55 protein-coding genes, 2 pseudogenes and 1 riboswitch (1 of these 58 cut by a window edge) are annotated in these 56,401 nt (G+C 62.8%); of the genes and pseudogenes, 23 read left to right on the top strand and 34 right to left on the bottom strand.

Going from position 1 to position 56,401, the window contains the following annotated elements; translation table 11 throughout:
* The 6 genes from LB516_RS11640 to LB516_RS11665 form a co-directional block, all read left to right on the top strand.
* The coding region (locus LB516_RS11640) for a beta strand repeat-containing protein (RefSeq protein ID WP_224719590.1) at positions 1 to 3,357 on the top strand (3,357 nt) is incomplete at its 5' end.
* Positions 3,358 to 3,429: 72 nt separating this feature from the next.
* Positions 3,430 to 3,798: a hypothetical protein gene (locus LB516_RS11645; RefSeq protein ID WP_224719591.1), complete on the top strand. Its 369-nt coding sequence runs from the start codon at positions 3,430 to 3,432 to the stop codon at positions 3,796 to 3,798.
* Positions 3,799 to 3,827: 29 nt separating this feature from the next.
* Complete coding sequence (locus LB516_RS11650; RefSeq protein ID WP_224643715.1) at positions 3,828 to 5,030, top strand: ABC transporter substrate-binding protein; 1,203 nt, start codon at positions 3,828 to 3,830, stop codon at positions 5,028 to 5,030.
* A gap of 46 nt (positions 5,031 to 5,076) precedes the next feature.
* Positions 5,077 to 5,739: a thermonuclease family protein gene (locus tag LB516_RS11655; RefSeq protein ID WP_224643716.1), complete on the top strand. Its 663-nt coding sequence runs from the start codon at positions 5,077 to 5,079 to the stop codon at positions 5,737 to 5,739.
* A gap of 120 nt (positions 5,740 to 5,859) precedes the next feature.
* Complete coding sequence (locus tag LB516_RS11660) at positions 5,860 to 6,639, top strand: GGDEF domain-containing protein (RefSeq protein WP_224587748.1); 780 nt, start codon at positions 5,860 to 5,862, stop codon at positions 6,637 to 6,639.
* A 219-nt stretch (positions 6,640 to 6,858) separates the two neighbouring features.
* A complete protein-coding gene (locus LB516_RS11665; protein ID WP_224643717.1) occupies positions 6,859 to 7,227 on the top strand; it encodes a VanZ family protein in 369 nt (122 codons plus the stop codon).
* 212 nt (positions 7,228 to 7,439) lie between these two features.
* On the opposite strand, the gene smc is transcribed toward LB516_RS11665, so the two are convergent.
* The 3 genes from smc to LB516_RS11680 form a co-directional block, all read right to left on the bottom strand.
* Positions 7,440 to 10,898: a chromosome segregation protein SMC gene (gene smc / locus LB516_RS11670; protein WP_224719592.1), complete on the bottom strand. Its 3,459-nt coding sequence runs from the start codon at positions 10,896 to 10,898 to the stop codon at positions 7,440 to 7,442.
* A 123-nt stretch (positions 10,899 to 11,021) separates the two neighbouring features.
* Complete coding sequence (locus tag LB516_RS11675; protein ID WP_140617272.1) at positions 11,022 to 11,765, bottom strand: DsbA family protein; 744 nt, start codon at positions 11,763 to 11,765, stop codon at positions 11,022 to 11,024.
* A 268-nt stretch (positions 11,766 to 12,033) separates the two neighbouring features.
* A complete protein-coding gene (locus LB516_RS11680; RefSeq protein WP_140878153.1) occupies positions 12,034 to 12,534 on the bottom strand; it encodes a DUF721 domain-containing protein in 501 nt (166 codons plus the stop codon).
* A 53-nt stretch (positions 12,535 to 12,587) separates the two neighbouring features.
* Between LB516_RS11680 and mutY the strand changes: the two genes are divergently transcribed.
* Complete coding sequence (mutY, locus tag LB516_RS11685; protein WP_224719593.1) at positions 12,588 to 13,727, top strand: A/G-specific adenine glycosylase; 1,140 nt, start codon at positions 12,588 to 12,590, stop codon at positions 13,725 to 13,727.
* Positions 13,720 to 14,331 carry an HAD family hydrolase gene (locus LB516_RS11690; RefSeq protein WP_140617275.1) on the top strand — a complete coding sequence of 204 codons (612 nt, stop codon included), beginning with the start codon at positions 13,720 to 13,722 and terminating at the stop codon, positions 14,329 to 14,331. Before mutY ends, LB516_RS11690 begins: the two co-directional genes overlap by 8 nt.
* A 64-nt stretch (positions 14,332 to 14,395) precedes the next feature.
* Here LB516_RS11690 and LB516_RS11695 read toward each other — a convergent pair whose 3' ends face one another.
* Positions 14,396 to 15,529 carry a site-specific DNA-methyltransferase gene (locus tag LB516_RS11695; RefSeq protein WP_140617276.1) on the bottom strand — a complete coding sequence of 378 codons (1,134 nt, stop codon included), beginning with the start codon at positions 15,527 to 15,529 and terminating at the stop codon, positions 14,396 to 14,398.
* Between the two features lie 178 nt (positions 15,530 to 15,707).
* Here LB516_RS11695 and LB516_RS11700 point away from each other — a divergent pair, with 178 nt between their 5' ends.
* On the top strand, positions 15,708 to 16,397 hold the full coding sequence (locus LB516_RS11700) for an HAD family hydrolase (RefSeq protein WP_140617277.1): 690 nt from the start codon (positions 15,708 to 15,710) through the stop codon (positions 16,395 to 16,397).
* A gap of 42 nt (positions 16,398 to 16,439) precedes the next feature.
* Here LB516_RS11700 and LB516_RS11705 read toward each other — a convergent pair whose 3' ends face one another.
* On the bottom strand, positions 16,440 to 17,171 hold the full coding sequence (locus tag LB516_RS11705) for a hypothetical protein (protein ID WP_140661407.1): 732 nt from the start codon (positions 17,169 to 17,171) through the stop codon (positions 16,440 to 16,442).
* Between the two features lie 129 nt (positions 17,172 to 17,300).
* Here LB516_RS11705 and thrC point away from each other — a divergent pair, with 129 nt between their 5' ends.
* Genes thrC through LB516_RS11725 form a run of 4 tightly spaced genes read left to right on the top strand, consistent with a single transcriptional unit; the run spans position 17,301 to position 23,506 of the window.
* On the top strand, positions 17,301 to 18,698 hold the full coding sequence (gene thrC / locus LB516_RS11710) for a threonine synthase (RefSeq protein ID WP_224719594.1): 1,398 nt from the start codon (positions 17,301 to 17,303) through the stop codon (positions 18,696 to 18,698).
* A 14-nt stretch (positions 18,699 to 18,712) separates the two neighbouring features.
* Positions 18,713 to 20,005: a M16 family metallopeptidase gene (locus tag LB516_RS11715; protein WP_140617280.1), complete on the top strand. Its 1,293-nt coding sequence runs from the start codon at positions 18,713 to 18,715 to the stop codon at positions 20,003 to 20,005.
* Between the two features lie 12 nt (positions 20,006 to 20,017).
* A complete protein-coding gene (locus tag LB516_RS11720; RefSeq protein WP_140661409.1) occupies positions 20,018 to 20,614 on the top strand; it encodes a GNAT family N-acetyltransferase in 597 nt (198 codons plus the stop codon).
* Positions 20,615 to 20,617: 3 nt separating this feature from the next.
* Complete coding sequence (locus tag LB516_RS11725; RefSeq protein ID WP_140617282.1) at positions 20,618 to 23,506, top strand: EAL domain-containing protein; 2,889 nt, start codon at positions 20,618 to 20,620, stop codon at positions 23,504 to 23,506.
* 49 nt (positions 23,507 to 23,555) lie between these two features.
* Here LB516_RS11725 and LB516_RS11730 read toward each other — a convergent pair whose 3' ends face one another.
* A complete protein-coding gene (locus LB516_RS11730) occupies positions 23,556 to 24,446 on the bottom strand; it encodes a LysR family transcriptional regulator (protein ID WP_224719595.1) in 891 nt (296 codons plus the stop codon).
* Positions 24,447 to 24,544: 98 nt separating this feature from the next.
* Between LB516_RS11730 and LB516_RS11735 the strand changes: the two genes are divergently transcribed.
* On the top strand, positions 24,545 to 25,336 hold the full coding sequence (locus LB516_RS11735) for an MBL fold metallo-hydrolase (RefSeq protein WP_224719596.1): 792 nt from the start codon (positions 24,545 to 24,547) through the stop codon (positions 25,334 to 25,336).
* Between the two features lie 153 nt (positions 25,337 to 25,489).
* Here LB516_RS11735 and LB516_RS11740 read toward each other — a convergent pair whose 3' ends face one another.
* Positions 25,490 to 26,098, bottom strand: a complete 609-nt coding sequence (locus tag LB516_RS11740; RefSeq protein ID WP_015318780.1) for a YqgE/AlgH family protein — start codon at positions 26,096 to 26,098, stop codon at positions 25,490 to 25,492.
* 172 nt (positions 26,099 to 26,270) lie between these two features.
* On the opposite strand from LB516_RS11740, the gene LB516_RS11745 reads away from it, so the two are divergent.
* From LB516_RS11745 to LB516_RS11755, 3 genes are all read left to right on the top strand, one after another.
* Positions 26,271 to 27,077, top strand: coding sequence for a protein-disulfide reductase DsbD domain-containing protein (locus tag LB516_RS11745; RefSeq protein ID WP_140791893.1), 807 nt, complete (start codon positions 26,271 to 26,273; stop codon positions 27,075 to 27,077).
* 78 nt (positions 27,078 to 27,155) lie between these two features.
* A complete protein-coding gene (locus LB516_RS11750) occupies positions 27,156 to 27,638 on the top strand; it encodes a peroxiredoxin (RefSeq protein WP_015318782.1) in 483 nt (160 codons plus the stop codon).
* A gap of 93 nt (positions 27,639 to 27,731) precedes the next feature.
* Positions 27,732 to 28,208: a DUF2938 domain-containing protein gene (locus LB516_RS11755; RefSeq protein WP_140714989.1), complete on the top strand. Its 477-nt coding sequence runs from the start codon at positions 27,732 to 27,734 to the stop codon at positions 28,206 to 28,208.
* 4 nt (positions 28,209 to 28,212) lie between these two features.
* Here LB516_RS11755 and LB516_RS11760 read toward each other — a convergent pair whose 3' ends face one another.
* From LB516_RS11760 to coxB, 15 genes and pseudogenes are all read right to left on the bottom strand, one after another.
* The gene (locus LB516_RS11760) at positions 28,213 to 28,524 is read right to left on the bottom strand and encodes a type II toxin-antitoxin system RelE/ParE family toxin (protein WP_224719597.1); all 312 of its coding nucleotides are present in this window, start codon (positions 28,522 to 28,524) and stop codon (positions 28,213 to 28,215) included.
* The gene (locus LB516_RS11765; protein WP_224719598.1) at positions 28,514 to 28,795 is read right to left on the bottom strand and encodes a type II toxin-antitoxin system ParD family antitoxin; all 282 of its coding nucleotides are present in this window, start codon (positions 28,793 to 28,795) and stop codon (positions 28,514 to 28,516) included. The genes LB516_RS11760 and LB516_RS11765 overlap by 11 nt, the downstream gene beginning before the upstream one ends.
* 122 nt (positions 28,796 to 28,917) lie before the next feature.
* Entirely contained in the window at positions 28,918 to 29,496 is a 579-nt protein-coding gene (locus tag LB516_RS11770) for a histidine phosphatase family protein (RefSeq protein ID WP_224719599.1), read from the bottom strand.
* A 44-nt stretch (positions 29,497 to 29,540) separates the two neighbouring features.
* Positions 29,541 to 30,074 carry a ribonuclease HI gene (rnhA, locus tag LB516_RS11775; RefSeq protein ID WP_015318787.1) on the bottom strand — a complete coding sequence of 178 codons (534 nt, stop codon included), beginning with the start codon at positions 30,072 to 30,074 and terminating at the stop codon, positions 29,541 to 29,543.
* A complete protein-coding gene (locus LB516_RS11780) occupies positions 30,071 to 31,048 on the bottom strand; it encodes a homoserine kinase (RefSeq protein WP_224719600.1) in 978 nt (325 codons plus the stop codon). Before LB516_RS11780 ends, rnhA begins: the two co-directional genes overlap by 4 nt.
* A 6-nt stretch (positions 31,049 to 31,054) precedes the next feature.
* Positions 31,055 to 32,065, bottom strand: coding sequence for a 4-hydroxy-3-methylbut-2-enyl diphosphate reductase (gene ispH / locus LB516_RS11785; protein WP_015318789.1), 1,011 nt, complete (start codon positions 32,063 to 32,065; stop codon positions 31,055 to 31,057).
* Positions 32,066 to 32,153: 88 nt separating this feature from the next.
* Positions 32,154 to 32,909 carry an SURF1 family protein gene (locus LB516_RS11790; protein WP_181172945.1) on the bottom strand — a complete coding sequence of 252 codons (756 nt, stop codon included), beginning with the start codon at positions 32,907 to 32,909 and terminating at the stop codon, positions 32,154 to 32,156.
* Entirely contained in the window at positions 32,906 to 33,292 is a 387-nt protein-coding gene (locus LB516_RS11795) for a DUF983 domain-containing protein (protein WP_015318791.1), read from the bottom strand. Before LB516_RS11795 ends, LB516_RS11790 begins: the two co-directional genes overlap by 4 nt.
* Positions 33,293 to 33,313: 21 nt before the next feature.
* Positions 33,314 to 33,432: pseudogene (locus LB516_RS29130) on the bottom strand (L,D-transpeptidase family protein); the annotation flags it as partial.
* A gap of 190 nt (positions 33,433 to 33,622) precedes the next feature.
* Positions 33,623 to 34,504, bottom strand: coding sequence for a cytochrome c oxidase subunit 3 (locus tag LB516_RS11800; protein ID WP_015318792.1), 882 nt, complete (start codon positions 34,502 to 34,504; stop codon positions 33,623 to 33,625).
* A 1-nt stretch (position 34,505) separates the two neighbouring features.
* The gene (locus LB516_RS11805) at positions 34,506 to 35,138 is read right to left on the bottom strand and encodes a cytochrome c oxidase assembly protein (RefSeq protein WP_224595871.1); all 633 of its coding nucleotides are present in this window, start codon (positions 35,136 to 35,138) and stop codon (positions 34,506 to 34,508) included.
* A complete protein-coding gene (locus LB516_RS11810) occupies positions 35,138 to 35,299 on the bottom strand; it encodes a hypothetical protein (protein ID WP_015318794.1) in 162 nt (53 codons plus the stop codon). Before LB516_RS11810 ends, LB516_RS11805 begins: the two co-directional genes overlap by 1 nt.
* 2 nt (positions 35,300 to 35,301) lie before the next feature.
* A complete protein-coding gene (locus tag LB516_RS11815; protein WP_224719601.1) occupies positions 35,302 to 36,246 on the bottom strand; it encodes a heme o synthase in 945 nt (314 codons plus the stop codon).
* Positions 36,247 to 36,321: 75 nt separating this feature from the next.
* Entirely contained in the window at positions 36,322 to 37,974 is a 1,653-nt protein-coding gene (gene ctaD / locus LB516_RS11820) for a cytochrome c oxidase subunit I (RefSeq protein WP_015318796.1), read from the bottom strand.
* 38 nt (positions 37,975 to 38,012) lie between these two features.
* Positions 38,013 to 38,879: a cytochrome c oxidase subunit II gene (coxB, locus tag LB516_RS11825; protein WP_015318797.1), complete on the bottom strand. Its 867-nt coding sequence runs from the start codon at positions 38,877 to 38,879 to the stop codon at positions 38,013 to 38,015.
* 378 nt (positions 38,880 to 39,257) lie between these two features.
* On the opposite strand from coxB, the gene LB516_RS11830 reads away from it, so the two are divergent.
* From LB516_RS11830 to LB516_RS11840, 3 genes are all read left to right on the top strand, one after another.
* The gene (locus tag LB516_RS11830) at positions 39,258 to 39,818 is read left to right on the top strand and encodes an invasion associated locus B family protein (protein WP_015318798.1); all 561 of its coding nucleotides are present in this window, start codon (positions 39,258 to 39,260) and stop codon (positions 39,816 to 39,818) included.
* Between the two features lie 173 nt (positions 39,819 to 39,991).
* The gene (gene tldD / locus LB516_RS11835) at positions 39,992 to 41,404 is read left to right on the top strand and encodes a metalloprotease TldD (protein WP_140724820.1); all 1,413 of its coding nucleotides are present in this window, start codon (positions 39,992 to 39,994) and stop codon (positions 41,402 to 41,404) included.
* Positions 41,405 to 41,639: 235 nt separating this feature from the next.
* A complete protein-coding gene (locus LB516_RS11840) occupies positions 41,640 to 42,323 on the top strand; it encodes a transglutaminase-like cysteine peptidase (protein ID WP_224719602.1) in 684 nt (227 codons plus the stop codon).
* Positions 42,324 to 42,541: 218 nt separating this feature from the next.
* Here LB516_RS11840 and LB516_RS11845 read toward each other — a convergent pair whose 3' ends face one another.
* Together LB516_RS11845 and LB516_RS11850 are read right to left on the bottom strand one after the other, a co-directional pair.
* Complete coding sequence (locus LB516_RS11845) at positions 42,542 to 43,786, bottom strand: class I SAM-dependent RNA methyltransferase (RefSeq protein ID WP_224719603.1); 1,245 nt, start codon at positions 43,784 to 43,786, stop codon at positions 42,542 to 42,544.
* On the bottom strand, positions 43,783 to 44,547 hold the full coding sequence (locus tag LB516_RS11850; protein WP_140661417.1) for a TlyA family RNA methyltransferase: 765 nt from the start codon (positions 44,545 to 44,547) through the stop codon (positions 43,783 to 43,785). Before LB516_RS11850 ends, LB516_RS11845 begins: the two co-directional genes overlap by 4 nt.
* Before the next feature lie 174 nt (positions 44,548 to 44,721).
* Here LB516_RS11850 and LB516_RS11855 point away from each other — a divergent pair, with 174 nt between their 5' ends.
* Positions 44,722 to 45,123, top strand: coding sequence for a GFA family protein (locus LB516_RS11855; protein ID WP_140617295.1), 402 nt, complete (start codon positions 44,722 to 44,724; stop codon positions 45,121 to 45,123).
* Here the strand turns inward: LB516_RS11855 and LB516_RS11860 are convergent.
* The 6 genes from LB516_RS11860 to LB516_RS11885 all read right to left on the bottom strand — a co-directional run bounded on the left by LB516_RS11860 (position 45,120) and on the right by LB516_RS11885 (position 50,071).
* Positions 45,120 to 45,413: a hypothetical protein gene (locus LB516_RS11860; protein ID WP_015318804.1), complete on the bottom strand. Its 294-nt coding sequence runs from the start codon at positions 45,411 to 45,413 to the stop codon at positions 45,120 to 45,122. The two genes, LB516_RS11855 and LB516_RS11860, sit on opposite strands and share 4 nt — an antisense overlap.
* Before the next feature lie 147 nt (positions 45,414 to 45,560).
* Positions 45,561 to 47,498, bottom strand: a complete 1,938-nt coding sequence (gene dxs / locus LB516_RS11865; protein ID WP_015318805.1) for a 1-deoxy-D-xylulose-5-phosphate synthase — start codon at positions 47,496 to 47,498, stop codon at positions 45,561 to 45,563.
* 73 nt (positions 47,499 to 47,571) lie between these two features.
* Complete coding sequence (locus LB516_RS11870; protein ID WP_224719604.1) at positions 47,572 to 48,492, bottom strand: pirin family protein; 921 nt, start codon at positions 48,490 to 48,492, stop codon at positions 47,572 to 47,574.
* A gap of 39 nt (positions 48,493 to 48,531) precedes the next feature.
* A complete protein-coding gene (locus tag LB516_RS11875) occupies positions 48,532 to 48,798 on the bottom strand; it encodes a DUF2277 domain-containing protein (protein ID WP_015318807.1) in 267 nt (88 codons plus the stop codon).
* Between the two features lie 91 nt (positions 48,799 to 48,889).
* Positions 48,890 to 49,141, bottom strand: a complete 252-nt coding sequence (locus LB516_RS11880) for an exodeoxyribonuclease VII small subunit (RefSeq protein WP_015318808.1) — start codon at positions 49,139 to 49,141, stop codon at positions 48,890 to 48,892.
* Positions 49,142 to 49,144: 3 nt separating this feature from the next.
* Complete coding sequence (locus tag LB516_RS11885) at positions 49,145 to 50,071, bottom strand: histone deacetylase family protein (RefSeq protein ID WP_015318809.1); 927 nt, start codon at positions 50,069 to 50,071, stop codon at positions 49,145 to 49,147.
* A gap of 178 nt (positions 50,072 to 50,249) precedes the next feature.
* Positions 50,250 to 50,432: riboswitch (cobalamin riboswitch) on the top strand.
* Between the two features lie 71 nt (positions 50,433 to 50,503).
* Between LB516_RS11885 and bluB the strand changes: the two are divergent.
* Positions 50,504 to 51,109, top strand: a pseudogene (bluB, locus tag LB516_RS11890) (5,6-dimethylbenzimidazole synthase); the annotation flags it as partial.
* A 116-nt stretch (positions 51,110 to 51,225) separates the two neighbouring features.
* On the opposite strand, the gene LB516_RS11895 reads toward bluB, so the two are convergent.
* Both LB516_RS11895 and LB516_RS11900 read right to left on the bottom strand, forming a co-directional pair.
* Entirely contained in the window at positions 51,226 to 52,209 is a 984-nt protein-coding gene (locus tag LB516_RS11895) for a hypothetical protein (protein WP_224719605.1), read from the bottom strand.
* 89 nt (positions 52,210 to 52,298) lie between these two features.
* Entirely contained in the window at positions 52,299 to 52,907 is a 609-nt protein-coding gene (locus LB516_RS11900; protein ID WP_224719606.1) for a TetR/AcrR family transcriptional regulator, read from the bottom strand.
* Between the two features lie 120 nt (positions 52,908 to 53,027).
* On the opposite strand from LB516_RS11900, the gene LB516_RS11905 reads away from it, so the two are divergent.
* Positions 53,028 to 54,248, top strand: coding sequence for an MFS transporter (locus LB516_RS11905; protein WP_224719607.1), 1,221 nt, complete (start codon positions 53,028 to 53,030; stop codon positions 54,246 to 54,248).
* 19 nt (positions 54,249 to 54,267) lie between these two features.
* On the opposite strand, the gene ribB is transcribed toward LB516_RS11905, so the two are convergent.
* Positions 54,268 to 55,368: a 3,4-dihydroxy-2-butanone-4-phosphate synthase gene (gene ribB, locus LB516_RS11910; protein WP_140878119.1), complete on the bottom strand. Its 1,101-nt coding sequence runs from the start codon at positions 55,366 to 55,368 to the stop codon at positions 54,268 to 54,270.
* A gap of 92 nt (positions 55,369 to 55,460) precedes the next feature.
* A protein-coding gene (aroC, locus tag LB516_RS11915) for a chorismate synthase (RefSeq protein WP_224719608.1) crosses the window boundary here: on the bottom strand, positions 55,461 to 56,401 show its 3' portion. 175 nt of this gene lie beyond the right edge of the window; 941 of the gene's 1,116 nt are visible here — the last part of the coding sequence; the start codon falls outside the window, past its right edge; it ends in the stop codon at positions 55,461 to 55,463.

A 56,401-nucleotide genomic window follows, 5' to 3' on the forward strand; every position in this document is an offset into this window, starting at 1 on the left:
GTGACCACCGGCGCCGGCACCGACATTGCCGGCCTGCACGGCACCCTGCATCTCAACGCCGACGGCTCCTACACCTATCAGTCGACGGCCAACAACATCACCTCGGATGCCACCGACGTGTTCGTCTACACCATCAAGGATGGCGACGGCGACCTGTCGACGACGACACTGACCATCAACGTCGCCGACGCCACCATCGTCGCTCCGGCCGACAACGACGTCACCGTCAACGAAGCCGCGCTCGACCTGGTCAAGGCCGGCGCCGACCTGGCCGCCGGCACCGTCACCGGCTCGTTGCCGGGGCTGACCACCGAGACCGATGCTTCCAACCAGCTCAACGGTTCGGGCGGCGTCGGCACGCTGCACTACCAGCTGGTCAGCGGCGGCAACGCCGCCACCGCCGGAACCTACGGCACCATCCAGGTCAATGACGATGGCAGCTATGTCTATACGCTGACCAAGCCGTTCGACACCTCGCCCGATGCCAACAACAGCACCAACACCGAGACCGCCGAGAGCTTCACCTACAAGGTGACCGACGCCAACGGCAACACCAGCACCGGAACCATCACCGTCAACATCGTCGACGATGTGCCGACGGCCAATGCCAACACCGGCAACGTCGCCGAAGGCGCGCTGCTCAGCGTCAATGCGGCGGCTGGCGTGCTGACCAACGACGTCGCCGGCGCCGACGGCTTTGCCGCCAGCGGCGGCGTGGTGGGCGTGCGCGCCGCCGGCGTCGACACCACCACGGCGGTGACCACCGGCGCCGGCACCGACATTGCCGGCCTGCACGGCACCCTGCATCTCAACGCCGACGGCTCCTACACCTATCAGTCGACGGCCAACAACATCACCTCGGATGCCACCGACGTGTTCGTCTACACGATCAAGGACGGCGACGGCGACCTGTCGACGACGACACTGACCATCAACGTCGCCGACGTCAACACTGCACCGATTGTCGCGGACACTCATAACTGGATGTCCAGCGACCCGGGGCAGCAAGTATTGGGCACGCCAACCTTTCCCAATGGATATCCCTTGCTGGTCACGGTCCCGTCGGATGCCGATGGTGACAACCTCATCGTCACCGCTACAGGAACGATCCCTGCCGGAACATTCTACTTCGACGGCGTGAACTATGTCGCCCTGACCACTGGAACCGTCCTCTATAATCCATCCGCTGGAATTAACCTTCTAGACGACCTGGTTTACAAGCCGACAACGACGGTAACCGATACAGTCGACAAGAGCCTGTCGCTAGATGTCTATGACGGTACTATCCATGTCACGCAGACGGTCGGCATCCACGAAGTGCCGCCAACCAGCCTGCCCAGTGACACGTCACAGATTGGCAATGGAAGCAGCCCGCTTACGTCGGGAAATGACCAGATAACGACGCTGACTCTGTCCCAAGCCACGGTAAACGCCATAGCAGCCGATCCTCATGGCGCGACAGTGGTGGTCTATACCGACTTCCAGGAGAGTCCATTCGCGACGCCCATTCCTTTGTCGGAACGGAATCCCGGCGCGTTCGGAGACGCCAGTGCGGGGTCTCACCGCGAACAGGAGGTCCAGGTCGAAATAATCATAGGGGCCAATCACTTTGCGGTTGTCGAAGATGACCTGACCGCCGGAACATTCGAGCAGAGCTGGTTTTTCGATGCGACTACGGGGTTGATGAAAGCCACCGTCGACTACGATCACATTTTCTTGCTCGACGCCGCCGGCAACGCCACCGCTACAACGCTCGCGAGCTACTTGATCGCACACCCACCGACAGCCGGCGATTCTTGGACATTGTCCTATTTCGACAACAATGGCGGCAACTATCAGGCTCGCAACGTCAGCTTCTCCTTCTTCTCGCATGACCCCGGTGATCCCGGCATCACAGTGAATGGAAACGCAACGCTGGGCGACCAGATCTATGGAACGTCAGGGATTGATCATTTGTCCGGTGGCGGCGGAAATGACACGATCGTCGGACGGGGTGGCAGTGATTTCCTGACCGGCGGAGGCGGCAACGACACGTTCTTGATCGGAACGGGCGATTCGACACCCGTCATCGGAGGGTCGGGCAATGCCGGTACGATCTCGGGCTACGACATCATCACCGACTTCGTCGCCGGCACCGACAAGCTGACCCTGCCGGGTGCGCTGGTGGCTGCCACAGCCGGCCTCGTCGACGGCGCAGGTGACTCGGTCTTGACGATCGGTGGAGATACTGTTGAATCTCATTTCGTCACGAATGGCATCGCCAGTTTCTTCGGAACCGATGCCGGCGCCTCGCCCTTGGCTATCACCACAACGTCAGGCGTTGCCGCGGCTGTCCAGTATCTTATGGGCACAGACATCGGCAACGCTGGGGCGACGCTCGCATTCACGGCAACGATTTCAGGGGTAAACCACACCTACGTCTATACTCAGACAACCACGAATGCCGGCGTGGGAGCATTGGTCGACCTGCAGAATGTCACGGTTACGAACCTGAACACCCTCATCGGAGGGTCGATCGATCCCATCATTCTCGACCTGAATCACAATGGCTTTGCCTTCTCCGATGTCAGCCACGGTGTTCAGTTCGACATGAACGGCGATGGCACCAAGGAACAGATCGCCTGGAACACATCGAATGATGGCATGTTGGCGGTCGACCTCAACCATGACGGCAAGATCGACGATGGCACGGAACTGTTCACGCCGAACTTCGACGGCGGCCACTTCGCCAGCGGCGCGGCCGCTTTGGCATCGCTCGACAGCAATCATGACGGCGTCATCGATCACAACGACGCGGCGTTCAGCAGCCTGCTGATCTGGAAGGACGCCAATGCCAACGGCACCAGCGACGCCGGGGAATTGTCGCACCTCGCCGACAACGGTATTGTCTCCATCAGCACGGCAGCGCAGCCGGCTGTCGGCGAAATCGACGGGCAGACCGTGACCGGCAACGGCACTTTCCAGATGGCCGACGGCACAAGCGGCAACTATGTCGAGGTGGAACTTGATACTTCGCTGGTTGCCCCGGCGCAGCAGTCGATGGCTATCGACGGCACTTCGGGAGCCGACACGTTCAAGATCGACAATCTGAACATCAAGGATCTGATCGCCGACTACCATGGCGCCGAGGGCGACAAGATCGACCTGACCGCTCTGTTCGACAAAGCCGCCGCCGGCAATATCGCCGACTACGTGCATTACAACAGCGCGACCAGCACGGTAAGCGTCGACACCAGCGGCTCAGGCAACGCGGCAAACTTCGTGGATGTGGCTGTACTGCAGAACGCGCCCGCGGCCGGCACCATCAACATCCTCTATGACGACGCAACACACACGCAGCAGCATGTCACGATTTAACGCTTCTGCGCGCTCGTGCTCCCATGCTATGCATTAGCGGGACATGAAATGGCAATTTGGAGAGGGGCTTACATGAGAATTCGTTCAAAATTACTGATTTCGGCCACGGCGCTGCTGTTGGCAGGATCGACCGGCTTTGCCGCCGACATCATCGAGGGACCTGTGGCCGATTATTGCCGCACCGTTGGAACCTCTAATCTGGTGCTGACCGACAACACGGTCGACCTCACGAAACAGGTCGTCAAGCTGATGGACGAGTCGGTTGCCGTCGCCAACAGCCCGGAATGGATCAACTCATCCCGGCCGGTCTTCGTCTGGGCGTCGGAAGCCAAGGTCGCTTGCGGCATGGCTTACGGCTACCTGAAGACGAATTACAAGGACGAAGACACGCTCAATAAATGCGAGTGTTTTCACGACCGTATGGTCGAGTACATGAACTGACCGCAGGAGCGAGAGCGCACTGGCAGAAAATGGAATCCGACCGGCAGGTTCACCGCCTGCGGACATGGGTGGTCGCTTGCGCGCTGGCGCTATCGCTGTTCGGCTGCCAATCCAAAGGCTCGGTGTCGGACGCGCTCGACCCCGCTGCCATCCAGGTCGCCAATCAGCCGGCTGCTGTTGTTGCCGTGGCAAACGCAAGCAAGGCGACGCAGTCCCTCGGCACGGGACCCACGAAAGTCGCCATGCTGCTGCCGCTGTCCGCTTCCGGATCCGCGGGCGAAAACGGCAAAAAGATGCTCGACGCCGCCAAGCTCGCCATGACGGACCTCGGTAATCCCCTGCTGACGCTTACCGTCGAGGACACAAGGGGAGACGCGGCTTACTCCCAGCAACTGGCGGTAAAGGCCATAACTTCGGGAGCGAAAGTGGTCATCGGTCCGACCGAACTGCCGGCGGCGCAGCATGTCGCGAAACTGTCGGGCTCGAACCGGCCCGTGGTTCTGGCTCTCGCGGAAAATTTTGCCGGCGGCCCAGGCGTCTATGCGGTATGCCTTGGCGAGGCTGACAGCGCCGCGGCGGGCGCCGGCGCAATCGCGGCCAAGGGCGGCAAGAAATTCGTCCTGCTGGTGCCAGCGGGCGCGGGTGCCGATATTGCCGAAAAACACGTCGCCAACAGCCTCAGCGTGTACGGCGCCGCACTTGCGATCACCATCCCCTACACGAGCGCCGACAGCGCGGCAAAGGCGGTCGCGGACATGGGCTCGCTGGTTGACGCCCCCGACGCCGTGATCGTCGCCAGCGGCGACAGCAATCCATCGCCAATCCTGATCGCCCTCAAGGCAAAAGGCATCCCTGGAAAATCAACCTCCGTGGTTGGCACGAACCGCTGGCTGGAGCACCCGACCAGTCCGCTTTTCGAAGGCGCCTATATCGCGACGCTCGACCAACATGAAACAGGCCCCATTTCGGATCGTTTCAAGGCAAGCTTCAATTACCAGGCCGACGTCAATGTCGCTTATGCCTATGATATGGTCGCGCTGACCGCGGGCATCGCAAGCGCTGCCGGACCCAATGGCTTCAACAGGCAGGTTTTCGAGAACCCGAATGGCTTTCGCGGATCGACCGGCTTGTTCAGGTTCCGCGCGGATGGATCCAGCGAACGCTCAATGCCGTTTTACCGGATTGAAAAAGGTGCGCTCAAACTGGTTGCCAAATCGACGTCCAGCTTCTAGCGAACTGGGCGCGGGCGGCCCGGTGGGTCATCGGGGGCGCGTTCGCATGATGATCGCGCTCGCGGGCATCGAGCTTCTCATCGGTATCCTGCTGCTGGTCAAGGCAGCGACCCTGTTCCCCGTCGAACGAAGCCTCACCGACCCAGCCCCTGACGTCGGCGATGACGTCGCGCGACATCCGGCTCGATCGATCGTCAACTCAGCCCGCAAGATTGCCGAGGATCTCATCGCACCGCCGCAGATCGAGGGATCGGAGATGGAGCGGGTGGAACCTCGTTTGCCGCTTGGCGACCTCGGCCTCGCATCACGCCCCAAGTCATGGATGCCCAGGGATTGGCGGGAAACATTGCTTTACGATCCAGTGGCCACGTCGTCGGCTGCTTTCGACTCCATGGGGCGGAAACTGTTCATCAGTGGAACCCAGGGCGTCCAGACCGACAGGGTCTGCCTGTTTCACGAGAGCGCGTGGCCATGCGGACAGCGGGCCTACGCGGCTTTCAACAACTGGATGCGCGGGCGAGCGCTGAACTGCTTCGTGCCTCCGGTGGTCGACCGCTTCCCTGTCGCGGTGACATGCAGGCTGGGCAAACAGGATGTCGGTGCCTGGCTGGTATCGAATGGCTGGGCGCTGGCCTTGCCGAGCGGCATCTATGGCAAGGCCGAAGCAACAGCCAGGGCGGCGGAGATGGGAATCTTCGGCCCGCCATAGGCGACAGCACCGGATTCGCCACAAAGGGCAGCATCCTCCGTTCAGAAGCTTGGCGATCTAACCAACGTGTCAAATTGTATTGTTCTTCGAAACCGAAATCGTAACTTGCCGGTCTTATGCTTGGCGATCGAACGGAGATCGACGATGAGCAATGCAGCAGCTGATGTCCCGGTCCATCATGAATGGAAGACCATTGCCTGGCTGGCATTTCTTGGAACCGTCGGCAGCCTGTGCGTGTCCCTCGTCCTGAATTATCTGCTGTTGTTCAGCGAGGCGCTGACGCCTTTCGGGCGCGGCATGATCACGGCAACACTTTTGCCTGTGGTGATCTGCCTGCCGCTGTTTGTGTTCATAGGCCTGAAACTGGCCGAGATCCGTCGCTATCGGCGGGAACTCAACCGGGCCGCGACCTTCGATACGCTGACCGGTTGCCTGAACGGGAGGGTCTTCACGTCGCTGATCGAGAGACGGGCGATCAGGTCTTCCCCACAAGGCGAGCGATCGGGCGCGTTCCTGGTCATTCATCCTGAACACCTGAACGCCATCAACTTGCGCTTCGGCCTGAACTGGGGCGACGAGGCCTTGCGCCTGATCGCTTCAACCATCCGGTCTTGCGTGCGCTCGCAAGACGTCGTCGGCCGCATAGGTGCCTCCATGTTCGGTGTGTTCCTTCCCGGAACGAGCGAGGCCGAAGCCAGGACGGTTGGCGAGCGTATCCGTGCCACTGTCTCGCAGGTCTATTTCGCCCCTCAGGGAGCCGAGGAGATCCTGGCCGTGTCCGTCGGGGGCGTGGTTTTCGAGCAGGACCTGGACTTCGAGGACATGTTCCGGCCTGCCGAAGAGAGCTTGTCGGGCAAAAGCGGTTTTGGACTGTCGCGTATTCAACGCGCTTCAATCTGACGAGCCGTCACCATTCTATCGCCAATAGGCGGAAGGCGTGCCGGCAAATGGGCGGGGCACGCCTTGGGATCCCCTCGTGATCGCGAGACGGGCTCGTTGCTTTTCGAAGCCGGCTTATGCAATCGTGGCCATGGACGCCAGCCTGCCGCTTACACCGGCATGCCACCTGACCAAGATCTCCGGACCCGACCTCGATGGCTGGTGTATCGACGGAACAGAATGAAGTTTTACTCAGCCGCCGAGCGGATTGCCTTTATCGCCACGCTCATTGCGGTCTTGGTGCTCGCGTTGCTGCCGATATCTCGCCTCGACGAATTCGGCATCGATATCGGCTTCCACTACGACAAGGCCAACCATGCGAGCGCCTTCGCGATCCTGGCGTTTCTGGGAAGTCTGGGCTGGCCGGGCCGCAAGAGGAGGCTGATCATCTTCCTCGCCCTGGTTGGAGCCGCGATCGAAATCCTCCAGGGCACGTCGCTGATAGAGCGTGATCTGGACGTGTTCGACTGGGTCGCCGATTGCGTCGGCATGGCTTGCGGACTTCTGGCGGCAATCTGCGCGAACTGGATTTCGCGACGCGTGCATTGAGATAGCCAAATCAGCAAGTTGGCGCTGAAGGTGAAGGTCTACCGCGAACTGCGCGATCGCGAGCGGGATCGTCGTGTGCCTGTGCTGAAAATGGGCCCGCTCTATTTCCTCTGGGCCTCGGCCAAACACCAGTCCCACGGACACGATCAGAAAACCTAAGCGGTCCGCCGATGGCTGCCGGACGCTTCAACTCGCGATGGCGGTCGGACGCGTCAACTCGCCTCGCGCATCGCCTCTGCCGCCTGCAAATCGACAGAGACAAGCTGGCTGACGCCCTGCTCGGCCATGGTCACGCCGAACAGCCGGTCCATGCGGGCCATGGTGATGGGATTGTGGGTGATGATGACGAAACGCGTCTCGGTGGTCTTGGCCATCTCGTCCATGAGATTGCAGAAGCGCTCGACATTGTGATCGTCGAGCGGCGCATCGACTTCGTCGAGCACGCAGATCGGTGCCGGGTTGGTCAGGAAGACAGCGAAGATCAGCGACATCGCAGTCAGCGCCTGCTCGCCGCCCGACAGCAGCGTCATGGTCTGCGGCTTCTTGCCGGGCGGTCGGGCAAGAATCTCCAGGCCCGCCTCCAGCGGATCCTCGGATTCGATCAGCTGCAATTCCGCCGTGCCGCCACCGAACAGATGCGAGAACAGTCGCTGAAAGTGGCTGTTGACGACATCGAAGGCGGCCAGCAGCCGTTCGCGGCCTTCACGATTGAGGCTCTGGATCGCTTGCCTGAGCTTGCGGATCGCTTCGATAATGTCCTCGCGCTCGGAAACGATCGCCTCCAGGCGCTCGGAAAGCTCCCTCTGCTCTTCCTCGGCACGCAGATTGACGGCGCCGAGCCGTTCGCGCTCGACCTTTAGCCGATCCAACTGGCGTTCGATCTCGGGCATTTCGGGCATCGGATCGTCGGCTTCCAGGCCGGTGTGGCGGATGACCAGATGCGGCGGCGTGTTCAACGTTTCCTGGATGCGCGCCTCGACCTCCAGCCGGCGTTCGTCGGCCGCCGTCAGCCGTTCTTCGGCGCGGGCGCGGGTTTCGCGCGCTTCGGCCAGCGACTGGATGGCTGATGTGGCCGCCTTGTCCAGTTCGGCCTGCCTGTTCTCCGCCTCCTGCAACCGGTCGGCGGCCGCCTTGCGCAAGCTTTCGGCCTCGGTGAGTTGCGACAGCAGCGCACGCCGCTTGGCGTCGATCTCGTCGGGCGCATCGGCCAGCCGTTCGCGCTCGGCCTCGGCCTCTGCCTTGCGTTCGGCGAGCGATGCGATCTGCGTCGAGGCGTTTTCGGCGCGCACCAGCCAGTTGCTGCGTTCGGCACCTATGGCGTCAAGCCGGCGTGTGCGTGCCTCGGCTTCTCGCCGCAAGCCCTCGTGGACGGCGCGCGCGTCTGCAAGCGCGGCGCGGTCGCGCGAGACATTGGCCGAGGACTGTTCGAGCTGCAATTGCAGGTCGCCGAGGTCGGGCGCATCCTGCAGCAGCATCTCGGCCTCGACGAAAGCCGCTGACGTCTCCTCATGGCTGTCGACGATGCGGGCGCGCGCCTCGTCCAGCGCGGCACGCCGGCTCGATAGTTCACCGCCGGCCTTTTCGGCCTCGGCCAGCGCATTGCGGGCGGCGTCCAGCCGGTGCTGGGCCTCACGTCCCGCCTGGCGCGTGTTGCGTTCGGCTTCGCTTGCCTGGCGGAGCGCCTGCTCGGCCTGCGCTAGCGCTTCCTCGGCCTGGCGCAGCACAAGCGTCGCCTGCACCGCTTCGGCATCGAGTTCGGCAAGCCGGTTCTTCTGTGCCAGCCTTTGTGCCGCGGCGGTCGGTGCATCGGCGCTGGCGGTCAGGCCGTCCCAGCGCCACAGCGCACCCTGGCGGCTGACCAGGCGCTGGCCTGGAGCCAGAAGCCCCTGCAACCGGCGGCCGTCAGCGGCCTCGACGATGCCGATCTGCGCAAGACGTCGGGCTAGTTGCGCCGGCGCGCGAACCACGCTGGCAAGGCTCTTGATCCCTTCCGGAAGCGCGGCATCGCCGGGCTGGATTTCGCTTTCGCCCCAATGCGCCGGTGCACTGCGGTCGAGCGGCACGTCGAGGTCTTCGCCAAGGGCGGCCCCCAGTGCCGTCTCGAAGCCGCGCTCGACGCTGATCTGCTCCAGCACCGAAGGGAAGAGATCGCCGCTGGCCGCGTTCAGGATCTTGGCCAGCGTGCGCGCTTCGGTCTCGATCCGCGCGAGCTCGGCCTTGGCGTCCTGAAGCGGCGGGCGGGCAGCGCTTTCAGCGCCACGGCCGTCGATGACCGACTGTTCAGCCTGCTCCACCGCTGCCTCGGACTCGTCCAGCAACGCCATCGCCTGCTCGACCAGAACCTGCTTCTCGGCCGGATCCGGCAAGCCGGCGACCTTGGAGAGGATGTCCGACAATTCGCGGTCGACGTCGGCGAGTTGGCGGGCGAAGCGGTCGCGACGCTCCGCGGTTTCGCGCAAAGTCCGTTCGATCTGGTGGCGCGAGGCGGCGGCCTCGGCGCGCTCGGCGGTCAGCGCGGCAAGTTTGGCTTCGCTTTGCGCAAGCGTCGAGGCGGCCTGTTCGAATACCGCGCGGGTGGTGGCCTCGCGCTCGGCGGCGCCGGCGCTTTCGGAGTTCAGCGTGGCCTCTTCCGCACGCAGGCGCTCGAGAACGTCGGCATTGTCGCGCACCATCCGCTCTTCGCGGGCAATGTCGCCGTCGAGCTGCTGCAGCCGGCGTTCGAGTTCGGCCTGCCGGTTGCGGATACGGCCAGCTTCTTCCTCGATCTGCGACCTGGCGATCGACAAGCGCTGGAAAGCCGCGGCAGCCGCGGCTTCCGCGTCGCGCAGGTCAGGCAGGCGATGGGCGGAGATGCCTTGCTCCTTGGCCGCGTTCATCTGCGTGGCGGCGCGGTCGCCGACGAGCGCCGTGGCCGTGGCCAGCGCCGAACGCGCCTCGCCTTCCTGTGTCTTGGCCAGCGTCCAGCGCAGGTGCAAGAGCGTTGCTTCGGCCTTGCGGATGTCGGCCGACAGGTTCTTGAAGCGGGAAGCCTGGCGCGCCTGGCGCTTGAGGCTTTCGATCTGGCTTTCCAGCTCGCCCACGACATCGTCCAGGCGTTCGAGGTTCTGCTCGGCCGCCTTAAGCCGCAATTCCGCCTCGTGGCGACGGGTGTGCAGGCCGGAAATGCCGGCCGCTTCTTCGAGCAGGGCGCGACGGGCCTGCGGCTTGGCCTGGATCAGTTCGCCGATACGGCCTTGCCCGACCATCGAGGGCGAGCGCGCGCCGGTCGACTGGTCGGCGAACAGAAGCTGCACGTCCTTGGCGCGCGCTTCCTTGCCGTTGATGCGGTAGAGCGAGCCGGCCTCGCGCTCGATGCGGCGCGACACCTGCAGTTCGTCGGCATCGTTGAAGGCGGATGGAGCCGAGCGGTCGCTGTTGTCCAGGAAAAGCGTGACTTCGGCGGTGTTGCGGGCGGGACGGGTGCCCGAGCCGGAAAAGATGACGTCGTCCATGCCGGACGCGCGCATGTTCTTGTAGGAGCTTTCGCCCATCACCCAGCGCAGCGCCTCGACAAGGTTCGACTTGCCGCAGCCGTTCGGCCCGACAATGCCGGTCAGGCCGCGTTCGATGACGAACTCGCCGGGTTCGACGAAGGACTTGAAACCAAGGAGGCGGAGGCGCGAAAACTTCATTCGCGCGCCTCATACACCGGTTCGGCAAGAGTGTACCGAGGTTTTGCGATAGGGCGCAGAGCGCGCGAACGGATAGAGAGGCAAGCAGCGCCGGAGCGCTGCCGCTTCAGCACTGAGCCGATGTCAGAGCAGAGGGTCGATGATGGCCGACATTTCCTCAATCGACATCGCCCCTTTGTAGGTCTTACCGTTGATGAAGAAGGTCGGCGTCGAGTCGACCTTGAATTCATTGGCGCCACGCTTCTGAACCGATCTCACATCGTCCAGAAGTTTCTGGTCCGTCAAGCAGGCCTCGAAGGACTCCTGTGTAAAACCGGCAAGCTTGGAAATTTGCAGCAGCGCTTCCTTGGTGTTCGACACGCCGACCCAGTTCGCCTGCTGCCTGAACAGCACGTCGACCATCGGAAAATAGTTATCCTTGGCGCAACGCGCCAGCATGAAACCGGCTTCGGCGCTCGGATCGAATGGGAATTCGCGCAGGATGTAGCGCGCCTTGCCGGTATCGATGTACTTGGTCTTCAAATCCGGAAAGGTGGTCTCGGCGAAATGCGCGCAGTGCGGGCAGGTCATCGAGGCGTATTCGACGATGGTAACCTTGGCGTCATCCTTGCCGAGCTGCTTGTCGGGCAGCGCGCCCGGCTTCATCAGTTCGGTCATGTCGACGGTGCCCTGCGCTTCCGGTACCTGGACCGCGGCGGGCGTGGCCGGCTTTGCGGGCGTTGCCGGATTCGCGGGTTTGACATCCGCGGCCTTCGCCTCTTCGCCGGAATCACTGCAGGCGGCGAGCAGGGCCACCGCCGGGATGGCGGCCAGCGATGTCAGGACGTTTCTGCGAGAGAAGCTTTGGCCAAACGGGGGACGGCTCATACGAATCACCTGATAAGAGTTGGATTTTGCAATGCAAAGGCACGAAAAGGCGAGAGTTGGCGCGAATTAAGGCATCCCTGTCCCCAATCCAATCGTGAAACCTGACAAGGGCGATCACGAATGCGCGAGATTAACGACAAACCTATGACCGTTTCCAATCAGAACCAAGGGGATCGTCTCCGTTTGGGCCGACCGGGCCGACTGTAACCGTTCCACTTCGCCCTTGGCCAGACGGCCTCGGGATAGTCCCTGGGGTCATTGCAGCCGTCTAGGCTTTCCTTGCGCCCAGAATGGTCGCCCCCAGCCGTTCCAGCGAGGCGCGCAGCCCGTCATCCTCTATAAGCCCGACAGTATCGGACAATTTCGCCTTTTCGGCCGCGCTCAATGCCCTGAGGGTGGGTTTGGGCCGGGCTCTTCCCGAGCTTATCGGCTTCTGCACGATCCTGATGCGGCCTATCGCCCTGAAACCCAGGAAGGCGTTCACCCGGTTGATGATCTCGCCGGTCTCATGCTGCAGATGAAGCGCGGCCATGCCTTCGCAGGCGATGACCAGTACGGCCGGCTCGAACGGATCATCCTCGTGCAGGCGGCGCGGCCACTGGATCTTTTCGGGCCGCGAGTGGATGGCCAGGCGCGGTCCGGCAATCTCTTCCCACGACTGGACCAGACCGATCGAGATGCCTGCCCGCTTGCGCAGCACCGGGTCGAGGATGTCGGTGGCGAGATCGCTCACCGGAACGGGATTGCCGAAGCGCCTTTTCCCTGCCATGTGCGTTCTCCAGCCACGACCCAGCAGATACCGGCCAGGCCAACGCAAGATCAATGGCACCAGCAGACCAGACCCGCAAGGCCCAGACCAGCAAGGCCATCTCGGATGATACGGCGTCGCGCCTGCTCGCCTGGTATGACGCGCATCATCGCGAATTGCCGTGGCGCGTGACGCCGCGCGAGCATGCACGCGGTGTGCGGCCCGATCCCTACCGTATCTGGCTGTCGGAGGTGATGCTGCAGCAGACCACCGTCGAAGCGGTGAAATCGTATTTCCTCGCCTTTGTCGAGAAATGGCCCGATGTCGAAGCGCTGGCCGCGGCGCCGACGGAGGATGTGATGAAAGCCTGGGCGGGGCTCGGCTACTACTCCCGCGCCCGCAACCTCAAGGCCTGCGCCGATCTGGTGGCGGCACGCGGCGGGAGGTTTCCGGACACCGAGATCGGACTTCGAGAATTGCCGGGGATCGGCGCCTATACATCGGCGGCAATAACGGCCATCGCCTTCGACCGCCACGCCGCCGTCGTCGACGGCAATGTCGAACGCGTCATCTCACGGCTGTTTTCGATCACGACGCCGCTCAGCGAAGCCAAGGCCGAGATACGGGTCCATGTCGAGCGCATGATGCCGGCGACAAGGCCCGGCGACTTTGCCCAGGCGATGATGGATCTCGGCGCCACGATATGCACTCCGCGCCGGCCGCGCTGCATGCTGTGCCCGCTGCGCGAGGACTGCAGCGCCGTTGTTTCAGGAGATCCCGAAAATTTCCCGGTGCGGCTGCCAAAAGCCGACAAGCCGCTGCGACGCGGCGCTGCTTTCGTTGCCATGCGTGACGACGGTGCCATTCTTTTGCGCAAGCGGCCAGAGAAAGGGCTGCTCGGCGGCATGACGGAAGTGCCGACCACCGCCTGGACGGCGCGGGTGGACGGAGCCACCACAGAGGCGGCAGCGCCCTTTACCGGCGACTGGCGGCACGCCGGGACAATCGCGCATGTGTTCACCCATTTCGCGCTCGAACTCGAAGTCTTTTGCGCCCACATCAAAGGTGATGCCCTGGCAGGGTATTTCTGGTCGCCCGCCCATAAGATTTCAGGCGAGGCGCTGCCCACCGTCATGAAAAAGGCAATCGAGGCTGCGATACCCGGCGCGACGAAAAAACCGTCGCCATTGAGTGCAAAGAGGCCCCATGACTGAAATCCGCCACATCGTTTTCGACATCGGCAAGGTGCTGATCCATTACGATCCGAACATTCCCTTCAGCCGCCTCATTCCCGACGACGAAGAGAGAAAGTGGTTCTTCGACAATATCTGCACGCATGACTGGAACATAGAGCAGGATCGCGGCCGGACGTGGGAAGAGGCCGAAGCGCTGCTGATCGCGGAGCACCCCGAGCACGCCGAAAACATCCGCAATTTCCGTCGCCACTGGCACGAGATGGTGCCGCATGCCTATGACGACAGTGTCACCATCATGCTCGGCCTGATCGACAGCGGCCACGATGTGACGATGCTGACCAACTTTGCTTCCGACACGCTGGCCGAAGCGCGCGAACGCTTCGATTTCCTCGATCGTCCGCGCGGCGTCACCATCTCGGGCGAGATTGGCAAGATCAAACCGGATCGTGGCATCTACGACCATCACGTGGCCGCGTTCGGCCTCGAGCCATCGGCGACGCTGTTCATCGACGACAGCCAGAAAAATGTCGACGGCGCCAAGGCCGCCGGCTGGCAAGCGGTGCTGTTCACCGATGCCAGCACGCTTAAAGCAGACCTTGAGCGATTGGGGATCAGGACGTGATCTCCATCGCTTGCGACGATCCGTTGAGCATTTGAATCAATAAATATGAGGCAGGCGGCAGAGCTCAGCCCCCTGCCCGTTCCATGCCAAGCCGGGCGATGCGGCGCAGTTCGTCGATGGGGGTAAGCCCGCCGCTGCGCTCATAATGCCAGAAGGTCCAGCCGTTGCAGGCGTCCAATCCCTGCACCTCGGCGCCGATCTTGTGGATCGAGCCGGCGCTGTCGCCGATCGCGACGGTCCCATCGGCGCGAACCTTGGCGGCCCAGCGCTTCTTGGCGTCATAGAGCGTGGCGCCGGGCGTCATCAGCCCGGTGTCGATCAGGCTGACGAAGGCGACGCGCGGCTCCGCGCGCTTGCCGGTGAGCACGGTGAGATCCGCCTCGTCGAGTGGCCGCACCGCATCGATGCGCTCATTGGCGGCGTCGATATAGGCCTGCTCGCGCTCGATGCCGACGAAGTGACGCCCGAGGCGCTTGGCAACCGCGCCTGTCGTACCGGAGCCGAAGAACGGGTCGAGCACGACGTCACCCGGCTTGGTCGAGGCCATCATGATACGGGCAAGCAGCGCCTCGGGCTTTTGAGTCGGATGCAGCTTGTCGCCATTCTCATTCTTCAGGCGCTCGCCGCCGGTGCAGATCGGGAACAGCCAGTCGGAGCGCATCTGGATATCGTCGTTCGACGCCTTCAGCGCTTCGTAGTTGAAGGTATAGCCCTTGCCCTTCTGGTCACGCGAAGCCCAGATCATCGTCTCATGCGCGTTCTGGAAGCGGCGGCCGCGAAAATTCGGCATCGGATTGGTCTTGCGCCAGACCACGTCGTTGAGAATCCAGAAGCCGAGATCCTGCATCTTGGCCCCGACGCGGAAGATGTTGTGATAGGAGCCAATGACCCAGATGGTGCCGTTGGGCTTCAGCACGCGGCGTGCCGCCAGCAGCCAGGCGCGGGTGAAAGCGTCATAGGCTTCGAAGCTCTCGAACTGGTCCCAGTCGTCGTCGACCGCATCGACCTTGGACTGGTCGGGACGGTGCAGGTCGCCGTCGAGCTGCAGATTGTAGGGCGGATCGGCAAAGATGACGTCGATCGACTTTTCCGGCAGGCGGTCGAGCGCCGCGACGCAGTCGCCTTTCAGGATCGTGTCCAGCCATTCGGATTGCTGGGGAGCGTGGGAGAGCTCGTCGAGAAGACGCACGGCTGACATTTTTACACCCAAGGCACGCGTTACTGTTTACTGCCCGTTATGGTTACCGATCAGCGTAAATATTCGGTGAAGCTTTATCGATGCCGTGGAGGAGTTTGCGAAGCCGTGTCCATTGGTGTATGCCGCGCCGCTTGAGCCCTGAGCGGCCATTCCTCCACCCTCCATCGTCCGGATCACCATGCCCCAGCCAGACCTTGTCATCTTCGATTGCGACGGCGTGCTCGTCGATTCCGAAATCATCGCCGCGCGGGTCGAAGCTGAACTGATAACCCTGGCCGGATACGAAATCTCGGCGGAGGAGATTGCCGAGACCTATGCCGGCCTGACCTTCAAGGACATACTGATACGAATCGAGGAGAAGTCCAAAATCCCGTTCCAGGTGTCGCTGATCGACCGCGCCGAGGAACTGGTCGACCGCAAACTGCGCAGCGACGTGCGCGCCATCGAAGGCGTGCGCGAAGCGGTCGCCTCGGTCACGTCGCAACGCTGCGTCTGCTCCAACTCACGTTCGGAGCGGATCGAGTTCATGCTGGAGAAGGTGCATCTGTTGCCGTTCTTCGCCGGGCGCATCTTCTCGGCGATGGAAACGCCGACCGGAAAGACCAAGCCGGCTCCAGACGTGTTCCTGCATGCCGCCGAAAAGCTCGGCGTCAACCCGGCGAACACCTTCGTCATCGAGGATTCCGTGCACGGCGTCACCGGCGCCAAGGCCGCCGGCATGCGCGTGATCGGCTTTACGGGCGCCAGCCACAGCTATCCCGGCCATGCCGACGCCTTGACAGAGGCCGGTGCCGAGACGGTGATCCGCCGCTGGGCGGAACTGAAGAGTGTCATTGCCGCTCTGTCGGAGTGGTCGGCGGATGCCTGAGATGCGTGCGTCCGGCTGGAGGCACGCCAGGCCGACAGCCGCCTAGTTCGTCGCGGCCGTCTTCTTCCTGTGGGTCTTCTTCCTCGGCTTGTCGGTCGTCGCCTTCGGCGCGGTTTCGTCGTAACCGGCATAGGCTTGATAGTCCTGCGCCGTCGGCGCCGGTACGACCACATTGGAATCGGTGAAGACAAACTGGGTGGCGACCGAGGGATCGGTCACCTGAACCTGATACTGGTGGATCTGCGAATAAAGCACGTCAGTGCCATGCATGACCGCGGTGCGGATCGGCATGGTGATGGTGCCGGGCGTGAATTTCGGTCCTGGCACGATCTTGCCGGCAACCGCGATCTTCATCGTCAGTTGTCCGTCGGCACGGCTGCAATCGCGGGTCACGTCGCTGATCGACGCCTGATAAATGATCCTCGCCGAATCGTCGGGCGGCGTAGCAGCAGCGGCGTCAGCGGCGGCCTGGGCCGCGGCATCCGCAGCGGCATCGCCGGTCTTTTTGAGCTTCGGCTTGGGCTTCTGCACCTCGTTGACATAGGTATTGAAGAAGGCCGTGCCGTCGCGCACCGTCACCCTTGGGCAATAGGCGTTCAGCTGGCTGGCCAGCACCTTGGGGTCCTGCGGCGGGGGTGGCGCCGTCGGATCCTTCTTGCCGAAACCGAGGTTCAGGATGCCATTGTCGCCTGATTGGCAGCCCGCGGCGGCAAGCATAAAGCCGGTGAGCGCAAGACCCGCCAAAAAGCGACCACTTGATATACGAAACGCCATGAAACTGCACTTCCCTCTCGCAAAGCTGGTGACGTATATCAACCGCGCGGCAAAAATGCGACTAGAGCCGGTGCAGAAATTAACCACCTTGTGGTGAACGGAAAAACAGGCGGCAAACGGATCTGTGACATGCATTATGTGAGCACCCGCGGTGAAGCGCCCGCGCTTGGATTTTCCGACGCCATCCTGGCGGGCCTGGCGCGCGATGGCGGCCTCTACGTGCCGCGCGAATGGCCGCATTTCTCGCCATCCGAGATCCGAGCCATGCGCGGCCTCGCCTATCCCGACCTGGCCATACGCGTGCTGATGCCGTTCCTGGGCGGCGAGATCGCCGCGCCGGTCTTCGAGCGCCTGGTCCGCGAAGCCTATGCCACCTTCCGCCATGAGGCCGTCTGCCCGCTGGTGCAGACCGGCGCCAACACTTTTGTCCTCGAACTCTTTCATGGTCCGACACTGGCGTTCAAGGACGTGGCGATGCAGTTGCTTGCCCGGCTGATGGACCATGTGCTTGCCGAACGCGACCAGCACGCCACCATCGTCGGCGCCACGTCGGGCGATACCGGTGGCGCGGCCATAGACGCCTTTGCCGGGCGCAGCCGCACCGACATCTTCATCCTTTTTCCGCATGGTCGCGTCTCGCCGGTGCAGCAGCGGCAGATGACGACGTCGAAGGCTGAAAATGTCCATGCGCTGGCGATCGAGGGCAATTTCGACGACTGCCAGGGCCTGCTGAAGGACATGTTCAACGATCACGGCTTCCGCGACCAGGTGTCGCTGTCGGGGGTCAATTCGATCAACTGGGCACGCATCATGGCCCAGATCGTCTATTATTTCTCCTCGGCATTGTCGCTCGGCGCGCCGGATAGGCCGGTCTCCTTCACCGTGCCGACCGGGAATTTCGGCGATATCTTCGCCGGCTACGCCGCCAAGAAGATGGGCCTGCCGATCGACCGGCTGGTCATCGCCACCAACGACAACGACATATTGGCACGCACCTTCGCGACCGGCGAATACCGGACCAAAGGGGTCTTTGCGACCACCTCGCCGTCGATGGACATTCAGGTTTCGTCGAACTTCGAACGCCTGCTTTTCGAGGCGTCAAACCGCGACCCCGCAACGGTGCGGCGCTACATGGCCGGCCTCAAACAATCGGGCGCCTTCACCATCGAAGCCGCGGAAATCGCCGGTATGCGAACCGAATTCGACGCCGGCCGCGCCGATATGGACGAGGTCGCCGCCACCATCCGCTCGACGCTGGCAAACAGCAACTACCTGCTCGATCCACATACGGCGGCAGCCATGCATGTGGCGGCGGCCAGGGCTGCGGGCGCCGTGCCGATGGTGGTGCTCGGCACCGCCCATCCGGCGAAATTCCCGGCCGCCGTCGAAGCCGCCAGCGGTGTCTCGCCCGCCCTGCCCGCATGGCTAGGGGGATTGATGACATTCGAGGAAAAATACACGGTACTTCCATCCGACCTCAAAATGGTGGAAGATTACGTCAGTCGCCGCGCGCGGGCGGCGCGTTAGGGAGTACGAGCCATATGGGTGTTGAGGTAAGCCGTCTGTCGAACGGCCTGACAGTCGCCACCGAAACCCTTCCAAGTATCGAATCGGTTGCCTTGGGTGCCTGGGTCAAGTCGGGTGCCCGCAATGAACGCGAAGACGAGCACGGCATGGCCCATCTGCTCGAGCACATGGCGTTCAAGGGGACGAAGCGGCGAAGCGCCTTCGAGATCGCCTCGGAAATCGAGGACGTCGGCGGCGAGATCAATGCGGCCACCAGCGTCGAGACCACGTCCTACTACGCCAGGGTGCTCTCCGACGATGTGCCGCTGGCCGTCGACATCCTGTCCGACATTCTGCAGGAGTCCGAATTCGACCCGCAGGAACTTGAGCGCGAGCAGCACGTCATCCTGCAGGAGATCGGCGCCGCGCACGACACGCCCGACGACATCGTCTTCGACCGTTTCACCGAGACGGCCTTTCGCCACCAGACCATCGGCCGCTCGATCCTGGGTACGCCCGAAACGGTAAAATCCTTCACCTCCAAGCAGTTGCACGATTTCATCGAACGCCAGTATGGCGCCGAGCGCATGGTGATCGTGGCCGCAGGCGACATCAAGCACGACAAGTTCGTGCGCGAGGTCGAAAACCGGCTCGGCGGTTTCCGCAGCAAGGCCGACAGCACCATTCCGCAATACGCGCAATATGTCGGCGGCGACTTCCGCGAGGACCGCGACCTGATGGACGCGCAGATCGTGCTGGGCTTCGAGGGCCGCGCCTACCATGTGCGGGATTTCTACGCCTCGCAGGTGCTGTCGATGATCCTCGGCGGCGGCATGTCATCGCGTCTGTTCCAGGAGGTCCGCGAAAAACGCGGCCTCTGTTACTCGGTCTACGCCTTCCACTGGGGCTTTTCCGATACGGGCATATTCGGCGTTCACGCCGCGACGGGCCAAAGCGACATCGCCAAGCTGGTGCCTGTCATCATCGACGAGTTGCAGAAGGCCGGCGAGAGCATCCTGCAGGAAGAGCTCGACCGTGCGCGCGCCCAATATCGGGCCGGCCTGATCATGTCGGCCGAAAGCCCGGCCAGCCGCGCCTCGCAGATCGCGCGGCAACTACTCCTTTTCGGCAGGCCGATCGCGAAGGAAGAGCTGATGGAGCGCCTGGCGGCGCTGACGATCGAGCGCCTTACCGACCTGTCGTCGCGGATGTTCTCGACCAAGCCGACGCTTACCGCTGTCGGGCCCGTGGGTACGCTGGCACCATACGAGGCGATCCTCGATTCGCTTCCGGGCACGCAGACCACGGCCCGCAGGCTCGCCGTCTAAGTCCCAAGCGCCGTGTTCGCGCTCCCTTTCTTTCGCCGTGACCTGCCGGCACTGAAGGGCAACCTCGTCACGCTGCGCGTGCCGTTCACCAACGACTACCGCGAGTGGTCGGCGGTGCGCGGCGAAAGCCGGGCGTTCCTGGAGCCATGGGAGCCGCGCTGGACCCCGGACGAACTCGACCGCACGGCATGGCGCCTGCGCATCAGCCGCTATCGCGAGGACTACGCACAGGGAACCGCGATCGCCTTCTTCATCTTCGAGAAGTCGAGCGGCAAGCTCGCGGGCGGCATCACGCTCGGCAACATACGCCACGGCGTCTCGCAAAGCGGCCATGTCGGCTACTGGATCGGCGAGCGCTTCGGCGGCCGCGGCCTGATGACAGACGCGGTCAAGGTGGTGGCCCGCTTCGCCTTCGATACGCTGAGGTTGCACCGGATCGAAGCCGCCTGTATTCCCGACAATATCAGGTCGATCCGCGTGCTTGAAAAAGCCGGATTCCGGCGCGAAGGACTTCTGCGATCCTATCTCAGGATCAACGGCATCTGGCAGGATCACTACCTCTACGCCCGGATCGCCGACGATCCGCCGGGCGCTGGAACGAAGGACTGATTTTTGACGAATTCCCTGCGAAACGGGCCGCTGTTCGCCTTTCTTCTGGCGACGATGCTGACGCTGTGCGCGGCTTCGTCGGCCTTTGCCGTAGAACCCATCAAGATCGCCCGTGACGATGTCGCGCTCGATCTTTCGCGCGCCGTCGAAATCTACCGCAACCAGGGTGAGAACTTCCAGGTGTCGACCGCGCCCGGGCCGGACGGCATCGTGCGGCGGATCGAGGTCGAAGCCAACGATGCCCGCTCGACCGGCGACTGGGCTGTCTTCGCGCTCGCCAACACCACCGACCAGCAACTCGATCGGCTGATCGTGGCGCCGCACTTCCGGCTGGTCAATTCCGGCATCTTCTGGCCGGATCTGGGTTCTACCCGCATCGCCGCCATCACGCCCAGCGAAGGCTTCGCGCTCGACCGCCAGACCAGCCCCGACGCCGACGTGTTCCGGGTGACGCTGAATCCCGGCACGGTGATCACCTTCATCGCCGAACTCGCCTCGCCGAAGCTGCCGCAGGTCTACCTCTGGGATCCGGAATCCTACAAGGATTCGGTCAATTCCTATACGCTGTTTCGCGGCATCGTCATCGGCATCGCCGGCCTTCTGGCGCTGTTCCTGACCATCCTGTTCGTGGTCAAGGGGACGTCGATGTTCCCGGCGACGGCGGCCCTCGCCTGGGCGGTGCTTGCCTATATCTGTGTCGATTTCGGCTTCCTCAACAAGGTCATCGAGATCTCGCCCGGCAACGAGCAGATGTGGCGGGCCGGCACCGAGGTGGCGCTGGCAGCGACCTTCGTGGTGTTCCTGTTTGCCTATCTCAACCTCAACCGATGGCACGGCCATTTCAGCTACGGCGCCCTGGTCTGGATTCTGGGGCTGCTGCTGATCGCCGGCGTCGCAATCGTCGATCCGGCGGTCGCCGCCGGCATCGCCCGCATCTCGTTTGCCGCGACCGCACTGACCGGGCTCGGCTTGATCATCTTCCTCGGTATTCGTGGCTATGACCGAGCGATCATGCTGGTGCCCAGCTGGGTCATGGTGCTGTTGTGGTTATGCGGATCGTGGATGGCGATCACCGGCATGCTCGATAACGACATCGCCCAGCCGGCACTTGGCGGCGGCTTGATCCTCATCATCCTGCTGATCGGCTTCACCGTCATGCAGCACGCCTTTGCTGGCGGTGCGCTGCATCAGGGGCTGTTCTCCGACCTCGAGCGGCAGGCGCTGGCGGTCGCGGGATCGGGCGATACGGTGTGGGATTGGGACGTGCTGCGCGACCGCGTGGTGACCAAACCCGACGTCAGCATCCAGCTCGGCCTTGCGCCCAACAGCCTGGGTGGTGCCGCCCGCAACTGGCTGCCGGTGTTGCATGCCGACGACCGCGACACATTCCGCACCACGCTCGATGTGGTGCTGGAACATCGCCGCGGCCGGGTGTCGCAGAATTTCCGCCTGCGTGGCGCCGATGGGCACTATCACTGGTTTGCCCTGCGCGCGCGACCCGTCATCGGATCGGACGGCGAGGTGATCCGCTGCGTCGGTACCATGGTCGACGTCACCGAACAGAAGAAATCCGAGGAACGGCTGCTGCACGACGCCGTGCACGACAATCTGACCGGCCTGCCAAACCGCGAATTGTTCATGAACCGGCTGGAGGCGATCATTTCGATCGCCCGCACCGAAGAGAAGGTGCGGCCGACCGTCTTCGTCATCGATATCGACCGCTTCAAGCAGGTCAATGACGGGCTCGGCATTTCGGCCGGCGACACCATCCTGCTCACCATAGCGCGCCGCCTGCACCGGCTGCTCAAGCCGAAGGATTCGCTGTCGCGCTTCGCCGGCGACCAGTTCGCCCTGATGCTTTTGTCCGAGCAGGACCCTGCCCGCATCGCCGGCGTGGCCGATGCGATCAAGCATGCGATCAACAATCCGATCACCTTTGCCAAGCGCGAGATCGTGCTGACCGCCTCGATCGGCCTGATCACCTGGACCTCGGCGCAAACCTCGGCCGAGGACATGGTCAAGGACGCCGAGCTCGCCATGCACCAGGCCAAGCGCTTCGGCGGCGACAGGATCGAGCCGTTCCGCCCGGCGTTCCGCACCGTCGGCACCGATCGCCTGCAGTTCGAATCCGATCTGCGGCGCGCCATCGAGCGGCGCGAATTCACGCTGGCCTACCAGCCGATCGTTCGGCTCGAGGATGGCAGCGTCGCCGGCTTCGAGGCCCTGCTGCGCTGGGACCATCCGCGCCGCGGCATGATCCCGCCGGCCGATTTCATTCCGGTCGCGGAAAGCTGCGGGCTGATCGTGCAACTTGGGCTGTTTGCCATGCAGCAGGCGGCTGAGGATCTGGCAGGATGGCAAAAGCAGATCGGCGACGCGCCGCTGTCGGTGTCGGTCAACCTGTCCAGCCGCCAGCTCATCCGCCGCGACCTGGTCAGCGACGTGCGTTCCGTGATCGCGCGCGCCAATTTGAAGCCGCGCTGCTTCCGGCTCGAACTGACCGAGTCGCTGGTCATGGACAATCCCGAGCAGACGGCCCATGTGCTGACCAAGCTCAAGCAGCTCGGCATCGGCCTGTCGCTGGACGATTTCGGCACCGGCTATTCATCGCTCGCCTATCTGACGCGGTTCCCGTTCGACACCATCAAGATCGACAAGAGCTTCGTCGACGACAGCACGCCAAAACGCGCGGTGTTGCTCAAATCCATGGTCAACATGGCGCATGAGCTCGGCCTTTCGGTGGTCGCCGAGGGCATATCGGACGAGCGCGATGCGTTGGAGCTGCGCCAGATGGGATGCGAATATGTCCAGAGCTTCATGTTCGGCGCGCCGATGCCAGGCGACCAGGTGCTGAAGACGCTGAAGGAGCAGTATCCGCTCACGCAAGCCTAATGCATGTCGTCCGGAAGTGTCCTCGGTTCCGGAACAACGACATGCGTCACTATTGTTGCGAGAGTCGCAGCGCATTGACCAATGCTGACAGCGCCGCTGGCTGAAGCTGACGACTGGGATAATACAGGAAAAAGCCTGGGATTGGCGGCGTCCATTCCTCCAGGACGCGGACAAGCCGTCGCTCCGCGATATCCTCCGCGACTTGCTCTTCATAGGCGAGACCGAGACCAACGCCGGCGAGCGCCGCCTGAATCACCAGGTGAGTATCGTCGATTATGAGCGAGCCGCTGGCGTTGATCGTGACCGACTTTCTCGCACGCTCGAACTCCCACCGAGATGGACCACCTGGAAGACGCAGGGCTATGCATTGATGATCCTTGAGATCCCTCGGCTTTTGGGGGATTCTTCGTGATGAGAAATAACCAGGCGATCCCACCACAGCCAGCCGCAACTCCGGCGTGACGCGTACCGCGATCAGGTCTTTCTGAATATATTCGCCGAGCTGGATACCGGCATCGAACTCGCCGGCAACGAGGTCTACAGGGCCTGTCGTGGTGACAACGTCGAGAACGATATCGGGGTAGGCCTGCGCGAATGCCGCGAGCCGTGGCAGCAGCACCATTACGGCGGCCGAGCGTGACATCACAATTCGAAGGCGCCCCGCAGGGCGCCGCGTGAGGCTTCGCGCTCCGTCAAGGGCAGCAGCGATTTGCTCAAGCGCCGGAGACAGGTCTTTCAAGAGAGCGGCCCCTGCGGCTGTTGGCGCGACGCTCTTCGTCGTTCGAGCCAAAAGCCGTAGCTCGAGCCGCTGCTCGAGCCCACGGATAGTGTGGCTCAGCGCAGATTGAGACACGCCTAGTTTTGCCGCGGCTCGTGTAAAGCTTCGTTCCCGGGCGACCATCGCGAACGCGGCGAGTTCGTTCAGTTCGTTTCTCATCATTCATGAATATCACTCATGAGGCCTTGCTGTGCAACGGGCCTATCCTCATAGGTGACTCTGTCCTAGCTTTGATCGGCAACGGCAGATTGAGGTACTCTATGATCGTAACGTTCCGCAGCGATAACGTCCTCGGCTGTACCGCCGGCGCCTGGCGGGTCTGGTCGCTCTCGGACGGCTATATTGAGATGCCGGCGGACCTTCTGCGCGATCCGCGCGACAAACCGGTGCCGCAAGTCGCGCAGGCAGGGGCGCTCCGCCTGTCCGTCAATTGCTTTGCCCTCGCAGGTCCAGGCGTTGACGGCATTCTGATCGACAGTGGAGGAGGCGGCTGGGCCTCAACAACAGGACGCCTCGATCAAACCCTGGTCGAAGCCAGCATCGATCCTGCCTCGATCACGGTCTTGGCGCTCACCCATGCCCACCAGGATCATGTGTACGGGCTTTTGACTCCGGACGACCGGGGGCTCTTTCCGAATTTGAAAGCGATCGTAATTGCCGAGGAGGCTGTCGAGAGCTTTCTCGCCGAAACAAACCTTGCGCGGTTCAGATCCTTGTTGAAGCCCGTGCGGAATGGCGACCAGGTCGCCGAGCGATTGAGAGCAGTTGCCCTGCCGGGTCATGCTCCCGGTCACATCGGCTACGCATTCGACACGGACGAGGCCCGCTTCCTGTTCTTCGGGGACATCGTTCATGTGCCGGCCTTGCAGTTTGGCAATCCTGCGTTGAGTTGGGGTTATGACGACGACCAGGCGATCGCACGCGCAACGCGCCAGAAAGTTTTCCGCGACGCGGCCGAGGCCGGAACATGGATCGCCGGAGCGCACCTTGGCTGGCCGGGCGTCGGCCGCGTGATGCGTGAGGACGGAGCGTACGGCTATGAGCCGGCATAGCGGATAACAAGCCGGACACGCGGTTTCGTCTGTTTACGCAATTCCAAGCCTGAACAGCTCTCGCGCACCGCCATGGGATGAGATTGCGCTAACGGCGCAGCGTTCCGGCTGCGCCTTACCTGGCGAACGGGCCCTGGCCGGCAAAGACGAGGCTCAAGCGTGCCCGGCGGCCAGGCTGAGATGGGCGAGATCGATGCCGATGGAGGCGAGAATCCGGTCGTATTTGCGTTCGATGTCGGCATCGAACAGCAATTCCGGCGTCGCCGGGCAGGTCAACCAGCCGTTCTCAGCGATCTCGGTTTCCAACTGGCCGGCGCCCCAGCCGGAATAACCGAGCGCCATGAGCGCGCGGCGCGGCCCGCGCCCTGACGATATCGCCCGCAGTATGTCGACGGTCGCGGTCAGGCAGATGTCGTCGGAAACGGTGAGCGAGGAATCCACACGGTAGTCGCCCGAATGCAGGACGAAGCCCCGGCTGCGGTCGACAGGCCCGCCATTGCGCACGACGAAATCGCGCGCCTGTGCCGGCAGGCGGATCGCCTCCTGCTCGTTCATGATGCCAAGCTGTACCAGAAGGTCCGGGAACAGCATCTGCTGCGTCTGGTTGATGATCAGGCCCATCGCGCCTTCATCGCTATGGGCGCAGATGTAGATGACCGAGCGCGTGAAACGGTCGTCCTTCATACCAGGCATGGCAATCAGGAACTGATCGTCGAGAAAGCCGCGGCCGGCGGCTGTCTTTTTGTGGCGCAACAAATCCATGCCAGGGAAGGTAACGCGTTTCCCCGGCGCCGAAAAGATGCGCCGTAGCGGATTCGACCAAAGCTCATATTGCGAGTCCGGCCTTGGCTTGCCCGCAAAGGTCACGCAAATATGATATCAGCACGGCCATGAAATCATTGCGCGGCCACGAAGGGACGATCAAATCACCGCCATGCAAAGCTTGAAAATCCTGTTGCTCGGCGCCGCCATTGGATTGGCGGCCGCCCTCCCCGCCAGCGCCTCCTCATCCGCCTGGTACAACAGCGAAGGCGGCAAGGTGCGGCTGGTGACATCCGGCAAGCCGGACGACGCTGGCCGCATACACGGTGTTCTCGATATCGCGCTCAAACCCGGCTGGAAGACTTATTGGCGCGACCCGGGCGATGCAGGTGTGCCGCCGCAGCTCGACGTCTCGGCCAGCACCAATATAACCGATGCGACACTGTCTTTTCCCGCGCCGCAGCGCCACGATGATGGCTATGGCAAATGGGCCGGTTACAATTATCCGGTTTCCTTGCCCGTGACGTTCACGCTGGCGACGCCGAACCAGCCAGCGGTCATCGATGCCGACGTCTTTCTCGGCATTTGTGAATCCATCTGCATCCCCGTGCAGACACGGCTTAGCGTCGACCCCGCTTCCGATCCCGATAATGCCGACGACGCGGCGTTGGTGAAGGCGAGTTTCACCGCACTGCCGGCGGCGGCAAAGCCTGACTTCGGCATCAAGGTGCTGCCCGGCGATCACGAGACGCTGGTTGTCGAGGCAAGTTTTCCTGGCGATCCGCAAGCAGCGGATTTCTTCGTTGCCGGCGAGCGCGACTATATGTTCGGCACACCTTCCCGCTCGGAAAAGGACGGCAAGCTGATCTTCACCGTGCCGATCCTCGATCGCCCCTCGACGACGCCGACCGACGGCGGGCTTCACTACACGTTGACGAGTTCGGCGGGCGCGGTCGAAGGGTTGCTGCCTTTCCCTTGAAGACGCCGCGATGGTTGCAGGAAGCCGCCGAGTTCGTTACGCAAGCACGCGTCTTTCCCCATCCCAAGCGAGGAATTCATGACCATCTCCGTTGGCGACAAGCTGCCCGAGGCGACCTTCAAGACCATGACCGCGGACGGCGCCAAGCCGATCACGTCGGCCGAGATTTTTCCGGGCAAGAAAGTGGTGCTGTTCGGCGTTCCCGGCGCCTTCACGCCGACCTGCAGCAACAACCACCTGCCCGGCTATCTCGAGAACCATGACGCGATCCTGGCGCGCGGCGTCGACACCATCGCCGTCGTTTCGGTCAACGACGTCCACGTCATGGGCGCCTGGGCGCGCTTCACCGGCGGCGAAGGCAAGATCCTGTTCCTCGCCGACGGCAATGGCGATTTCGCCAAGGCGGTCGGCCTCGACGCCGACTATTCCGGTGGCGGCATGGGCCTGCGCTCGAAGCGGTTTTCGATGATTATCGACGACGGCAAGGTTACCGCGCTCAATGTCGAGACCAAACCCGGCGTCGACGAGTCCGGCGCGGCTCATATTCTCGGCCAGCTCTGAACTTCGACGGCCAATCACGCGAGGCCGCAATGGCCGGCCTCGCGTGACAAGCAGCCGCGCTCCAGAATTGCCGGTTTTCGGGGGGATCCTACGATGTTTGACATCTTCTGGCGCGCTGTCGCGATCGGCGTCGGCGCGACCGTCCTGATGGATCTCTGGGCCTTCTTCCTGCACAAGGCGTTCGGCCAGCCACGCCCGAACTGGGGGCCGGTCGGGCGCTGGGTCTGGCACCTCCGCGACAAGGTGTTTCACGACGATGTCGGCGATGCGGCGCCCTACGCGTATGAACAGGCGCTGGGCTGGGCCTTCCATTACTTCGTCGGCATCGCCTACGGCATAATCCTGGTGATGCTGGCGGGCGCGGGCTGGCTGGCCGCGCCGACCTTCCTGCCGGCCTTCATCCTCGGCATCGTTACCGTCGGCGCCGGCTGGTTCCTGCTGGCGCCAGGCATGGGCGCCGGTTGGGCGGCCTCGAAGCGGCCGAATCCGATGCGGGTCCGCGCCCTCAATCTGGTCTCGCACACGGTGTTCGCGCTCGGGCTCTACGGTACGGCGCTGCTGATCCGGTAGACAGCTAGAACAGACTGTTCAGATCCCGCCGCCCGTCGACCACACGGACGATTTCAACCCACTCCACTGGGCCATCGTCCGTGTTTGAAATCGTTTCGTAGAGCAGTACAAAAGGCGCCTCCACCAGCATTCGTGCGGAAGGCCTGATATCCGGTCGCCTGACACCCATGCGCGGCTGGTCTGCCAGCTGCATGGCCCGCGCTTCTAACTGATCGTAGTAACGATCGGCCGCCCGTATGTTTTCGCTGCCTATCGTCACGTAGATGTCGATGAGGTCAGCCTTGGCCGCGGGTGACCAGACTAGCCTAACGGCCATTCCGCGAGGCTTCCGTCAGCTCTCGCCGAGCTTCCTTTCGCAACACGTCGAAATCCACAGGCTCCGGTCTCCCGCTTGCCTTGCCTTCATCCCACAACCGTCTCAGCCGACGAACATCGTCATGCCGCAGTTCGCGCTTGGCCAGCCAATCCCGCATCGCTTCACGCACGATCTCGCTTGCAGTGGCATACTCGCCCGCCTCCACGGCCTCGCGCATCAGAGTTGCCTGTTGTGGGGTCACAGCCACGCTCATTTTTTCAACATTCGCCACGCTGCGTCCTCTCTTGCATTGCTCGATAGTGGGAAATATTACTCCCATCCATATCCTCGAGCAACTGCGATGTCGCGAGAAGAGCCTGTCCTTGCGCTACGAGTACGGCTGCGGTACGCCGATCAAGACAGCCTGTCGATCGGTCGCCATCCATGAATAATTTGGCGCGTGTGGGTGTTGAAGGCGAAATAGTTGCCGCCGCCCGCCAGCTGATCGGCTTCGCGGCTGATTTGTCTGCCGCTGAGCGACAGCAGCAGGAGCGTACCGACACCGCCATGTCCGACAAGGGCGATGTTGCCGGCGCCGCCGGCACCGAGGACGGCCTCGACCTCGCTCACGATGCGCTGCTGTGCGTCGATGGCCCGCTCCCAGCCACGAATGCTTTCGTGCGGATTGGCGAAGAACCGGTCGGCGACCGCCTCGAACTCCGGAGGCGGCAGGAAACCCGTCGCCGACCGGTCGTTCTCATGCATCCGTTCCCTCACCTGCACCGCAAGGTCGAGGTGCCGCCCGAGCACCTCGGCGGTTTCAACGGCCTTGCGTTCGCCCGACGACACCACACGCCCGATCGATGCGATCCACGGCTGGTTCAGCATTGCATGCGCCCTGGCACGACCGATGTCGGATAGACCCCAATCCGGCACGGGCACGCTGGCGTCGATCTGAACCTGAGGATGGGTGATGTAATAGGCGATCGGCATAACAGAAATTCTCCTGTCGGCCGGGCGCAGCGAATGCCAGAAGCTCAATAGCTCTGGGTCGAACGACGCGCCTTCGGGGCCAGCGGCTGCTTTGCCTGGACATCCGGCTTTGGCGCCGACACTACCGGCCTGAAAGGCCCTTTCTTGAACGGCGCCATGCCTTCCCTAGCCAGCTCGTCGGCGCGCTCGTTCTCGATGTGGCCGGCATGGCCCTTCACCCAGTTCCAGGTGACCTTGTGGCGCCGGTTGGCCTCGTCCAGCGCCTGCCAGAGTTCGCCGTTCTTGACCGGCTTCTTGTCGGCGGTCTTCCAGCCATTCTTCTTCCAGCCATGGATCCATTTGGAAATTCCGTCCATGACGTATTTGCTGTCGGTATGAAGCTCGACCGTGCAAGGCTCCTTCAACGCATTCAGCGCCGAAATGGCCGCCAGCAATTCCATGCGGTTGTTGGTGGTTTCGGCCTCGCCGCCGAAGAGTTCCTTGGTGGTGCCGTTGAAGCGCAGGATGGCGCCCCAGCCGCCGGGGCCGGGATTGCCCGAACAGGCGCCATCGGTAAAGATTTCAACCTGCTTGCTCATGACACCCCGTTTTCGGCCAATCCATATTCCGAAGGAAATCTGATCGCCCGGTGGAACCGCATCCTTCGGATATATTCGGACGGGTCGCGTTTCATCACCAGTCCGCCATCGGGGACGGTCAGCCAGTCGTAAAGCCGGGTCAGCATGAAGCGTAGCGCCGAACCGCGCGCCAGCATCGGCAGCGCCGCTTTCTCGTCATCGCTCAGGGGGCGCACGCTTTGATAACCGGCAAGCAGTGCCTTGCCCTTGGTAAGGTTGAAGGAAAAATCCTTCTCGAAACACCAGGCGTTGAGGCAGGTGGCGACATCATAGGCATAGAGATCGTCACAGGCGAAATAGAAATCGATCAGCCCCGAAAGCTTCTCGCCCAGGAAAAAGACATTGTCCGGGAACAGATCGGCATGAATGATGCCCTCGGGGAGGCCCTTGGGCCAGTGCCGCTCGAAATCGGCAAAGTCGGCATCGACCTCGGCCGCAAGGCCCGGCTCGACCTCGTCGGCGCGGCCGCGAGACGCATCCCAAAGCTTGCGCCAGCCGTCGAGGGCGAGCGCGTTCGGACGCGTCATCGGAAAGTCGGCGCCGGCCAGGTGCAGCGCCGCCAGCGCCTTGCCGACCTCGGCGCAATGCGTTGCGGCCGGTCGCCGCAGCGAAAGTCCTTCGAGGAAGGTGATGATCACGGCCGGCCGGCCGGCCAGCGTGCCGATGACGCTGCCGTCATGCGCGGTCACCGGCAGCGGGCAGGACACCCCCTTGCTGGCGAGATGGCCCATTAGCCCGAGGAAAAACGGCAAATCCGCCTTCTCGACCCGCTTTTCATAGAGCGTCAGGATGTAGGAGCCGCTCGAGGTGTGCAGCAGAAAGTTCGAATTCTCGGTGCCTTCGGCGATGCCCTTGTAGGATAGGAGATCGCCGACCGGGTAGTGCTTCAGGAAAGCGCCGAGTTCGCCCTCCGCAACGTCGGTATAGACCGCCATGGCCGTTCACGCGGTCCCATTGACGAAGGCCATGTCGGCCGGCGTCAGTTCGACATCGCGCAGTACCCGCATGACCGGAAAATCCTCTGTTTCGGTGGCCGTGACGGCCAGGTCGATGGTGACGTCGAAACGCTGGCGGAACGCGTCGATGATCTCGTCGACGATGATCTCCGGCGCCGATGCTCCCGCCGACAGGCCGAGCGTCGAAATGGTGCCGATGTCATTCCACGGAATTTCAGCGGCGCGCTGCACGAGAAGCGACATCGAGGCACCTGCCCGTTCCGCAACTTCGACAAGGCGGCGCGAATTCGAGGAATTGGGGGCGCCGACGATCAGATAGAGGTCAGCACCCGGGGCGGTGTCCTTGACCGCTTCCTGGCGGTTGGTGGTGGCGTAGCAGATCGATTCCGCCGCCGGCGCCTGCAGGTCCGGAAAGCGCTCCTGCAACGCGCGGATGATGCCGGCGGTATCCTCGACCGAGAGCGTGGTCTGGGTGACGAAACCAAGTGCTTTTGGATCGGCCGGTACAAGCCGGGCTGCGTCGGCTTCGGTCTCGATCAGCGTTACCGCGCCTTCCGGCAACTGCCCCATTGTGCCGATCACCTCGGGGTGCCCGGCATGACCGATCAACAGCACATGGCGGCCAAGCCGCTGGTGACGCATTGCCTGCTTGTGGACCTTGGAGACCAGCGGACAGGTTGCGTCGAGATAGAACAGGTTGCGCGCCTGCGCATCCGCCGGCACGGACTTGGGCACACCGTGCGCGGAGAAGACGACCGGCGACTGCCGATGTTCGGCCGGGATTTCGGAAAGTTCCTCTATGAAGACGGCCCCAAGGCTCTGCAGCCCCTCGACGACATAGCGGTTGTGGACGATTTCGTGGCGGACATAGACCGGGGCGCCATATTTTTTCAGCGCCAGCACGACGATCTGGATGGCACGGTCGACGCCCGCGCAAAAACCGCGCGGCTGGCAGAGCCGGATCGTCAGAGGAGGCTTGGCGATTGTGTGAAGCATCAAATCCTGCCGGTTGGTCAGCGCCGAAATGAGGTGCCTACCCCTGCCCTGTCAAGGGTGTCGGTGGAAAGAGAGGCGTCGCTTGCGTTCATTCCTCTTTCGCGGGCCGGCGAAGCCGGAGGACAAGCACCGCGGCGAGTGCCGCGGCAAGCCCGTACCAGGTGACGGCATATTGCAGATGGCTGTTCGGAAGGTCGATGATGGTGACACCCCCGACCGGAAGGCCGCCGGGATTTGGCGTCTTGTCGGCATCGATGAAGATCGGCACCAAGGTGAACCCAGCCGGCAGGCCGGCGCTCGCGGCCATGACGTCGCGGTCCTTCCAGTAGAAGATGTTCTTCCCCACATCATTGTCGGGAAGCATCATGGAGGGCTTTGCCGGCAGCGGGTTGCGGGCAAGCCCGGTGACCGTGACCCTGCCCGTTACCTGTCCCTTGGCGCGCTTCGCCGCATCCTTGAGGTCGTAGGGAACAAAGCCGCGGTTGATCAGGACGAAACGGCCATCGTCGAGGGCCAGCGGCGTATAGACATTGAAGCCGGCATCCCCTTCCCAGGTCGCGTAGAAATGCCGCTCGCCGGAATGCAGGAAAGTGCCGGTGACCGTGACCGGCGTGTAGTCGACGTCGCCGGTCGAGGCGAATTCCTTCTCGACCTCGGAAAGCGGTCGTGGCGCCGAATGGGTGCGCTGGTCGATGGTCTGCAGCAGGCCTTCCTTCCAGTGCAGGCGCTGGACCTGCCAGGTGCCCAGCGCCAGCAGAATCAAGAACAGCACAAGGCCAAGGACGAACAACAGTGCCGATCGTGGTCGCGAATGGCCGCGGTCCTTCAGAGACGCTTCGCTCATTCGCCGCGATCCAGCCGACCCTCGGCTGCTTTGTTGCTGTATTGCAGGGTGAGCAGCACGCCCTTGATCAGCCGAAGCGCCGTGAGACACAGCACCAGGGCGAGTGGGATCCATATCAGCAGATGCAGCCAGAGCGGCGGGCTCAGCGTCACTTCCACCCAGAGCGCCAGACCGACGATGATGAAGCCGATGATCAGGATGACGAACACGGCCGGTCCATCGCCGGCATCGGCGTAGGAATAGTCGAGGCCGCAATTGACGCAGCGCTTGCCGACGGTGAGAAAGCCGGAAAACAGCCGCCCCTCGCCGCAACGCGGGCAGCGGCCGTGCAGGCCGGCCGAAATCGGATCGATCGGAGGCCAGATCGCCTTGTCTTCACTCATGCGTAGTGCCGTCATTCATGGCTATTGCTCGATCTCGATCGGCGTCCCATCGGCCACGATCGCCCAGATTTGTCCATATCGGACTCCGTAACCCCAATGCAGCCATCGGTCCAGTCGACCAATTGAAGCAGCCAGCCCCACTAGCTGAAGCCGCTTCGCCTCCTCGACGCGCAAGACCTTCTCGGGCAAGAGCCGGAATGCCAAGACGATAAAATGCGCAAATTGAAGTCAGCCGCATCTTTCATCGATTGGCGATCCTTGCGCCGAAAAGAAGAAAGGCGGCCACGTCGCCGCGGCCGCCTTCCCGAAATTGAAACTCAAAAGGCTGGATCAGTGGCCTTCGATCACCGCGCCGACCGATCCCCAGACGTAGATCGAGGCGAACAGGAACAGCCAGACCACGTCAACGAAGTGCCAATACCAGGCGGCCGCCTCGAAGCCGAAATGCTGCTTGGGGGTGAAGTCGCCCTTCATCGCCCGGATCAGGCAGACCAGCAGGAAGATGGTGCCGATGATGACATGGAAGCCATGGAAGCCGGTCGCCATGAAGAAGGTGGCGCCGTAGATGGAATCCTTGAAGCCGAACGGCGCGTGCATGTACTCGTAAGCCTGCACCATGGTGAACAGCATGCCAAGCCCGACGGTCAGCACCAAGCCGTTGATCAGGCCCTTGCGGTCGCCATGGATGAGCGAGTGGTGCGCCCAGGTGACCGTGGTGCCCGACAGCAGCAGGATGATGGTGTTGTAGAGCGGCAAATGGAAGGGATCGAGAACCTCCATGCCCTTCGGCGGCCAGACACCACCGGTAAACGTGTGGCGGGCATAGTTCTGCACCTCACCGGCAAAAAGGCTGGCATCGAAATAGGCCCAGAACCAGGCAACGAAGAACATCACCTCCGAGGCGATGAACATGATCATGCCGTAGCGCAGGTGCAGCGACACGACGCGCGTATGGTGGCCTTCATGCGCTTCCTTGATCGTGTCCGACCACCAGGCGAACATGGTGTACAGCACGATCACAATGCCGATGAAGAACAGCCACGGATTGGCGATGTTGACGCCGAAGATCGGGAAGGAGCCGCCTTTCAGGTATTCCATGAGGCAGACACCGCCAAAAGCGGTGACAAGCGCCCCTACCGATCCCAGGAAGGGCCATGGGCTCGGGTCGACGAGATGGTAGTCATGGTGTGGTTTTGCGTGCGCGTCTGCCATATCAACCCCCGAGATTTCCTTCGGTATCTGAAACTGTCTTGCTATTGCCCTGGGCCGGCCCGGACGACGCCACCGGCTTGGTCTTCTCGACCGGGAACATCGTATAGGACAGGGTGATCGTCCTCACGTCCTTCAATTCCGGCACATTCACGATGTCGGGGTCCACATAGAACAGGACCGGCATGTCCAGCGTCTCGCCCGGCTTCAGCGTCGTATCGGTGAAGCAGAAGCATTCGACCTTGTTGAAGTACGGACCCGCCAGTTCCGGCTGCACGTTGAAGGTTGCGCGGCCGGTGACGGGGCGATCGAACTTGTTGGTCGCCTGATAATGCGCCTGGACGGTCTGCCCGATCTTCATGGTCATCGAGCGCTGGACCGGCTGGAACTCCCATGGCACGCCGGCGATGTTGGCGTCGAAACGAACGGTGATCTCGCGATCGAGCACGCGGCCGGCATATTGCTTCTCGGCACGTTGCGTCGTGCCGCCATAGCCGGTCGCCTGGCAAAACATCTTGTAGAGCGGCACGGCTGCATAGGCCATGCCGATCATGCCGGTGAAGAAAGCAAGGCAGACAACCGCGACAACGCGGTTGCCGGTCTTGCCTACCGTCTTCTTGGACGTCTCGGCGCTCATCACATCGAGCCCGACAAATTGTGGCCGAACTTCACGATTGTCGCGATGTAGAAGATCACGACCAGCACCGCCAGCGCCACGCCGATGGCGATGGAACGGCTGCGCTGGGCCTTCTTCTGGCGATCGGTCAAGGTGACCGTTTCGAGTTCTTTCTCGGCCATGGTCATGCCCCACCCATGGCAAGCGCGCGTTCGACGACACTGTCAGCCAGATAGGCGGCGAAAATTGCGAAGAGATGGAGCAGCGAATAGGCGAACAGGGCCTTAGCCGGCTTCATGACGCGGTCATCGTCGGCCATGCCAAGCACTTTCCAGGCATACCAGACGAAACCAGCCCCCAACAGCAAGGCGGCCACGCCGTAGAACGGCGTCGTGTAGCCGAGCAGCCAGGGCAGCACGCCGACCGGGGCCAGCACCAGCGCGTAGGCGAAAATCTGACGGCGGGTCGATGCATGGCCGGCGACGTTGGGCATCATCGGGATGCCGGCGCGGCCATAGTCCTCGGACTTGAACAGCGCGAGCGCCCAGAAATGCGGCGGCGTCCACAGGAAAATGATCAGGAACAGGATGATGCTTTCGAGACTGACCGACCCGGTCACCGCGGCCCAGCCGATGACCGGTGGGATGGCGCCCGCTGCACCGCCAATGACAATGTTCTGCGGTGTCGAGCGTTTCAGCCACATCGTGTAGACCACGGCATAGAAGAAGATGGTGAAGGCCAGCAGCGTCGCCGACAACCAGTTGACCAACACGCCGAGCGTCATCACCGACAGCACCGACAACACCAAGCCGAAGCTCAGCGCCTCGTGCGGCTGGATCCGGCCGGAAGGCACCGGGCGGCTGGCGGTCCTGGTCATCACCGCGTCGATGTCGGCGTCGTACCACATGTTGAGCGCGCCAGAGGCGCCGGCCCCAATCGCAATGGCCAGGATGGCGATCACCGCCAGCAGCGGATTGATGGTCATCGGTGCCGCGACCAGTCCGACAAAGGCGGTGAACACCACCAGCGACATGACGCGCGGCTTCAGCAGGGCGAAGAAATCGCCCGCCGTAGCTTCCGACATACGGAAGCCCGCTTCGTCAATGCTGGTTTTGTCGACTAGGGCCATGCGTACTCAAGTCCATCATTCCGTTGGCCAAAACCGCCGGCGGGCCGGCGGTTTTGTATTCGAGCGGGAGCCGCCTTATTTGATCTTCGGCAGCTGCTCCCACTGGTGGAACGGCGGCGGCGAAGGCAGCTGCCATTCGAGCGTGGTAGCACCCTCACCCCACGGGTTGGCGCCGGCGATCCGCTTCTTCTGGAAGGCTTCGAACACGCCATAGAGGAAGATCACCACACCGACGGCCGAAATATACGAACCGTAGGACGAAACCATGTTCCAGCCCGCAAACGCGTCAGGATAGTCGATGGTGCGGCGCGGCATACCGGCGAGGCCGAGGAAATGCTGCGGGAAAAAGATCAGGTTCACGCCGACGAACATGACCCAAAAATGGGTGTTGGCGATGACGGGCGAGTACATGTAGCCGGTCATCTTCGGGAACCAGTAGTACCAGCCGGCGAAGATGGCGAACACCGCGCCCAGCGACAGTACGTAGTGGAAGTGGGCAATGACGAAATAGGTGTCATGCAGCGACCGGTCGAGGCCGGCATTGGCCAGCTGGACACCGGTGACGCCACCGATGGTGAACAGGAAGATGAAGCCCAGCGCCCACAGCATCGGCGGCTTGAACGAGATCGATCCGCCCCACATGGTTGCGATCCAGGAAAAGATCTTCACGCCTGTCGGCACCGCGATGACCATGGTGGCGAAGACGAAGTAGCGCTGCGTATCGAGCGACAGGCCCGTCGTATACATATGGTGCGCCCAGACGATGAAGCCGACCGCGCCGATCGCGACCATGGCGTAGGCCATCCCGAGATAACCGAATACCGGCTTCCTCGAGAAGGTCGAGACGATATGGCTGATGATGCCGAAGCCCGGCAAGATCAGGATGTAGACTTCCGGGTGACCGAAGAACCAGAACAGGTGCTGGAACAGGATCGGGTCACCACCACCGTCAGGCGCGAAGAAGGTCGTGCCGAAGTTGCGGTCGGTGAGCAGCATGGTGATGCCGCCGGCCAGAACTGGGAGGGACAGCAGAAGCAGGAAGGCGGTGACCAGCACCGACCAGGCAAACAGCGGCATCTTGTGCAGGGTCATGCCTGGCGCGCGCATGTTGAAGATGGTGGTGATGAAGTTGATGGCACCGAGGATCGAGGAGGCGCCGGCGATGTGGATCGACAGGATCGCCAGATCCATCGCCGGACCAGGCTGGCCCGAAGTCGAAAGCGGCGGATAGAGCGTCCAGCCGCCGCCCACGCCAAAGGCGCCAGGCGCACTCGGCACGAACATTGAGGTGAGCAACAGGATGAAGGCCGGCGGCAGCAGCCAGAATGAGATGTTGTTCATGCGCGGGAATGCCATATCGGGAGCACCGATCATGATCGGCACCATCCAGTTGGCGAAACCGCCGATCAGGGCCGGCATGACCATGAAGAAAATCATGATCAGCGCGTGCGCGGTGGCAAACGCATTGTACATGCTCTTGCCGCCGTCGATCGCGGCGTCGCCGTTCATGCCATAGACCATCTGCGCAAGACCGCTGAAGATCTGGATGCCAGGCTCCTGCAGCTCCATGCGGATGGCGACCGAAAGCGCGCCGCCGATTATGCCGGCCATGATCGCGAAGATCAGGTAGAGCGTACCGATATCCTTGTGGTTGGTCGAATAAACCCAGCGCACCCAGCCATGATACGGCTTGTGGTCGTGCCCGTCGTGAGCTGCAGCGTCTGCCATGTTCCGCTCCGTTCCCTAAATCTTGCTAACCCGCGACATCAGTTGCCGGCGGCCGCTACCTTGTTCTGGCCATCGACCTCGGCCATGAGCGTCTTGTTGGCACCTGGCAGATCGGTCTTGGCCGCGGCCAGCCAGGTCTTGAACTGCGTGTCCGACACCACACGAACGGCGATCGGCATGAAGGCATGGTCCTTGCCGCAGAGCTGCGAGCACTGACCGTAATAGAGGCCTTCTTTCTCCGCCTTGAACCAGGTCTCGTTGGTGCGGCCGGGAACGGCGTCGATCTTGATGCCGAAAGACGGCACGGCAAAGGAATGGATCACGTCGGTCGCGGTGACAAGCACACGGGTCATCGTGTTGACCGGCACGACCAGCTCGTTGTCGACGGCGAGCAGGCGCGGATAGACCGCGCGATCCTCCTTGCCGGCCTTGGCACGATCGCCATCCTGAAGGATGGCCGAATTGAAGGCGAGCGTGTTGTCGGTCTGGTATTCGTAATCCCAGTTCCACTGGTTGCCGGTTGCCTTGACGGTCAGCTTCGCCTCTTCCGGCGGCGTATACTGGGCGGTCAGGAGTTGGAACGAGGGGATGGCGAGGCAAAGCAGGATGACGACAGGGCCGATGGTCCAGATCACCTCGATCAGCGTGTTGTGGCTGGTCTTGGACGGGGTCGGATTGGCGCTCGCGCGGAATTTGACGATGCAGTAGATCAGCAGAAACAGCACAAGGACCGTGACCGGGATGATAAACCACATCGTGTAGTTTCCGAACCACTCGATCTGCCGCATCATGTCGGTCGCAGGCGCCTGGAAGCCGGTCTCCCACGGCCTGGGCTGGTCCGCATAAGCGGATCCGCAGGCGAGGAACGTGGCAGCAGCACCGGTGCTCGCTAGGAATTTTCTCATCGCCCTCTTCGTCTCCCAGTCTCTCGCCGGCTGTGCCCGCGAGAATAACCAACAATGCCGGGACGGGAATCCCGGACAGTCTCAAGCTGGTTCAAACCATACTCTTTTTCCCTCCGCAAGAAAGGAGCGGTCGAAACCGTGCGGCATTTTTGCGCGCAAGCTGACGTGGCTCTTCCGGGGCAATGGCCGTAGTGGCGAATCGCGTATGTTCGGCGGGCCGCACGCCTTGTGCCGGCGACACCCGCAAAGCGTCGTAATTCAGGCGAATTTGGCAAGGAAAAGCGCCGCATTGCCTTTTTAGGGACAGTTCGGCCACGGTCTCGTCCTTTACTTGGCATTGGCGCGGCTTAAAGTGCCGTGATTCGCAATGGAGCCGTCATGAACTCTTGGCTTTCGAGACTGAGGCATACGCGACTGGGCCTTTCGAGAACCTTGGCAAACGCCCTGTTTCTCGCGGTCCTGTGCGCGGCCGGTCTGTCCATCGCCGGCAACGCCAATGCTGCCCAGCCAAGCGGCACGGTGCGCTCGACGCATGGCGCATGGTCGATCATCTGCGACACGCCGGCCGGTGCCACCTCGGAACAATGCGTGATGATGCAGAACGTCGTCGCCGAGGATCGTCCGGAGATGGGGCTTTCGGTCGTCGTGCTGCGCACCGCCGACAACAAGGCCGAGATCTTGCGCGTGCTGGCGCCGCTCGGCGTGCTGTTGCCGAACGGCCTCGGGCTCAACGTCGACGGCAAGGACATTGGCCGCGCCTATTTCGTGCGCTGCTTCCAGGACGGCTGTTATGCCGAGGTCATTCTCGAAAAGCCGCTGCTCGACACGCTGAAGACCGGTACGTCGGCAACATTCATCGTTTTCCAGACCCCGGAAGAGGGTATCGGCATTCCCGTCGACCTCAAGGGTTTCGCCGAAGGCTTCGCCGCTCTGCCCTGATCGCGGCTTCGCGCTGAACCAGGCCTGGACGCGGCTTTTGCCGACCCCAGACGCATGCCTTGCGTTTAGCGAACGAAATCATTCGTCGGCGCCGATTCGTCATTGCCGATTGTGTGGGCGCGGCTTCACGCCTACATCGGGGGGAAAGCAAACATCCCACGGACGGACGCGCCATGAACAGCCTGATCGGCCAATTCGACATTTCAGACGACCGCATCAAGCAGATCGTCGCTGACACCATCAAGGGCGCCGACGACGGCGAGCTTTTCCTCGAATACAGCGAGAGCGAAGCGCTGATGTTCGACAATGGCAAGCTGAAGACCGCCAATTTCAACACCGACCAGGGCTTTGGCCTGCGGGCCGTCGCCGGCGAGGCCAGCGGCTACGCTCATTCCAGCGACCTGTCCGAGGCGTCGCTGCTGCGCGCGGCCGAAGCCGTCTCGACTGTCAAGGGTGGCTATTCCGGCACGCTTGCGGCAGCCCCCGCCCGTACCAACCGCCATCTCTACGGCGACGAGAACCCGATCCCCTCGCCTTCCTTCGAGGCCAAGGCGAAGCTGCTGCAAGAAATCGACGCCTGGCTGCGCGCCGAGGATCCACGCGTGCGCCAGGTAACGGCCTCGATCGCCGCATCCTGGCAGCATGTCGAGATCGTTCGTGCCGACGGCCAGATGGTGCGCGATATCAGGCCGATGGTCCGCGTCAACGTCTCGGTCGTCGTCGGCGACGGCGACCGCCAGGAAAGCGGCTCCTATGGCATGGGCGGGCGCAAGGCATTCGGCGAATTCCTGATCGAGGATAGTTGGAAGCACGCCGCCAGGGAGGCGCTCCGGCAAGCGGTGGTCAACCTGGAGGCAATCCCGGCCCCGGCAGGCACTTTCGACATCGTGCTATCCAATGGCTGGCCGGGCGTGATGCTGCACGAAGCCGTCGGTCATGGTCTTGAAGGCGATTTCAACCGCAAGAAGACGTCGGCGTTCGCCGGCCTGATGGGGCAGCAGGTGGCCGCCAAGGGGGTGACGGTCGTCGACGACGGCACCATCCCAGAGCGGCGCGGCTCACTCACCGTCGACGACGAAGGCACGCCTTCGGCCCGCAACGTCTTGATCGAGGACGGCAAACTGGTCGGCTACATGCAGGACCGGCAGAATGCCCGGCTGATGGGCATGAAAGCCACCGGCAATGGCCGGCGAGAAGGCTATGCGCACCAGCCGATGCCGCGCATGACCAACACTTACATGACCTCAGGCGACATGGAGCCGGACGAAATCATCGCCTCCGTCAAGAACGGCATCTACGCCGTCTCCTTCGGCGGTGGCCAGGTCGACATCACGTCGGGCAAATTCGTGTTCGGCTGCACCGAGGCCTACATGATCGAGAACGGCAAGGTGACGCAGCCGATCAAAGGCGCGATGCTGATCGGCAACGGGCCTGATGCCATGCACCGCGTCTCGATGGTCGGCAACGACATGAAGCTCGACAACGGCATCGGCATGTGCGGCAAGGCCGGCCAGGGCGTACCCGTCGGCGTCGGCCAGCCGCATCTCAGGATGAACCAGATGACGGTCGGCGGCACGCGGGTTTGAAACTCGGTGCCGTTCCGGTGTCATCGCCCGCCGTGACGTTTCCGGATGCAGGCGCCCTCCACCATGCCCATTGTGATCCTGACAGGGGCCGGCCTGACAGGGACCGGCTTTTCGGCGGCCGGGACCTTGAAGTGGACACAATCCACATTAACAAATTATTAGGTCTTTGACTGCCTGGGCTGCCTCTCACGCACGAACGCAGCACCAGTTCCTCGTTGCGGTGGTGGTTTTGGCAATGCGGCACTCCCCCGTCCTGGCTCTCCTGCTTGGCTTTGTTTCGTTGATTGGTGCGGCATCGCTGCTAGCCAGTCCGGCTTCGGCCCAGTCGACTTTGTTCAAGTCGCGATCGACCCAATCTTCCATGGATGGGTCGCGCTCTGCCTCCGTGGGTGGAAGCACCAGCGTCCCCTACGGTTGGATCGATTTCTGTCATCGCCGCCCAAAAGAGTGCAAGGTGCCGGCTCTGCCGGCCGCGAATGTCAAGCTGACAGCGCGGACCTTCCGCATCCTCACGCGGATAAATCAGAAGGCGAACAGCGCCATCAAACCCGTCAGCAATTTCGATCACTGGGGCACGATGGCGGACCATTGGGATTATCCGGTTGACGGCAAAGGCGATTGCAAGATCTACGCCCTCTACAAACGCAAGCTCCTTCAAGAGGCTGGATTTCCCCGACAAGCGCTGTTGATGACGGTCGTGCGCGATCTCAACAATGAAGGCCACACCATCCTGACGGTGAAAACCGATAAAGGCGATCTTGTCCTCGACAATATGGTCGACCAAATCAGGCCTTGGAACGCAACCGGCTACTACTTCCTGAAACGTCAATCGCAGCAGAATCCGAATGTCTGGCAGTCGGTCAACCAGCGAGGCGGCACGCCGAAAACCTTCGCGAATGCTGCAAAGCTCGTAGATTGAGCCTGGACCGTACGGTTCAGGCATTACAGGCGTTCGGCGGCTTTTTTAGAGCGGTTCGGTGTTTGATAGAATCGCTGAACCGCTCTCTCTTCATTTCGACGCAATTCCGGACGGAAAACCGCTACCCATTCTTCCTGGAGTCGCTTTAACCGGAGGATCCCGCAGCAGCGCTTGGGAAGCGCGGTTTTCTGTGGCTCAGTAGTCTGAACGAAACGTGCTCAGCCGCGCCTCTTCTTGGGTTTTTCCAGCAAGGCGACCGCCTCGACATGTGGCGACCACAGGAACTGATCGATTGGCGTCACGCTGGTCAAGGTATAGCCGCCGTCGATGAGAATGCGCAGGTCGCGGGCCAGCGTCACCGGGTTGCAGGACACCGCGGCAACGTATGGAACATCCGAGCGGGCGATCTGCTTCGACTGGTCTTCGGCGCCGGCGCGCGGCGGATCGAAGACAAGGCCGTCGAAGGCGTTCAACTCCTTGAAGGTCAGTGGCCGGCGAAACAGGTCGCGTCGTTCGCCCGTCACCCGCTTGAGGCCGGTCGCGAAACGTGATCCCCGGTCGAGCGCCGAAAGCGCGGCCGCGTCGCCTTCGACCGCATGGACTTCCGATTTCGTCGCCAGCCGCAAGGCAAAGCTGCCGCAACCGGCAAAGAGATCGGCAATTTTTTTTGCACGCTTCAGATGTCCGCTGACGATCTCGACCATGGTCCGTTCGGCGGCCTCCGTCGCCTGCAGAAAGGTGCCGGGCGGCACGGCGACCGCAACACTGCCGAACATGACCACGGGCTTCCTTGGCTCGATGACGATCTCGTCATCGATGGACAGCCTGGCAAAGCCTTGCGCAATGACAAAGTTGGAGGCGATACGGCGCTGGTGTTCCCCGAGCTTGCCTGACTCGTGCACCGCGATGTCGAGGCCGGAACCTGTAACGGTGACCGCCATCCGGAACGATTTGGTGGTGGCGCATATCAATTCGGCCAGCGCCCTCAGCTGGCCGAGTGCCGCGACGATCTCGGGCAGTGAGATCGGGCATTCGGATATGGAGATGATCTCGGGCGACAGATGGCGATTGAAGCCGAGCAGCATGCCTGCGTCCGTGCGCCGGGCGGCAAGCACGACGCGGCGGCGCGACTGCGGCGCGCAGGCGACCAGTTCGCCAATCTCGCACTCGATGCCCTTGCCCCTCAATGCGTGCACCACCTTTTCGCGTTTCCATCGGCGATAGGCTTCGGTCTCGAAATGCTGGAGGGCACAGCCGCCGCATTCGGTGAAATGGCGGCAGGCTGGTTCGACGCGCAGCGGAGAGGCTTCCAGCACCGCCATCAGCGTGGCGCGATCCCGCTCGCGCGCGGCGGTGACGATCTCGCCTGGCAGCGTGAAGGGAATGAACAGATCGCCGCTCTCGGTTTCGGCGATGCCGTCGCCCTGCGATCCGAGCTTTCGTATTGTGAAGCGTACGCTCATCGGCCCTTGATCCCACCGAGCAGGAATTCGCGATTGCCGTCGCCACCTTCGATCGGCGACAGATGCAGGCCAAGCGAGCGCCAGCCGGGAACGGCATCCAGCCAATCCTGCAGCAGGCCCGCGACACGGGCGGCACCGAAGGGATCCTTCAACAAACCGCCCTTGCCGATCGCCTCTCGACCGGCCTCGAATTGCGGCTTGACCAGAAAGATCGCACCGGCGCCGGGCTTGGCAATGGCGAGTGCCGGCGGCAGCGCCAGTTTCAGCGAGATGAAACTGACGTCGGAAACGATGAAATCCGGATTGCGGCCGGCAAGATCGGCAACGGTGAGATCGCGCGCGTTCAGGCCCTCGATCACCGTCACGCGCGGATCACCACCGACATCAGGATGCATCTGGCCATGCCCGACATCGATTGCCGTGACATGGGACGCGCCGCGTTCGAGCAGCACCTGGGTGAAACCGCCGGTCGAGGCGCCGATGTCGAGGGCCTCGCGACCGGCCGGGTCGAGGCTGAAATGGTCGAGCCCGGCGATCAGCTTGAGCGCGGCGCGCGAGACATAGGCTTGCGCCGGATCGTCGATGGCGACAACGCATTGCGGCGAAACGTTCTGGCCGGGCTTGCGGGCTATGGCGCCGTCGACCGTCACCGTGCCGCGCTCCACCGCGTCGCGGGCGCGCGAGCGGCTGGCAAACAGCCCGCGCTGGACGAGCAGGTCGTCGAGCCGCTGGCGTGTGCTGGCTGGCAGAGGCGAGTTCATCGGCCTTCTCTGACGAAAGCCCGCGGTGAAGGCAAGGACATTAGATGGACCAAAGTGATGCTACGAGAGCGGCTGGTGCATCTAACCAGGCCGCGGCTTGCGCCCATCATGCCGGGTCCGGCAGAATATTGGCCACGAAGAGCCCTCTGTTTGTCGCAACTCGAAGGAGAACGAATGCTGACGGGAACCTGCCACTGTGGCGCCGCCCACTGGACGCTGGAGGGCGACCCCGGCCCGGTGACGGCCTGCAACTGCACGCTTTGCCGCCGCTATGGCACGCTCTGGGCCTATGATTATGTCGACGAACGCATTCGCGTTTCGGGGCCAATGGGCAGCTATACGCGCGCCGGACAGGAAGACCCGTCGCTCGAGATCCTGTTCTGCCCGCGTTGCGCCTGCGTGCTCGGCTGGCGCGGACTGCGCGCCAGCGCCTCGGGTCGAAGACGCATGGCCGTCAATGTCCGGCTGGCGCCCCCCGAGGCCGTCGCCGATCTGCCGATCGACCATTTCGATGGTCTCGACACGTACGACGATCTGCCGCGCGACGGCCGCTGCGTACGCGACATGTGGTTTTAGAAGATGGTTCGCGGAGCCTGGCGCTCGATGGCTGGAGACAAACCGTCGTCTCGACCGCCTGAAGCCTGCTCACGCGCATGCCCGGTCGCAACAGGTGATACAGGCGAAGGATCCGGCGGCACCACAAGCTGCGGAATTTGCTTGTAGGAAAAGCCGCCGCGGATATCGCCCATCTTGCCGGCGACAATGCCTATCGCCGCCTTTTCGAGATTGCGGTCGTAGGGCGTTTCGGCGGCAGCCGGTACGACCATCACCGCCAAGAAGGCCGCGCCGCACAGAAGCGTCTTCATTCTCGTTGTCTCCCTGCCTGGCTGTGATCTAGCAGGGCGGCGTTGAAAAACGGCCAAGGGACAGGGTAAGCAAAACGCCAAACGGCAACGTTAACAATGCCTATAAAATCGAGCCGGCAAACTGATTCAAGCTGTTGAGGTTTTGATTCAGGCGCGCTGGGCGCGGACCGTATGACCGAGCGCGGTGAATACGGTGCGCACGATTCCGGCGACGTCGAGGCCAGCATCGGCATACATCTTCTCTGGCTTGGCGTGGTCGGTGAAGTCATCCGGCAGCACCAGCGGGCGTACCTTCAGGCCGCTTTCGAGCAGTCCTTCATGGGCGAGGAATTGCAGCACATGGCTGGCGAAGCCGCCAATTGCGCCCTCCTCCACCGTCACCAGAACCTCATGCGAGCGGGCCAGCCGCCGGATCAGATCCTGGTCGAGCGGCTTGGCGAAACGGGCATCGGCGACCGTGGTGGAAAGCCCGGCCGCGCCGAGTTCCTCGGCCGCGATGAGGCAATCCTGCAGCCTTGTGCCGAAGGACAGCAGGGCAACCTTGCTGCCTTCCCGGACGACGCGGCCTTTGCCGATCTCCAGAACAGAGCCGCGCTCGGGCATGTCGACGCCGACGCCGTTGCCGCGCGGATAGCGGAAGGCGATCGGCCCGTCGTCATAGCTGGCGGCGGTGCGCACCATGTGACGCAATTCCGCCTCGTCGGCCGCGGCCATTACGACAAAGCCCGGCAGGCTTGCCAGGAAGGTGGTGTCGAACGCGCCGCAATGGGTGGCACCGTCGGCGCCGACAAAGCCGGCGCGATCGATGGGGAAACGCACCGGCAGTTTCTGGATCGCGACGTCATGGACGACCTGATCGTAGGCACGCTGCAGGAAGGTCGAATAGATCGCGGCGAAGGGCTTGTAGCCTTCCGTCGCCAGGCCGGCGGCGAAGGTCACCGCATGCTGCTCGGCAATGCCGACGTCGAAAGTCCTTGACGGAAACACCTCGCCGAACAGGTCGAGGCCGGTGCCGCCCGGCATGGCGGCGGTGACGGCGACGATGCGGTCGTCCTCGCGCCCCTCCTGGATCAGGCTTTCGGCAAACACCTTGGTGTAGGCCGGTGCATTGGCCGGCGCCTTGGCCTGTGCGCCGGTGATGACGTCGAATTTGTTGACGCCATGATACTTGTCGGCGGCCGCTTCCGCCGGCGCGTAGCCCTTGCCCTTCTGGGTGACGACATGGATCAGCACCGGACCCTTGCCGTTGTCACGGACATTTTTCAGGACCGGGATGAGATGCTCCAGATTGTGACCGTCAATCGGGCCGATGTGATAGAAGCCGAGTTCCTCGAACAAGGTGCCGCCGGTGACGTAACCGCGCGCATGCTCGACCGCGCGGGTGATGGCTCGATCGGCCCGCTTGCCGAGATAGGAGGTCAGCTTCTTGCCAAAGTCGCGCAGGCCGACATAGGCCTTGCCGGAAGCCAGACGCGCCAGATAGGCGCTCATGGCGCCGGTTGGCGGGGCGATCGACATGTCATTGTCGTTGAGGATGACGATGAGGCGCGCATCGAGCGCGCCGGCATTGTTCATCGCCTCATAAGCCATGCCGGCCGACATGGCGCCGTCGCCGATGACGGAGATGACATTGTTGCGCCCGCCTGAGAGGTCGCGGGCGGCGGCCATGCCGAGGCCGGCCGATATCGATGTCGAGGAGTGGGCGGCGCCGAACGGGTCGTATTCGCTCTCGGCTCGGCGGGTGAAGCCCGACAACCCGCCTTCCTGGCGCAAGGTGCGGATGCGGTCGCGACGGCCGGTCAGTATCTTGTGTGGATAGGCCTGGTGGCCGACATCCCAGATCAGCCGGTCATCGGGTGTGTTGAAGACATAGTGCAGCGCCACGGTCAGTTCGACCACGCCCAGCCCGGCTCCGAGATGGCCGCCGGTGCGCGACACCGCGTCGATCAGTTCGAGGCGAAGCTCTGATGCCAGTTGCGGCAAGTCGCTCTCGGCCAGCGTGCGCAGGTCGGCCGGGACGCGAACCCTATCGAGAAGCGGCGTATGCGGCGTTGCGTTCACGTTGGGCCCAGACTTTCTGTTCATCGGCGGATAGGCCGCCGGCCGGCGAAAGTAAATGCGTGTCGCTGACGCGGACGGTCAGCCCCTCACGATCTTCTCAGCCTTCCGGCAGCGGGATGAATTCTTTCTCATCGCCAGGAACGATATCGAAGCGGCCGGTCTTCCATTCCTGCTTGGCCTGCTCGATGCGCTCCTTGGACGAGGAAACGAAATTCCACCAGATGTAGCGCTTCGAACCGAGAGACGCGCCGCCGAACAGCATGAAATGCGCACCCATCGATGACGATATGATGATCTCGTCGCCGGGCCGGAACACCAGCAGCCGTTCCGCTGGAAAGGCATCACCCGAAATCGAAACCTCGCCCTCCAGCGTGTAGATGGCGCGCTCCTCAGCATCGGGCGGGATTTTGACGCTGGCGCCAGGCGCCAGCCGCAAATCTGCATAGAGTGTTTCGGAATCGGCCCGCACCGGAGACCGCAACCCCTGGAAATCGCCGATGACGACGCGGCCGCTGACGCCTTCGGCGTCGATTTCGGGAAGCCGCAGCGCCGCTGTGTTCTCGAACACCGGTGCCACCTCTTCCTTGCCGTCCGGCAGAGCCAACCAGGTCTGCAGGCCGGAGATCGACATCGGCGCGCCGCGCAATTCCTGCGGCGTGCGTTCGGAGTGGACGATGCCGCGACCGGCCGTCATCAGGTTCACGTCGCCGGGTTGAATGACCATTTCGGTGCCGAGCGAATCGCGGTGCCTGATCTTGCCGTCGAACAGATAGGTCACGGTCGACAGGCCGATATGCGGGTGGGGACGGACATCGAGCGCCTGGCCCGCGCGCATGATCGCGGGACCCATTCGATCGAAGAAGATGAACGGCCCGACCAGGCGCCGCTTGGCGGTCGGCAAGGCGCGACGCACCTCGAAACCGCCAATGTCCTTGGCGTTAGGGATAACCATCAGCTCGATCTGGTCGCTGGCGAAGGCATCGCCGGCCTCAGGGTCCTTGCCGGGGAAGAAGCTCATGAACTCTCCTCGTCAGCGGTCAGTGGGCGCTTGGGCATATCAGGCGAACCGGATCGCCGCTTTTGCTTTTAATTTGGCTGCCACCTCTTCGCGATTGCGCGGATGCTGGTGGGTTTCGAGGGAATCGAGCAATTCGCGTGCGGATGCCGCGATGGCTTCGACGGCATGATCGAACGCATGCTGGTTCTTGGCAGAAGGCCGCGTCGTGCCGCTCAGCTTGCGGACAAACTGCAGTGCCGCGTCGCGGACTTCGTCGTTGGTTGCCGGCGGATCAAAATTGAACAGGGTCTTGATGTTTCTGCACATCGCTTCCGTATCTCCTCTTGTCCGTTTCAATCGGGACGAACTGTATCCTCAATGATGATCGTGTCCAAAACCGGTAAGGCTGCTCCGGACCTCAGTCCGCGTCGAGCGGCTCGGTTCCAACCGGCTTGCCGTCGCGCGACAGCCTGATCTTCTCGACCTTGTCCTCGGCGGCCTTCAGCAGCCGGTCGCAATGAACCTTCAGCGCCTCGCCGCGCTCGTAAATCCGGATCGACTGGTCGAGCGGTACGTCGCCACGCTCCAGATCATCGACGATCTTCTCCAGTGCGTCGAGTGCCTGTTCAAAGCTCATCGCCTTGACGTCTTCGTTGATCTCACCGGTCATCATTCATCCTTTCATCAGTCGCCCGACATGGGCGGCGACCGAAAATGCCAATCCCTGCAGATCGTAGCCGCCCTCGAGCAGGCTGACGAGCCGGTTGCCGCCGTGGATTGCGGCGCGCTGCATCAGCTGGCCGGTCGCCCAGTCGAAATCGTCCTCGGTCAGATTGATTTCCGCCAGCGGGTCGCGATGGTGCGCGTCGAAGCCGGCCGAAACGATAATCAGATCCGGCGCGAAATTGTCGAGTGCCGGCAGCACGCGCGACAGGAACGCATCGCGAAACACCTCGCTGCCCGTCCGAGGCGCCAGCGGCGCATTGACGATGTTGCCGGCGCCGGTCTCACTCTTCGCGCCCGTGCCGGGATAAAGCGGCATCTGGTGCGTCGAGCAATAGAGCACCGAGGGATCGTCCCAGAAAATATCCTGCGTGCCGTTGCCGTGATGCACGTCCCAGTCGACGACCGCGACACGCTCGGCGCCATGCTTCCTCTGCGCATGGCGCGCTGCGATTGCCGCCGTGTTGAAGAAGCAGAAGCCCATGGCCGTGGTCTTTTCGGCATGGTGGCCGGGCGGGCGGGCGGCGACGAAGACGTTGTCGGCGCGGCCCGCAAAGACGTCGTCGACGGCGGCATTGGCGGCACCGATCGCCGTAATCACCGCCTGCCAGCTTTTCGGGCTGGCGGTGGTGTCGGCGTCGATGCGGGCAATGCCTTCGTCGGGGATGGCGGCGCGGACACGCGCGACGAAATCGGCGGGATGCGCGTAGAGGATGGTCGCCTCGTCGCCTTGCGGTGCCTCGACGCGGTCAAGCGCGGCAAAAGCTTCGTCGTCGAGCACGCGCTCGATGGCGCGCAGGCGGTCGGGCCGCTCAGGGTGACCGGGCGGGGTGATGTGTTCGAGAAAGATCGGGTGCGTGTAGAGACGGGTGGCCATGCCCTCTATCTAGTGCCCCGGCGCCGTGATGGCCATGCGTCGCGGCTTGATCGCTGGGGAAAATCGAACCTGCGTCCATTGATGTCGCTGCGGGCATTGGCGTCGCCGGCCCTTCGGAGTAAGACTGCCGCTACTGCCTGGTGCCTGCCGGTCTGTTTGTTTTAGCCGCATTCTGCGACGCCAAGTGATTCCACTTGGCTGCAAATGCCCTGGCGGGAGAATCGGGAACACGGTTGAACTCCGTGGCGTGCCCAACGCTGTGAGGGGGACCGCGCCGGTAAATGCCACTGTCGATGACGGGAAGGCACCGGACGCGGGTTGATCCCGAGCCAGAAGACCGGCCTGGCAGGCATCGTCATCCGCATGGTCAGGCGGATGACATCGATTGCAATCGCAAGGGGACAAGCGATGCCGGAAGCTATGACCGCTCCAATGGGCGATGGATTTGACCAGATTGCGCGCGACGCTGTTTACCGCGCCATCTTCACACGGCGCGACGTCCGCAACCATTTTACATCGGAGACGATCGACGACGAGGTGCTGGCGCGGCTGCTGCTTGCCGCCCATCACGCGCCGTCGGTCGGCTTCATGCAACCCTGGAATTTCATTATCATTCGCGATGCCGCGTGGCGGGCGGAAGTGCGCGACCTGTTCCTGGCCGCGCGAGAACGGGAACTGCCTGAAATCGAGGCAGAACGGCAGGCGCTCTACCGCAAGCTCAAGCTCGAAGGCATTTGCGAAAGCGCTCTAAACATCTGCATCACCTGCGACCGCGAGCGCTCGAAAGGCTCGCCGCTGGGGCGCTGGCACAATCCGGAGATGGATCTCTACAGCACGGTCTGCGCGGTGCAGAATTTCTGGCTGGCGGCACGCGCCGAGGGCGTTGGCGTCGGCTGGGTCAGCATCATCGAGGCGCAAGCGCTGAAAAGCCTGCTGGCCATTCCCGATCAGGTGACGCCGATCGCCTATCTCTGCGTCGGCCGCGTTTCCGAATTCGCACCGAAGCCGGATCTCGAAACACACGGCTGGGGCCGGCGGCTGCCGTTGCCCGAGCTTATCATGAGCGAGACTTTTCGCGGACAAGGCGAAGCGCTGCTCAAATCAGCAGTGGCGCGCCTCGGTACCGTCGCCGGTGCGCCCGCGAGCCTAGCCGATCAGCGCGTCGCGCCGGCCGTGCCCCAGCGCGAACCGCCGAAAGTGGAGAGCGCCTTGTCCTTGAGTTCCCTGAACTTCGACGAGGCTTCGGCCAGCCTGGCGTCCCAGGCGGCATCGGGCACCTGACCCTCGATGGTCTTGAAATAGACCTGCATCAGGCAGGCAATGGCGAACGGCTCGATGAAGGCCGCCTTGAAAGCCCAGGCAAAGACGATTGCCAGCACGAAAGCCCAGCCGGCGAGCTGCCCGGGCATGACGTAAAGAATAGCGGCTGCCGGAGCCAGCATCAGCAGGAAAATCACGAACGACACGCCCCACATGATGACCCCTAGCCAGACGGCATTCTTGACCATGGTCTTGCCGTTCTGGGCGTAGAGCACAACGCCTTGGCGCGCGGTTTCGAACGGCGAGGACGAACTGATGCGGATGTTGTAGCCGAGAATGATCTCGTCGACATAGGTCAACGACAGGCGAATCACCGTGTTGAGGAACGAAACCAGGCCGCTCAGGCCAGGAATGGGCAGGAAGGCCGCGATGCCGCCGAGCAGGCCGGTGATGGCGCGGATAGCGCCCTTGACCAATTGGTCGACGACGAAAAGGATGTTGGCCTCGGCAAAACGCTCGGTCACGACCTCTTTCGCGTAGGCGATCTGGTTCTGGCCGTTGGGAATATCATGGCCGTCGATCAGATGCACCATGACGGCGATATGGCCCGCCTTGACAACGTAGAGGATGTATTCGCGAATCCAGTAGACGGCGATCGAGACGATGCCGAAACCGACCACGCCACCCCACATCGCAAAAGACAATGGTCCGTCGGGATCGGTGGAAATATGGCCGACGCCATAGCCGACGGAGGCGCCGGTGCCGGTGGCCACGATGTAGGCCAGGGTGATCCCAAAATAGACGATCATGCGAAAGACAATGAAAGGCCAGGTCCGCATCATGATGGACACCGACCTGCCGATATCGAAATCCCACATGCCCGAATCTCCCCTCAGAGATGGCTGCGGAGGATGCGCTCAAACCGGCTATTGTCAATTGCAGGCAGTGGCGGGACGGCCATGGCGGTTCATCTTGAAAGCGCTTCCGGCTTTTTCAGCAGGCCTTCGAGCAATTGCTTGAATGCGGCCACCACCATCTTCGATGTCGCCTCGGGATCTGGCGAATTGGCGATGCGCTGCGCGGCCTGGCTGCTCGCCCCATTGATCAGCCGCGCTGCCGACTCCGGGTCGACGCCGGGGACGACCACCCCTTCCCGCTGCAGCGCTGTCAGATGACCGGTCATTGAACCGACGCAGGCATTGGCATTCGACCACTGTGCCGGATCGCCCAGCACCGCCGGACCATCCCGGAACATGATGCGCTGGATTTCCGGCTCCAGCGCCATTTCGATATAGGTCGTGCATTCGTCGACGAAATGCTGCCAGCGGGTCGGCGCCCGCGACGCGACCTCATTCACCCGGGCCGCCATTTCCGCGTCGATTTCAGCGATAACCGCCTCAAGCAGTCCCTTCTTGTCGCCGAAGTGATGATAAAGGGCGCCGCGCGTCAGCCCGGCCGACGCGGTGAAATCATCCATCGACGCTTCGGCATAGCCGATGGTACCGAAAGCCTGGCGTGCCGCGGCGATCAGCTTGGCGCGTGTTTCGGCGATCATCTCCTTGCGCGGTCGATGCATGCTTCTGGCCTTACTTACATACGCTCCGTATGCCAATTGACATACGCGACGTATGCTATATTTAACACTTATACGTCTCGTATGTAATTGTCGAATCGCCCCTTGTCGAGGAACAGGATCATGCAAAACCCCTACTCGGAAATCTTTCGCGCTCCCGGAGCCAGGGGCTTTGCCGCCGCCGGCTTCATGGCGCGCCTGCCGATCGCCATGGCGCCGATCGGCATCGTGGCGATGCTGTCGCAGACGCGTGGCGAATACTGGTTGGCGGGTGCGGTTTCGGCGACATTCGCCTTGGCCAATGCCTTTCTGGCGCCGCAGATATCGAGGTTGGTCGACCGCCTCGGCCAGACGCAGGTTGTCGTACCCACCACCATCATCTCCGTGCTCGCATTCGCGGCCCTGATCGCATCGGCCAATCAAGACTGGCCGGTATGGACGCTGTTCGCGTCGGCGCTGCTGGCAGCGGCGATGCCAAGCATGCCGGCCATGGTGCGGGCGCGCTGGACCGAGATTTTCCGGGGCCGGTCCGAGATGAACACCGCCTTCGCCTTCGAGTCGGCGGCGGACGAGCTGGTCTATATTGCCGGCGCATCGCTATCTGTGGGCCTCAGCGCCGCGCTGTTCCCGGAAGCGGGCGTTGTCGTCAGCACGCTGTTCCTCGCCTTGGGCTCGACAGCCTTCATTCTGCAGCGTTCGACCGAGCCGCAAGTGCGGCCGGTGGACCATGGCTCCAGCGGCTCGGCAATCCGCCTCGGGCCGGTTCAGATCATCACCTTCGCCATGATCTTCATCGGCGCGACCTTCGCGACGACGGAGGTGAGCACGGTGGCGATCACCAAGGAACTCGGCCAGCCGGGCACTGCCAGTCTCGTCATCGGCGTCTATGCGCTGGGCTCCTTCGTGCTCGGCATCATCATCGGCGCGCTCAACCTGAAAGCACCGCTGCAGCGCCAGCTCGCCGTCGCGGTTGCCTTGGTCGCGCTCGGCACACTGCTGCCGCTTACCGCCAGCACCGTGCCAGCGCTCGCTCTGACTGTCTTCATCAGTGGCGTGGCGATCTCGCCGACCTTCATCACCGCCTTCGGCCTGATCGAACGGCATGTTCCGGAAGCGATGCTGACCGAAGGCATCACCTGGGTGACGACAGGCATCGGCATCGGCATGGCGCTTGGTTCGTTCGCCGCAGGCGCGGTGGTGGATGCGTTCGGCGCCCAGAACGGGTTCTGGGTTTCGGTGGTGTCAGGCGCTATCGCACTGATCACGGTGCTGGTCGGCCAGCGCAGCCTCGCCACCCACGAATGCGAGTTGGAAGGATGCGAGGCGGCAATCCCGGCCGAGTGACAGACAGGGTTTGTCGAGCTCAGATGATCTCGGTCTTGGCGATGTGAATGCCAAAACCCTCGAGGCCGACATAGTGGCGTTCGCGCGAGGCGATCAGGTTGATCGAGGAAATGCCGAGGTCCTTCAGGATCTGGGCGCCGAGACCGATCTCGCGCCATTCGCTCTCGCGCCGGCGCGCCTCTTCATGGTCCTCGCGGTCGCCTGGCGCCGGCCGGTTGCGCTCCTGGTGGGCAACGCCGACCGAGCCTTCCCTGAGATAGACGATGACGCCGCGCTTGCGCTCGCCCATCGCCTTCATGATGCCGTCGAGCCGGTGGCTGGTGCCAAAGACATCGGTCACCACATCTTCCGAATGCAGCCGCACCGGCACCTCCTCGCCGTCGCGGATGTCGCCGAAGACGATGGCGACGTGATGCATCGTGTCCCAGGGCAGCGTGTAGGTGAAGACCTGCGCCTTGCCACCCAGCGTCTCGATGTCGGAGCAAGCGACGCGCTCGACCAGGGTCTCCTTGCGCTGCCGGTAAGCGATGAGGTCGGCGACCGATACCTGCTTGAGGCCATGCTCCTCCGCGAAAGCCGCCACCTGCGGGCCGCGCTTGACGGTGCCGTCATCGTTGACCAGTTCCGAGATCACGCCGATCGGCGGCAGGCCGGCAAGCTTGCACAAATCGACCGCCGCCTCGGTATGACCCGAGCGCATCAAGACGCCGCCCTCGCGCGCTATGAGCGGGAAGATGTGTCCAGGGCGGACGAAATCGGAGGCACCGACATTGCCGTTGGCGAGGTTACGCACAGTCAGCGTGCGGTCGTCGGCCGAAATGCCTGTCGTCGTGCCATGCTTGAAGTCGACGCTGACGGTGAAGGCGGTGGTGTGGGCCGAATCATTGTCGGCCACCATCGGCGCGAGGTTCAGCCGCTTAGCCTCCTCGCGCGGCATCGGCGTGCAGACGATGCCCGACGTGTTGCGAACGATGAAGGCCATCTTCTCCGGCGTGCAATGGACGGCCGCGACGATCAGGTCGCCCTCGTTCTCGCGCCCGTCATCGTCCATGACGACGACGATCTCGCCGCGTTCGAAGGCGCGGATGGCTTCGACAATCTTCTTCTGGTCATAAGACATGGAATGCTCGCTTCGCTCGCAGGGAATAGGGACTGGGCAGTAGGGGTTAGGGAATAAAAGGGGCGGGCTGGCAGCTGACCACTGACTACTGCCTATTCCCTACCGCCTATTCCCTTCCCCGTCTGTCCTCTGTGCCGCAGATAATGGTCGGCGATGGCGCAGGCAACCATGGCCTCGCCGATCGGCACGGCTCGGATGCCGACGCAGGGATCGTGGCGACCCTTGGTCATCACTTCGACATCCCTGCCGTCCTTGTCGATCGATTTGCGCGGCGTCAGGATCGACGAAGTCGGCTTCACCGCAAAACGGGCGACGATCGCCTGGCCCGTCGAGATGCCGCCCAGGATGCCGCCGGCGTTGTTGGACAGGAACACCGGCTTGCCGTCATTGCCCATGCGCATCTCGTCGGCATTCTGTTCGCCGGTGATGCGGGCGGCCTCGAAACCATTGCCGATCTCGACGCCCTTGACGGCGTTGATCGACATCAGGCCGGACGCGATGTCCTGATCGAGCTTGGCGTAGATCGGCGCGCCGAGGCCGGCAGGCACACCGTCGGCGACGATCTCGATCACCGCGCCGACCGAGGAACCGGCCTTGCGGATGCCGTCGAGGTACCGCGAGAAAACAGGAATCGAAGCCGGATCCGGCGTGAAGAACGGGTTCTCGGCATCGCCGATGAAATTCCAGTTCCAGTTGGCGCGGTCGATGGACTTTTCGCCCATCGACACGAGCGCGCCGCGCACCACCATGCCCGGCACCACCTTGCGGGCGAGCGCGCCGGCGGCGACCCTGGCAGCGGTCTCGCGCGCCGAGGAGCGGCCGCCACCGCGATAGTCGCGCACGCCGTATTTGACGTCATAGGTGTAGTCGGCATGCCCGGGCCGGTACTGGCGGGCGATCTCGCCATAGTCCTTGGAGCGCTGGTCGACATTCTCGATCAGCATCGACACCGGCGTGCCGGTGGTGATCATCGTCTCTCCGTCCTCGTCCAAGACGAAGCCTGAGAGGATCTTCACCTCGTCCGGCTCGCGGC

Source organism: Mesorhizobium sp. CO1-1-7 (assembly GCF_020164885.1).
GTDB lineage: Bacteria > Pseudomonadota > Alphaproteobacteria > Rhizobiales > Rhizobiaceae > Mesorhizobium > Mesorhizobium australicum.

Coding starts and splice junctions, on each gene's coding strand:
- LB516_RS11790 (WP_181172945.1), bottom strand. CDS start 32,909: ATGAGCGAAGCGTCTCTGAAGGACCGCGGCCATTCGCGACCACGATCG.
- mutY (WP_224719593.1), top strand. CDS start 12,588: ATGGCACCAGCAGACCAGACCCGCAAGGCCCAGACCAGCAAGGCCATC.
- LB516_RS11745 (WP_140791893.1), top strand. CDS start 26,271: ATGCAAAGCTTGAAAATCCTGTTGCTCGGCGCCGCCATTGGATTGGCG.
- LB516_RS11680 (WP_140878153.1), bottom strand. CDS start 12,534: ATGGCAGGGAAAAGGCGCTTCGGCAATCCCGTTCCGGTGAGCGATCTC.
- LB516_RS11880 (WP_015318808.1), bottom strand. CDS start 49,141: ATGACCGGTGAGATCAACGAAGACGTCAAGGCGATGAGCTTTGAACAG.
- LB516_RS11875 (WP_015318807.1), bottom strand. CDS start 48,798: ATGTGCAGAAACATCAAGACCCTGTTCAATTTTGATCCGCCGGCAACC.
- LB516_RS11730 (WP_224719595.1), bottom strand. CDS start 24,446: ATGATGAGAAACGAACTGAACGAACTCGCCGCGTTCGCGATGGTCGCC.
- LB516_RS11810 (WP_015318794.1), bottom strand. CDS start 35,299: ATGGCCGAGAAAGAACTCGAAACGGTCACCTTGACCGATCGCCAGAAG.
- LB516_RS11900 (WP_224719606.1), bottom strand. CDS start 52,907: ATGCATCGACCGCGCAAGGAGATGATCGCCGAAACACGCGCCAAGCTG.
- LB516_RS11870 (WP_224719604.1), bottom strand. CDS start 48,492: ATGAGCTTCTTCCCCGGCAAGGACCCTGAGGCCGGCGATGCCTTCGCC.
- LB516_RS11690 (WP_140617275.1), top strand. CDS start 13,720: ATGACTGAAATCCGCCACATCGTTTTCGACATCGGCAAGGTGCTGATC.
- LB516_RS11800 (WP_015318792.1), bottom strand. CDS start 34,504: ATGGCAGACGCGCACGCAAAACCACACCATGACTACCATCTCGTCGAC.
- LB516_RS11830 (WP_015318798.1), top strand. CDS start 39,258: ATGAACTCTTGGCTTTCGAGACTGAGGCATACGCGACTGGGCCTTTCG.
- LB516_RS11840 (WP_224719602.1), top strand. CDS start 41,640: ATGCGGCACTCCCCCGTCCTGGCTCTCCTGCTTGGCTTTGTTTCGTTG.
- LB516_RS11795 (WP_015318791.1), bottom strand. CDS start 33,292: ATGAGTGAAGACAAGGCGATCTGGCCTCCGATCGATCCGATTTCGGCC.
- LB516_RS11860 (WP_015318804.1), bottom strand. CDS start 45,413: ATGAAGACGCTTCTGTGCGGCGCGGCCTTCTTGGCGGTGATGGTCGTA.
- LB516_RS11885 (WP_015318809.1), bottom strand. CDS start 50,071: ATGGCCACCCGTCTCTACACGCACCCGATCTTTCTCGAACACATCACC.
- LB516_RS11645 (WP_224719591.1), top strand. CDS start 3,430: ATGAGAATTCGTTCAAAATTACTGATTTCGGCCACGGCGCTGCTGTTG.
- LB516_RS11895 (WP_224719605.1), bottom strand. CDS start 52,209: ATGTGGGATTTCGATATCGGCAGGTCGGTGTCCATCATGATGCGGACC.
- LB516_RS11665 (WP_224643717.1), top strand. CDS start 6,859: ATGAAGTTTTACTCAGCCGCCGAGCGGATTGCCTTTATCGCCACGCTC.
- smc (WP_224719592.1), bottom strand. CDS start 10,898: ATGAAGTTTTCGCGCCTCCGCCTCCTTGGTTTCAAGTCCTTCGTCGAA.
- LB516_RS11715 (WP_140617280.1), top strand. CDS start 18,713: ATGGGTGTTGAGGTAAGCCGTCTGTCGAACGGCCTGACAGTCGCCACC.
- LB516_RS11855 (WP_140617295.1), top strand. CDS start 44,722: ATGCTGACGGGAACCTGCCACTGTGGCGCCGCCCACTGGACGCTGGAG.
- ctaD (WP_015318796.1), bottom strand. CDS start 37,974: ATGGCAGACGCTGCAGCTCACGACGGGCACGACCACAAGCCGTATCAT.
- ribB (WP_140878119.1), bottom strand. CDS start 55,368: ATGTCTTATGACCAGAAGAAGATTGTCGAAGCCATCCGCGCCTTCGAA.
- dxs (WP_015318805.1), bottom strand. CDS start 47,498: ATGAACAGAAAGTCTGGGCCCAACGTGAACGCAACGCCGCATACGCCG.
- LB516_RS11735 (WP_224719596.1), top strand. CDS start 24,545: ATGATCGTAACGTTCCGCAGCGATAACGTCCTCGGCTGTACCGCCGGC.
- LB516_RS11805 (WP_224595871.1), bottom strand. CDS start 35,138: ATGAGCGCCGAGACGTCCAAGAAGACGGTAGGCAAGACCGGCAACCGC.
- LB516_RS11755 (WP_140714989.1), top strand. CDS start 27,732: ATGTTTGACATCTTCTGGCGCGCTGTCGCGATCGGCGTCGGCGCGACC.
- LB516_RS11845 (WP_224719603.1), bottom strand. CDS start 43,786: ATGAGCGTACGCTTCACAATACGAAAGCTCGGATCGCAGGGCGACGGC.
- LB516_RS11770 (WP_224719599.1), bottom strand. CDS start 29,496: ATGCCGATCGCCTATTACATCACCCATCCTCAGGTTCAGATCGACGCC.
- LB516_RS11695 (WP_140617276.1), bottom strand. CDS start 15,529: ATGTCAGCCGTGCGTCTTCTCGACGAGCTCTCCCACGCTCCCCAGCAA.
- LB516_RS11815 (WP_224719601.1), bottom strand. CDS start 36,246: ATGGCCCTAGTCGACAAAACCAGCATTGACGAAGCGGGCTTCCGTATG.
- LB516_RS11740 (WP_015318780.1), bottom strand. CDS start 26,098: ATGGATTTGTTGCGCCACAAAAAGACAGCCGCCGGCCGCGGCTTTCTC.
- LB516_RS11780 (WP_224719600.1), bottom strand. CDS start 31,048: ATGGCGGTCTATACCGACGTTGCGGAGGGCGAACTCGGCGCTTTCCTG.
- tldD (WP_140724820.1), top strand. CDS start 39,992: ATGAACAGCCTGATCGGCCAATTCGACATTTCAGACGACCGCATCAAG.
- coxB (WP_015318797.1), bottom strand. CDS start 38,879: ATGAGAAAATTCCTAGCGAGCACCGGTGCTGCTGCCACGTTCCTCGCC.
- rnhA (WP_015318787.1), bottom strand. CDS start 30,074: ATGAGCAAGCAGGTTGAAATCTTTACCGATGGCGCCTGTTCGGGCAAT.
- LB516_RS11750 (WP_015318782.1), top strand. CDS start 27,156: ATGACCATCTCCGTTGGCGACAAGCTGCCCGAGGCGACCTTCAAGACC.
- LB516_RS11700 (WP_140617277.1), top strand. CDS start 15,708: ATGCCCCAGCCAGACCTTGTCATCTTCGATTGCGACGGCGTGCTCGTC.
- ispH (WP_015318789.1), bottom strand. CDS start 32,065: ATGCTTCACACAATCGCCAAGCCTCCTCTGACGATCCGGCTCTGCCAG.
- LB516_RS11705 (WP_140661407.1), bottom strand. CDS start 17,171: ATGGCGTTTCGTATATCAAGTGGTCGCTTTTTGGCGGGTCTTGCGCTC.
- LB516_RS11655 (WP_224643716.1), top strand. CDS start 5,077: ATGATGATCGCGCTCGCGGGCATCGAGCTTCTCATCGGTATCCTGCTG.
- LB516_RS11650 (WP_224643715.1), top strand. CDS start 3,828: ATGGAATCCGACCGGCAGGTTCACCGCCTGCGGACATGGGTGGTCGCT.
- LB516_RS11905 (WP_224719607.1), top strand. CDS start 53,028: ATGCAAAACCCCTACTCGGAAATCTTTCGCGCTCCCGGAGCCAGGGGC.
- LB516_RS11675 (WP_140617272.1), bottom strand. CDS start 11,765: ATGAGCCGTCCCCCGTTTGGCCAAAGCTTCTCTCGCAGAAACGTCCTG.
- LB516_RS11760 (WP_224719597.1), bottom strand. CDS start 28,524: ATGGCCGTTAGGCTAGTCTGGTCACCCGCGGCCAAGGCTGACCTCATC.
- LB516_RS11850 (WP_140661417.1), bottom strand. CDS start 44,547: ATGAACTCGCCTCTGCCAGCCAGCACACGCCAGCGGCTCGACGACCTG.
- thrC (WP_224719594.1), top strand. CDS start 17,301: ATGCATTATGTGAGCACCCGCGGTGAAGCGCCCGCGCTTGGATTTTCC.